The 57,671-nt window shown below is 66.8% G+C and carries 53 protein-coding genes and 1 tRNA gene (1 of these 54 running past the window's edge); 30 read left to right on the forward strand and 24 right to left on the reverse strand.

Annotation, left to right across the window (positions count from 1 at the left end; genetic code table 11):
* The 3 genes from eccCa to F5544_RS05735 form a co-directional block, all read left to right on the forward strand.
* Positions 1–3,815 carry the 3' portion of a type VII secretion protein EccCa gene (gene eccCa, locus F5544_RS05725; RefSeq protein WP_167472209.1) on the forward strand. The gene continues 220 nt to the left of window position 1, outside the view, so only the last 3,815 of its 4,035 coding nucleotides appear in the window; its start codon lies off the left edge, out of view; its stop codon occupies positions 3,813–3,815.
* Positions 3,815–5,236 (forward strand): type VII secretion-associated protein, encoded by a 1,422-nt coding sequence (locus F5544_RS05730; RefSeq protein WP_167472210.1) that lies wholly within the window; start codon positions 3,815–3,817, stop codon positions 5,234–5,236. Before eccCa ends, F5544_RS05730 begins: the two co-directional genes overlap by 1 nt.
* Positions 5,237–5,330: 94 nt before the next feature.
* Entirely contained in the window at positions 5,331–6,113 is a 783-nt protein-coding gene (locus tag F5544_RS05735) for an AAA family ATPase (protein ID WP_238847103.1), read from the forward strand.
* A gap of 205 nt (positions 6,114–6,318) precedes the next feature.
* On the opposite strand, the gene F5544_RS05740 is transcribed toward F5544_RS05735, so the two are convergent.
* The 10 genes from F5544_RS05740 to F5544_RS05780 all read right to left on the reverse strand — a co-directional run bounded on the left by F5544_RS05740 (position 6,319) and on the right by F5544_RS05780 (position 16,366).
* Complete coding sequence (locus F5544_RS05740) at positions 6,319–6,603, reverse strand: WXG100 family type VII secretion target (RefSeq protein ID WP_167472211.1); 285 nt, start codon at positions 6,601–6,603, stop codon at positions 6,319–6,321.
* 41 nt (positions 6,604–6,644) lie between these two features.
* Positions 6,645–6,965, reverse strand: coding sequence for a WXG100 family type VII secretion target (locus F5544_RS05745; protein WP_167472212.1), 321 nt, complete (start codon positions 6,963–6,965; stop codon positions 6,645–6,647).
* 380 nt (positions 6,966–7,345) lie between these two features.
* Entirely contained in the window at positions 7,346–8,542 is a 1,197-nt protein-coding gene (locus F5544_RS05750) for a DUF7373 family lipoprotein (RefSeq protein WP_167472213.1), read from the reverse strand.
* Between the two features lie 61 nt (positions 8,543–8,603).
* Entirely contained in the window at positions 8,604–9,797 is a 1,194-nt protein-coding gene (locus F5544_RS05755) for a DUF7373 family lipoprotein (protein WP_167472214.1), read from the reverse strand.
* Positions 9,798–9,856: 59 nt separating this feature from the next.
* Positions 9,857–10,432, reverse strand: a complete 576-nt coding sequence (locus F5544_RS46195) for a hypothetical protein (RefSeq protein WP_238847104.1) — start codon at positions 10,430–10,432, stop codon at positions 9,857–9,859.
* Positions 10,429–11,472 (reverse strand): serine/threonine-protein kinase, encoded by a 1,044-nt coding sequence (locus tag F5544_RS46200; RefSeq protein WP_238847105.1) that lies wholly within the window; start codon positions 11,470–11,472, stop codon positions 10,429–10,431. Before F5544_RS46200 ends, F5544_RS46195 begins: the two co-directional genes overlap by 4 nt.
* Positions 11,473–11,584: 112 nt before the next feature.
* Complete coding sequence (locus tag F5544_RS05765; RefSeq protein ID WP_167472215.1) at positions 11,585–12,739, reverse strand: DUF7373 family lipoprotein; 1,155 nt, start codon at positions 12,737–12,739, stop codon at positions 11,585–11,587.
* A 3-nt stretch (positions 12,740–12,742) separates the two neighbouring features.
* Positions 12,743–13,954, reverse strand: a complete 1,212-nt coding sequence (locus F5544_RS05770; protein WP_167472216.1) for a DUF7373 family lipoprotein — start codon at positions 13,952–13,954, stop codon at positions 12,743–12,745.
* 4 nt (positions 13,955–13,958) lie between these two features.
* Positions 13,959–15,197, reverse strand: coding sequence for a DUF7373 family lipoprotein (locus tag F5544_RS05775; protein ID WP_167472217.1), 1,239 nt, complete (start codon positions 15,195–15,197; stop codon positions 13,959–13,961).
* Entirely contained in the window at positions 15,194–16,366 is a 1,173-nt protein-coding gene (locus F5544_RS05780; protein WP_167472218.1) for a DUF7373 family lipoprotein, read from the reverse strand. The genes F5544_RS05775 and F5544_RS05780 overlap by 4 nt, the downstream gene beginning before the upstream one ends.
* 192 nt (positions 16,367–16,558) lie before the next feature.
* On the opposite strand from F5544_RS05780, the gene F5544_RS05785 reads away from it, so the two are divergent.
* Positions 16,559–17,872 (forward strand): FHA domain-containing protein, encoded by a 1,314-nt coding sequence (locus F5544_RS05785; RefSeq protein ID WP_167472219.1) that lies wholly within the window; start codon positions 16,559–16,561, stop codon positions 17,870–17,872.
* 1 nt (position 17,873) lies between these two features.
* On the opposite strand, the gene F5544_RS05790 is transcribed toward F5544_RS05785, so the two are convergent.
* On the reverse strand, positions 17,874–19,319 hold the full coding sequence (locus F5544_RS05790; protein WP_167472220.1) for a metallopeptidase: 1,446 nt from the start codon (positions 19,317–19,319) through the stop codon (positions 17,874–17,876).
* 108 nt (positions 19,320–19,427) lie between these two features.
* Between F5544_RS05790 and F5544_RS05795 the strand changes: the two genes are divergently transcribed.
* From F5544_RS05795 to glmM, 5 genes are all read left to right on the forward strand, one after another.
* Positions 19,428–22,004, forward strand: a complete 2,577-nt coding sequence (locus tag F5544_RS05795; protein WP_167472221.1) for an FHA domain-containing protein — start codon at positions 19,428–19,430, stop codon at positions 22,002–22,004.
* Between the two features lie 49 nt (positions 22,005–22,053).
* Complete coding sequence (locus F5544_RS46205; RefSeq protein WP_238847106.1) at positions 22,054–23,670, forward strand: hypothetical protein; 1,617 nt, start codon at positions 22,054–22,056, stop codon at positions 23,668–23,670.
* Between the two features lie 166 nt (positions 23,671–23,836).
* Complete coding sequence (gene rplM, locus F5544_RS05805) at positions 23,837–24,280, forward strand: 50S ribosomal protein L13 (protein WP_167472222.1); 444 nt, start codon at positions 23,837–23,839, stop codon at positions 24,278–24,280.
* Positions 24,277–24,786: a 30S ribosomal protein S9 gene (gene rpsI, locus F5544_RS05810; RefSeq protein WP_167472223.1), complete on the forward strand. Its 510-nt coding sequence runs from the start codon at positions 24,277–24,279 to the stop codon at positions 24,784–24,786. Before rplM ends, rpsI begins: the two co-directional genes overlap by 4 nt.
* A gap of 187 nt (positions 24,787–24,973) precedes the next feature.
* Positions 24,974–26,350: a phosphoglucosamine mutase gene (glmM, locus tag F5544_RS05815; protein WP_167472224.1), complete on the forward strand. Its 1,377-nt coding sequence runs from the start codon at positions 24,974–24,976 to the stop codon at positions 26,348–26,350.
* 80 nt (positions 26,351–26,430) lie between these two features.
* On the opposite strand, the gene F5544_RS05820 is transcribed toward glmM, so the two are convergent.
* Positions 26,431–28,083, reverse strand: coding sequence for an ABC-F family ATP-binding cassette domain-containing protein (locus tag F5544_RS05820; protein ID WP_174867278.1), 1,653 nt, complete (start codon positions 28,081–28,083; stop codon positions 26,431–26,433).
* 165 nt (positions 28,084–28,248) lie between these two features.
* Here F5544_RS05820 and F5544_RS05825 point away from each other — a divergent pair, with 165 nt between their 5' ends.
* From F5544_RS05825 to F5544_RS05845, 5 genes are all read left to right on the forward strand, one after another.
* Positions 28,249–28,443 (forward strand): PspC domain-containing protein, encoded by a 195-nt coding sequence (locus tag F5544_RS05825; protein WP_167472226.1) that lies wholly within the window; start codon positions 28,249–28,251, stop codon positions 28,441–28,443.
* A 100-nt stretch (positions 28,444–28,543) separates the two neighbouring features.
* On the forward strand, positions 28,544–28,846 hold the full coding sequence (locus tag F5544_RS05830; protein ID WP_167472227.1) for a DUF6802 family protein: 303 nt from the start codon (positions 28,544–28,546) through the stop codon (positions 28,844–28,846).
* A gap of 256 nt (positions 28,847–29,102) precedes the next feature.
* A complete protein-coding gene (locus F5544_RS05835; RefSeq protein WP_167472228.1) occupies positions 29,103–29,426 on the forward strand; it encodes a hypothetical protein in 324 nt (107 codons plus the stop codon).
* Between the two features lie 19 nt (positions 29,427–29,445).
* Positions 29,446–31,218, forward strand: coding sequence for a hypothetical protein (locus F5544_RS05840; RefSeq protein ID WP_167471221.1), 1,773 nt, complete (start codon positions 29,446–29,448; stop codon positions 31,216–31,218).
* A gap of 49 nt (positions 31,219–31,267) precedes the next feature.
* Positions 31,268–31,618: a hypothetical protein gene (locus tag F5544_RS05845; protein ID WP_167472229.1), complete on the forward strand. Its 351-nt coding sequence runs from the start codon at positions 31,268–31,270 to the stop codon at positions 31,616–31,618.
* Between the two features lie 78 nt (positions 31,619–31,696).
* Here F5544_RS05845 and F5544_RS05850 read toward each other — a convergent pair whose 3' ends face one another.
* The 3 genes from F5544_RS05850 to F5544_RS47010 all read right to left on the reverse strand — a co-directional run bounded on the left by F5544_RS05850 (position 31,697) and on the right by F5544_RS47010 (position 34,137).
* Positions 31,697–32,821, reverse strand: a complete 1,125-nt coding sequence (locus F5544_RS05850) for a site-2 protease family protein (RefSeq protein ID WP_203217492.1) — start codon at positions 32,819–32,821, stop codon at positions 31,697–31,699.
* A gap of 74 nt (positions 32,822–32,895) precedes the next feature.
* Positions 32,896–33,996, reverse strand: coding sequence for a HesA/MoeB/ThiF family protein (locus F5544_RS05855; RefSeq protein WP_167472231.1), 1,101 nt, complete (start codon positions 33,994–33,996; stop codon positions 32,896–32,898).
* An 18-nt stretch (positions 33,997–34,014) separates the two neighbouring features.
* Positions 34,015–34,137 carry a hypothetical protein gene (locus F5544_RS47010; RefSeq protein ID WP_275107015.1) on the reverse strand — a complete coding sequence of 41 codons (123 nt, stop codon included), beginning with the start codon at positions 34,135–34,137 and terminating at the stop codon, positions 34,015–34,017.
* Positions 34,138–34,494: 357 nt separating this feature from the next.
* Here F5544_RS47010 and F5544_RS05860 point away from each other — a divergent pair, with 357 nt between their 5' ends.
* Both F5544_RS05860 and F5544_RS05865 read left to right on the forward strand, forming a co-directional pair.
* Complete coding sequence (locus F5544_RS05860) at positions 34,495–34,905, forward strand: DUF6640 family protein (RefSeq protein ID WP_238847107.1); 411 nt, start codon at positions 34,495–34,497, stop codon at positions 34,903–34,905.
* Positions 34,906–34,925: 20 nt separating this feature from the next.
* Positions 34,926–35,495 carry a TetR/AcrR family transcriptional regulator gene (locus tag F5544_RS05865; protein WP_167472233.1) on the forward strand — a complete coding sequence of 190 codons (570 nt, stop codon included), beginning with the start codon at positions 34,926–34,928 and terminating at the stop codon, positions 35,493–35,495.
* Between the two features lie 304 nt (positions 35,496–35,799).
* Here the strand turns inward: F5544_RS05865 and F5544_RS05870 are convergent.
* Together F5544_RS05870 and F5544_RS05875 are read right to left on the reverse strand one after the other, a co-directional pair.
* Positions 35,800–35,873 (reverse strand) — tRNA-Ile (locus F5544_RS05870).
* Positions 35,874–35,962: 89 nt separating this feature from the next.
* Positions 35,963–36,820: a dienelactone hydrolase family protein gene (locus F5544_RS05875; protein WP_167472234.1), complete on the reverse strand. Its 858-nt coding sequence runs from the start codon at positions 36,818–36,820 to the stop codon at positions 35,963–35,965.
* Between the two features lie 36 nt (positions 36,821–36,856).
* On the opposite strand from F5544_RS05875, the gene glmS reads away from it, so the two are divergent.
* Positions 36,857–38,737: a glutamine--fructose-6-phosphate transaminase (isomerizing) gene (glmS, locus tag F5544_RS05880; protein WP_167472235.1), complete on the forward strand. Its 1,881-nt coding sequence runs from the start codon at positions 36,857–36,859 to the stop codon at positions 38,735–38,737.
* Between the two features lie 29 nt (positions 38,738–38,766).
* Entirely contained in the window at positions 38,767–39,180 is a 414-nt protein-coding gene (locus F5544_RS05885) for a YunG family protein (protein ID WP_167472236.1), read from the forward strand.
* A gap of 266 nt (positions 39,181–39,446) precedes the next feature.
* Here F5544_RS05885 and F5544_RS05890 read toward each other — a convergent pair whose 3' ends face one another.
* The gene (locus F5544_RS05890) at positions 39,447–40,652 is read right to left on the reverse strand and encodes an MFS transporter (RefSeq protein WP_167472237.1); all 1,206 of its coding nucleotides are present in this window, start codon (positions 40,650–40,652) and stop codon (positions 39,447–39,449) included.
* Between the two features lie 113 nt (positions 40,653–40,765).
* On the opposite strand from F5544_RS05890, the gene F5544_RS05895 reads away from it, so the two are divergent.
* Complete coding sequence (locus tag F5544_RS05895; protein WP_167472238.1) at positions 40,766–41,257, forward strand: MarR family winged helix-turn-helix transcriptional regulator; 492 nt, start codon at positions 40,766–40,768, stop codon at positions 41,255–41,257.
* A 31-nt stretch (positions 41,258–41,288) separates the two neighbouring features.
* Here the strand turns inward: F5544_RS05895 and F5544_RS05900 are convergent, their stop codons facing one another.
* Positions 41,289–41,711, reverse strand: coding sequence for a cupredoxin domain-containing protein (locus tag F5544_RS05900; protein WP_167472239.1), 423 nt, complete (start codon positions 41,709–41,711; stop codon positions 41,289–41,291).
* 113 nt (positions 41,712–41,824) lie between these two features.
* On the opposite strand from F5544_RS05900, the gene F5544_RS05905 reads away from it, so the two are divergent.
* Positions 41,825–43,267, forward strand: a complete 1,443-nt coding sequence (locus F5544_RS05905) for an NAD(P)H-hydrate dehydratase (RefSeq protein WP_167472240.1) — start codon at positions 41,825–41,827, stop codon at positions 43,265–43,267.
* Positions 43,268–43,383: 116 nt separating this feature from the next.
* On the opposite strand, the gene F5544_RS05910 is transcribed toward F5544_RS05905, so the two are convergent.
* Complete coding sequence (locus F5544_RS05910) at positions 43,384–43,710, reverse strand: ArsR/SmtB family transcription factor (RefSeq protein ID WP_167472241.1); 327 nt, start codon at positions 43,708–43,710, stop codon at positions 43,384–43,386.
* A gap of 66 nt (positions 43,711–43,776) precedes the next feature.
* Here F5544_RS05910 and F5544_RS05915 point away from each other — a divergent pair, with 66 nt between their 5' ends.
* The 7 genes from F5544_RS05915 to tsaD all read left to right on the forward strand — a co-directional run bounded on the left by F5544_RS05915 (position 43,777) and on the right by tsaD (position 49,243).
* Positions 43,777–44,115 carry a putative quinol monooxygenase gene (locus F5544_RS05915; RefSeq protein WP_203217493.1) on the forward strand — a complete coding sequence of 113 codons (339 nt, stop codon included), beginning with the start codon at positions 43,777–43,779 and terminating at the stop codon, positions 44,113–44,115.
* Between the two features lie 68 nt (positions 44,116–44,183).
* Positions 44,184–45,374: an alanine racemase gene (gene alr / locus F5544_RS05920; RefSeq protein ID WP_167472243.1), complete on the forward strand. Its 1,191-nt coding sequence runs from the start codon at positions 44,184–44,186 to the stop codon at positions 45,372–45,374.
* Complete coding sequence (locus tag F5544_RS05925; protein WP_167472244.1) at positions 45,371–46,462, forward strand: alpha/beta fold hydrolase; 1,092 nt, start codon at positions 45,371–45,373, stop codon at positions 46,460–46,462. Before alr ends, F5544_RS05925 begins: the two co-directional genes overlap by 4 nt.
* Positions 46,455–46,907, forward strand: coding sequence for a tRNA (adenosine(37)-N6)-threonylcarbamoyltransferase complex ATPase subunit type 1 TsaE (tsaE, locus tag F5544_RS05930; protein WP_167472245.1), 453 nt, complete (start codon positions 46,455–46,457; stop codon positions 46,905–46,907). Before F5544_RS05925 ends, tsaE begins: the two co-directional genes overlap by 8 nt.
* A gap of 85 nt (positions 46,908–46,992) precedes the next feature.
* Positions 46,993–47,685: a tRNA (adenosine(37)-N6)-threonylcarbamoyltransferase complex dimerization subunit type 1 TsaB gene (gene tsaB / locus F5544_RS05935; RefSeq protein ID WP_167472246.1), complete on the forward strand. Its 693-nt coding sequence runs from the start codon at positions 46,993–46,995 to the stop codon at positions 47,683–47,685.
* Positions 47,686–47,687: 2 nt separating this feature from the next.
* Complete coding sequence (rimI, locus tag F5544_RS05940; protein WP_167479004.1) at positions 47,688–48,203, forward strand: ribosomal protein S18-alanine N-acetyltransferase; 516 nt, start codon at positions 47,688–47,690, stop codon at positions 48,201–48,203.
* The gene (tsaD, locus tag F5544_RS05945; protein WP_167472247.1) at positions 48,200–49,243 is read left to right on the forward strand and encodes a tRNA (adenosine(37)-N6)-threonylcarbamoyltransferase complex transferase subunit TsaD; all 1,044 of its coding nucleotides are present in this window, start codon (positions 48,200–48,202) and stop codon (positions 49,241–49,243) included. Before rimI ends, tsaD begins: the two co-directional genes overlap by 4 nt.
* A gap of 338 nt (positions 49,244–49,581) precedes the next feature.
* Here tsaD and F5544_RS05950 read toward each other — a convergent pair whose 3' ends face one another.
* Entirely contained in the window at positions 49,582–51,150 is a 1,569-nt protein-coding gene (locus F5544_RS05950; protein ID WP_167472248.1) for an Hsp70 family protein, read from the reverse strand.
* Between the two features lie 692 nt (positions 51,151–51,842).
* Here F5544_RS05950 and groES point away from each other — a divergent pair.
* Positions 51,843–52,142, forward strand: a complete 300-nt coding sequence (groES, locus tag F5544_RS05955) for a co-chaperone GroES (protein WP_040686722.1) — start codon at positions 51,843–51,845, stop codon at positions 52,140–52,142.
* 178 nt (positions 52,143–52,320) lie between these two features.
* Positions 52,321–53,931, forward strand: coding sequence for a chaperonin GroEL (groL, locus tag F5544_RS05960; protein WP_167472249.1), 1,611 nt, complete (start codon positions 52,321–52,323; stop codon positions 53,929–53,931).
* Positions 53,932–54,149: 218 nt separating this feature from the next.
* Here groL and F5544_RS05965 read toward each other — a convergent pair whose 3' ends face one another.
* The 3 genes from F5544_RS05965 to F5544_RS05975 all read right to left on the reverse strand — a co-directional run bounded on the left by F5544_RS05965 (position 54,150) and on the right by F5544_RS05975 (position 55,679).
* Positions 54,150–54,401: an RskA family anti-sigma factor gene (locus tag F5544_RS05965; protein WP_167472250.1), complete on the reverse strand. Its 252-nt coding sequence runs from the start codon at positions 54,399–54,401 to the stop codon at positions 54,150–54,152.
* Position 54,402: 1 nt separating this feature from the next.
* Positions 54,403–54,978 carry a sigma-70 family RNA polymerase sigma factor gene (locus F5544_RS05970; RefSeq protein WP_167472251.1) on the reverse strand — a complete coding sequence of 192 codons (576 nt, stop codon included), beginning with the start codon at positions 54,976–54,978 and terminating at the stop codon, positions 54,403–54,405.
* A 407-nt stretch (positions 54,979–55,385) separates the two neighbouring features.
* Entirely contained in the window at positions 55,386–55,679 is a 294-nt protein-coding gene (locus F5544_RS05975) for a WhiB family transcriptional regulator (protein WP_167472252.1), read from the reverse strand.
* Between the two features lie 624 nt (positions 55,680–56,303).
* Here F5544_RS05975 and F5544_RS05980 point away from each other — a divergent pair.
* Positions 56,304–57,515, forward strand: a complete 1,212-nt coding sequence (locus F5544_RS05980; protein ID WP_167472253.1) for a hypothetical protein — start codon at positions 56,304–56,306, stop codon at positions 57,513–57,515.
* Positions 57,516–57,671 lie beyond the last annotated feature (156 nt).

Genomic DNA, 57,671 nt, shown 5'->3' on the forward strand with positions numbered 1-57,671 from the left:
TCCCGGCCATGATGATGTTCTCGATGGTCGGCATGTTCGCCGGGCAGGGCGGCGGCAAGGGACAGAAGGCCGCCGAGGCCAACGAGGACCGCAAGGACTATCTGCGCTACCTCGATCAGGTCCGCCGCGATGTCGACGAAACCGCCAAGCAGCAGCGGGCTTCGGTGGAGTGGAGCCACCCCGAGCCGGGCCTGATCTGGATGCTCGCGGGCACCAGCCGCATGTGGGAGCGCCGCGCGGGCGACAAGGATTTCTGCCACGCCCGCATCGGCGTCGGCGGTCAGCGGTTGGCCACCCGGCTCGTGGCCCCGGAGACCGGTCCGGTCGAGGAATTGGAGCCCATCGCGGCGGTGTCGCTGCGCCGTTTCGTGCGCGCCCATTCCACCGTCCCGGATCTGCCCACCGCCATCGCGGTGAAGGGTTTCGCCACCATCGCGCTGGACGGCGACCGCGGCGAGGCCCGTGATATGACGCGGGCAATGTTGTTGCAGCTGTGCATGTTCCAGGCGCCGGACCAGGTGCTGGTCGCCGTCGTCTGCGGTCCCGACACCGCGCGCGAGTGGGAGTGGACCAAGTGGCTGCCGCACACCCAGCATCCCGACGCGCAGGACGGCATCGGCACCCAGCGCATGTTCTACGGCTCGATTCGCGAGGCCACCGCGAGCCTGCAGCCGCTGATCGGCAACCGGGTGCGCTACTCGCGCAACCAGCCGGCCAACGCCAATATGGTGCACATCGTCTTCGTGGTCGACGGCGGCCTGCTGGAGGCCGAAGAGGATCAGCTGCGCGAATCCGGGTACGAGGGCGTCACCATCATCGACCTGTGCGGTTACGCACCGCGCCTTGCCGTTTCACGCGGCATCAAGATGATCGTCGAGAACGGTGAGTGCGTCGGTCGCGGCGCCACCGGCAATCAGGAGCGTTTCGCGCTGATCGACCGGATCAGCCCGGAACAGGCCCAGCAGGTCGCGCGCAGGCTCGCGCCCTATCGCGCCGCGACGCAGCGCAGCAGCGATGTGGAGACCGACGATTCCGAGGTCATCTCGACCTGGAGTCAGCTGATGGGCCTCGGCGATATCGGCACCTTCAATCCGGAATCCGCGTGGCGGCCGCGGTACGGCCGGGAGCGGCTGCGCGTGCCGTTCGGTGTCGGCGCCGACGGAATGCCGGTCGAACTGGATATCAAAGAGGCCGCCGAGAACGGCATGGGTCCGCACGGATTGTGCATCGGCGCAACCGGTTCCGGTAAGTCGGAGTTCCTGCGCACCCTGGTGCTGAGCCTGCTGGCAACGCATTCGCCGGACCAACTGAACCTGGTGCTGGTCGACTTCAAGGGTGGTGCGACCTTCCTCGGTCTGGAGGGTGTCCCGCATGTGGCGGCGGTCATCACCAACCTCGAGGAGGAGGCGGATCTCGTCGACCGTATGCGCGACGCGCTGGCCGGTGAGATGAACCGCCGCCAGGAGGTGCTGCGCGCGGCGGGCAACTTCGCCAACGTGCTGGAGTACGAGAAGGCCCGCGCCGCGGGCGCCGATCTGGATCCGCTGCCCGCGCTGTTCGTCGTGCTCGACGAGTTCTCCGAATTGCTCAGCCAGCACCCGGATTTCGCGGAGCTGTTCGTGATGATCGGCCGCCTCGGCCGCTCGCTGCACGTGCACCTGCTGCTCGCCTCGCAGCGTCTGGAGGAGGGCAGGCTCAAGGGCCTGGAGAGTCACCTGTCCTACCGGATCGGTTTGAAGACGTTCTCCGCCAACGAATCCCGACAGGTGCTCGGCGTGCCCGACGCCTACAACCTGCCGAACAGTCCCGGTGGCGGCTATCTGAAGTCGGACTCCGGCGAGATCGTGCGCTTCCAGGCGTCGTACGTGTCCGGCCCGTATGTCGGCGGCGGTTCGCAGCGCGACAACACCGTCGCGGGTCAGGCGGGCGAGATCGATATCAAGGCACGGCCGTTCACCGCGTCGCACGTGGATTTCCGTGCGGTGGACCGGGTTCCGCTGCCGCAGGTGTCGCAGTTGGAGCCGGAGCCGAAATCGGATGAGGGCGAGCAGATCTCCAACCTGAACATGCTCACCTCCCGGATTCGCGGGCACGGACGCCCGGCGCACGAGATCTGGTTGCCGCCGCTCGGCGATGCTCCGACGCTGGATCAACTGATTCCGCGCTCGATCCTCACCGGCGAGTACTCGGCGGTGGCCACGCTGCGCGCGCCGATCGGCATCGTCGACCGGCCCTACGATCAGCGCCGCGATCACATGTTCGTCGACCTGTCGGGTTCGCGAGGCAATGTGGCGATCGTCGGCGGCCCGCAATCGGGTAAGTCGACGGCATTGCGCACGATGATCATGGCGCTGTCGATGACGCACACCGCCGAGCAGGTGCAGTTCTACTGCCTCGATTTCGGTGGCGGCACGTTGGGCAGCCTCGAGGGCCTGCCCCATGTCGGCTCCGTGACCAGCCGCTTGGAAGAGAACAAGGTGCGGCGCACGATCGCGGAGATGACCACCATCGTCCGCAGTCGCGAGCTGCGATTCCGTCAGCTCGGCATCGAGTCGATGGTGGAGTTCCGTCGGCTGCGTGCGATGGATCCGTCGAGCAGCCCGGCCGCCGCGGGTGCGCACGAGGACCCGTTCGGTGACGTATTCCTGGTGATCGACGGTTTCGGTTCGATCCGCCAGGACTTCGACGCGCTCGAGCAGACCATCATGAACCTGGCGGTGCAGGGTCTGTCCTACGGCGTGCACGTGGTGATCGCGCTGGCCCGCTGGGCCGAGGCGCGTCCGGCGCTGAAGGATCAGATCGGCACGAGAATCGAGCTGCGCCTTGGTGATCCGATGGATTCGGATCTCGGCCGCAAGTTCGCCTCGCTGGTGCCGATGGGTCGCCCCGGCCGCGGTATGACACCGGACTGCCTGCATATGCTCACCGGTCTGCCGCGCATCGACGGCAGCTCCGACCAGACGACGCTGGGTCCGGCGGTGGCCGATGCGGTCGCCACCATCGCGGCGGCGACGCCGGGGCGGCATGCGCCGCAGGTGCGGATGCTGCCCGAGGAACTGCCGCGCGAGCAGCTGTACTACCTGGCGGGCAATTGGCCCTCGCAGCTCGACCCGGCCAGGGCGAATCTGCGAATTCCGATCGGTATCAACGAATCCGAGCTGGCCCCGGTCTACCTCGACTTCAACGAGAGCCCGCACTTCATCATCATCGGTGACTCGAAGGCGGGTAAGACCACGCTGCTGCGCAACATCATCGACGGCATTGTCGCCTCGAACACGCCCGATCAGGCGCGCATCATCCTCGGCGACTACCGGCGCACCCTGCTCGGCGCGGTGCCGTCGAACTACCTGGCGGGCAAGGGTTTCACCGCGGAGATGTTCACCGACAACATGAACGATCTGCCCGCCTACCTGGCCAGGCGCCAGGCGCCCGCGGATGTGACGCCGCAGCAGCTGCGTGAGCGTTCGTGGTGGAGCGGTCCGGAGCTGTACGTCATCGTCGACGACTACGACCTGGTCGCCACCTCCAGCGGCAACCCGGTGCAGGCGCTGCTCGACTATCTGCCGCACGCCCGCGACCTCGGTTTCCACGTGATCATCGCGCGGCGTTCCGGCGGTGCCAGCCGAGCCATGTACGAGGCGGTGATCGGGCGGATGCGGGATCTCGGTTCGGCCGGTTTGATCATGAGCTGCAACAAGGACGAGGGCGTCCTGATGGGCACCACGCGGCCGAGCTTCATGCCGCCCGGCCGGGGCACCTTCGTCACGCGCGATGTCGAGGGCCTGATCCAGCTGGCCTGGACGCCGTCGGCCTGATGTCAACGGTCGAGCTGGTCGTCACCGAATCCAGGATCTGGGCCCGCGGCAGCGCGACGCACTGGGACCTGCCGCCGTCGATCACGTTGGGCGGCAACGGATACGACCTGATCGTCGGCGAACCGCTCACCCCGCCGACTCAGGTCAGCTCCGCCGTGCAATTCGCGACGGCGGACCGGATCGCGCTGGAGCCGCGGCTGCCGTCGGCGGTCGAGGCGCTGAACGCGATATTCGGCACCATCCTGCAGACCATGCGGATCACGGTGCCCGCCGACCGGATCATCGTGATCTGCTCGACCGAGTGGGGTCCGCGGCGGCGCGGTGTGTTCGAGGCGGCGCTGCGCCGCTTCGCTGCCGATATCCTGTTCGAGGAGTTGGCGATTCGCACGGTCGACGCGGATGAGGCCACCTCGCACAGCCGCCGCGTCGTCGTCTTCGAATTCGGTTCGCTGACAACTACGGCCAGCACGGTGGTGCGCGATCACCGGGGCACCCGGATCGAATCGTGCGAGCACGAACCGAATCTCGCGGCCGATGAGCTCACCCCGGCGGCGCTTTCGGCCTTCCTGGATCGGCTGCTCGGTGGCCGTCCGGCCGATCTGGTGCAGGTTTTCGGGGTGCTGACCCCGCAGCAGTTGGAGACGGTTCGCGCGGTTGTGCACCAAAGTTGCGGTGCCACAGTCGATCTGCGCGTGATCACCGGACCCGATCTGCTGCGCCGCGCATCGGAGCCGAGCAGTCGGCCCGAACCGGCCCCGCCGACCCTGCCCGATGCCGAATGGATGCAGCCGCTGCGCGCCCGCGCCGCCGCGATGAAACCGCCGAATCCGCGCCGCCCCTACTACATCGCCGGTGCGGCGATCGCGGTCGTTGTCGCACTCGCCGCGACGGCGGTCATCCTGCTCACCGGCTCGCATGACAAGCCCGGAGCGGTCGCGTCCAATGTGCCCCCCACGCAGCCAGATCTGCCGCCACCGCCCATCGAGAGCGGTCCGACGATGGAGACCTTCGGCCGTCTGCAATTCCAGACCCCGGAGGGATGGAAGATCGCCCCGGGCGCGGATCCGGCGAAGGGCCGGATCGACCTGATCCCGCAGGATGGCACCAAAATGCGCATGACGGTCGTGACGGCCGTTGTGGACCTCGGCACCAGCTACGACCAGGTCGCCACCGAATTGCAGGCCAAGATCGCGAAACGCCCGCCGGGCACCATCACCGACCTGACCCGCGACGTGGTCTTCGGCGGCCGCTCCGGCATCTCCTACCAGGAACACCCGACCGACGGCTCAACCGTTCGCTGGCATGTCCTGGTCGAATTCGGCTATGAGATCAGCATCGGCTGCCAATACGCCGACAACAACTGGTCGATGCTGTCGGGAACCTGCGACAAGTTCGCCACCACGGTGCATGTGCTTCCTTGAATTAGCTTGCAGCACAACGGTTTCGGCCCCTTGGTAAACCTGCGTGCCGTCGTCCAGCGCTGTGGCCGACCATCCCACAGGTTAGGGTGGGCTGGTGGGTGGCCGGTATGCGTTCGAGGACTCCAACGGGCGGTTCATCCGCGAGATACGCCTCGACCCTGACGCAGTCGAGCCGGGGTATCCGTTCGATCTGCCCGCCGTCCGATTCCTGGCGCGCAGCAACGAGTTGACATTGCCCGGCGGTGTGACATTTCTGGTGGGTGAGAACGGCAGCGGCAAATCGACGCTATTGGAAGCGATCGCCGTCGCGGCCGGAATCAATGCCGAAGGCGGGAGCCAATCCTTCAATTTCGCCACCCGCGCCAGCGAATCCTGCCTCGGCAAGCTGCTGACCCTCGCGTGGGGGATTCGCAAACCGCGCTCCAGATTCTTCCTGCGGGCGGAGTCGTACTACAACGTGACCACCGAACTGGAGCGGCTCGACGCCGAGCCCGGTTCGCCGCCGCTGCTCCCGGCTTACGGCGGAGTGCTGGCGCACGAACGCTCGCATGGAGAGTCGTTCATCGATCTGATGCGACATCGGTTCCGCCCCAGCGGGTTATATCTGCTCGATGAGCCGGAGGCGGCGCTGTCACCGCGCGGATGCATCACGGTCTTGACCCGGCTGACTCAACTCGTCGCCCAGGGATGCCAGATCGTGGCGGCCACCCACTCTCCGATCCTGCTCGCGCTCCCTGGCGCGCGGATCTACGAAATCGACGACAGCGGAGAGATCTCCATCGTCGACTATGACGACGCTCTACCAGTCCGTCTCACCCGAGGGTTCCTAGCGGCCCCCGACCAGTACCTGCGTCACCTGCTCGACACCGACAACTGACCCGGAGCACCACATAGTTCCAGCTCATCGTGCTCCTCCGCAGGCCAGTTGTACTTCGCGAAGAAAGGGCTGAAGAAAGCGACTCTCCTCACCGTGGTTGGCCAAGGGGTGAGTCTCGGTGCGAAAGTGCGTACCCCAGAAATCATTCGCGCCCCCGGCAAAGTCATTGCCAGGGGCGCGAATTGGCCGAGACGGTTCACAGAGATCAGAACAGCGAGGCCAGGCTCGTGTCGGTGCCTTGCAGGTCCGAGTTGCCGGAGCTGACGAGCTTACCGGCGCTTTCCAGCGTGGTGTTGAGCTGCGTCACGTTGGTGTTCCACTGGGCCTGGAGCTGGGTGAACGCCTCATTGGCGTCACCGTCCCACTCGTTCTGCACGAAGGTGGTTACTACCTTGTGCAGGTCTTCGAGCAGAGTCATGATCCCGCGAGCCTGGCCGATGACGGACTGGGCACCGGCCTCGACCTCGCCGAAGTGAGCCTTAATTGTCATGAGAACTCCTCAATAAGGGTATGTCGGATAGCGGGCCCGAATTAGGACGGGAGATCCAGGCTGGACACAACGTTCTTTACGGCCTGTGCGTTTTGATCATCCCGATCCTGGTACTGTGTGCCGGCCTTCACGATCTTTTCCGCAGTCTCCTGCAGCTTGTCGTTCATCTTCTGGGCCTGCGTGAAGTACTGCTCCATGAACGCCTCGAAGGCCCTCTTCGCCTCGCCGTCCCAGGTCGCCGTAGTCGTCTGCTCGGCGGTACGGACCCTGCCGATCTCGGTCAGCAGATCGCTGTGCTTCTGCTGGATCGTCTTGGAGAAGGTGTTGAGCGCGTCGGGACTCGCCTTCAATGAACCTGCCATTTTTGGCTCCTTTCGAATGCCGTCTCGGCCAACGGTAGAAGTGCCAGTTGGCCTATACATCTGGTTTGACGCGTAGTTGGTCTGATCGGTTCCATCGTTCTTCGAGAAAGTCTCGGGAACTCCCCTTCGAATCAAACCGCCTGCGACAACCGACCGGCCCTCGGTCTGTGAACCCCGGTCGTGGGTCCCTCGCGAGCCTCGTTCATGGCCGATCGACGCGACTGGCGTCGCCAGCGCCCTCTTCCCCTCCTTCCCCCTGCTCGCTGCTTTCTCGGCTGGCGAGTGGGCTGGCTGCGGCTATACGATATCCGACCCGGTACCGTCGCGCTACCAGCAGTTGAGCGGCCGATTCTTCAAGCCTACGGCCGAGCCGCGCCGTGCTACTCACTGTTGGCGAACAACGCATACTGCGCGGCCACCTTTTGGTGCACATCGACGATCTGATTGCTCTCCACCATGGCGACATAGCGGTGATAGGGCACGGTGCAGCTGAACCGCTTCGGTCGGAGCAGTTCGGATCGGTTCTCCACACAACCTCCACCGGGAATGTTCGGCGGCGCATCGGTTGCGACCACTTCGATACCGGGGGGTTGCAGGAGCTTGGGTGCAAGCGCCCGCGCCGCATCCGCATCGCGGGTGCGGATCGCGATGGTGCCCCAACCGACGCCGAATCTGTCAGCGCCGACAGCCGCGAAGGTGTCCCGTAGCCCCCGTAACGAGCGTGTCCAGTTCAGAAATCCGGTGGGGCCGTACGAAAAGAAATCAATCGCGCTGGGCGAGACGGATCGGCCAGGGTTGAGCACGCGTCGCAGGATGTCCTGGGGATCGTTATCGAGCCGGAGAACTTCTTTCGGACTCAATGCGGGGAGCTTGTCGAGCAGAGCGAACTGTGCGTCGTAGGTCTTCTCGGTCAATTCCGCCAGTCGGTCGAGATTCGGATCGCCCAGTCCGATATTCAGATACACGACGTAGCTGCCGTGTGCAGCGGCCGAGCCGATCGTCGGTACACCGGGCCGCCAGTGTGTATGCGCTTCTTGGTGTTTGGCAAGCGGCACGCGTTGGTTCCCGTCCGCCGCGACCTGGAAATCTGTTTCTTCCAGCTCCGCGGCAGCACGTGTTGCCGCAGTAGCATCAGGAAATTGCATAATAAAGGTGGAGATGAAGGCAGGATTTTTCCGCCTGGCCAATGCCGCCAAATCGTCATCGGCGGCATAGTTTACGAACACATCATAGCTCTTGTTGTTGGTGCTCCCGGCGACGACCCCATACAGATACCGGTTGCGCTCTAGCACAGTGCGATTCGCTTCGGTCATGTAGTTGTGCACCCACGCTGCGTCGGGGATCAAATCGGCCGATCCGTAGGTGAGTGCCGGGTCGATAACGCTTCCCGTGACCACATTGTCTGCTAGCCGCATCCCCGCTAGTAGCCGGCCGCCTAGCATACTGTGGTCGTACTCTGCCCCGGTCTCGATTGGTTCGATCGGATATGGACCGGTATCGAGCCGTCGAAGGTCCAGCTCACCAGCCGTTGGGGTGCCGGATACTCCGCAGCCCGTGGCGCTGATAGCAACGATCACAGCCAGAAGGTGGGCTATCCGGAGACGCATGTGATCAGGTCCTCACTTCGAATCCGTGATGTCAATTGCTGTTGGCCAAGAGCGCGTACTGCGCCGAGATGCGCTGGTAGGCATCCGCGCGCTGATTCGCCCATATCTCGGCCGCGTACCGGCCTACCGCGATGCTGCAGTCGAAACGCACCCTTTGCTCCCGAAGCCCGTGGTACTCAGAGCATTTGGCTTGCGGAAGACCCTTCGGAGCGGCGGTGGGCCGGAAGAGCTTGCCGACCTTCGCATGAGCATCGACCAGTCGCCGCGCCGCTGCGGCATTCCTGGTGCGATACAGCAACCCACCATTGAACGCAACCTTGTCGACACCGAGATCGTCGAACAGCTTTTCGTCTTCGCCGGGTTGGGACGAGATGTGCAGGCCGCTGTGTCCGTCATAAACCGCCGGATCTCCGAGCCTATCGGTGCCAGCATTCAATGAGGGAACCGTACGTCCGAGCATGCCATCAATATCCGCGGGGACCTCGGCCCATTTGTCATCGGGTGTCGGAGTGAACCCCTTCAAGCGGTTGGGGACGATATCGAGGTTCTTTTCGGCCAACGTTGTCAGGATGGATTCATCGCCGAATCCGGTCGCCATTCCGACGTGGTCCCAAACGGTGGAGAAAATGACGAATCTGCCGGTGGCGAACCAGGATAGCAATGACGAATACTTTGGCTGCCAGAATGTATACGCCTCAGGATATTTCGGCAACGCGGCGGGTTGATTGTCGCTGTCTCGGGCATTCTCGCGCTCACCGAGCGCCCGCGCCGCATACTTGGCCGCTTCGTCATCGGTGAAGACCATGACAACGGTATCGAGCTGTAGAGCCAACTTCTCGACCTTGTCGGACATCCCAGTTCCGGTGAACCCGAACATGAAGCCCTTGGCATCCTGCGCGAACAGATCTCGATGGATCACCGCACGACCGTCCAACGCAGCGGATTCCGGATCAATGAAGGTCCGTACCGCGCTTCCCGGCGGTTCGAACCTCAAGCTGCTATCGATCTCCATCGGCAGCGGCACATAGCTGGCCAACCGAGCGGCATCGATCAAACGAGCTTGATTCAGATCCTTCGCTTTCCCAAGGTCCTGCGGCTTTGTCGGATAGTTGCCCACATCCAGTTGACTCAGATCAACCTTCGGCTCGTCGTCCGAATCCGATCCGCATCCGACGGCACCCACCAACACCGTGACGGCCGTCATCAACAGCGCCAGCTTCCGCATCAGCTCCCCCTCGGATAGATCGCCGCGTCCCAAAGGCCGGAGAACTCACCGTGAGCAGCCTACTTTACGGCCTTCTTGAGCACCGGTACCAGTTTGGCGAGCAGCGTCTGTTCGGAGGTGTCCGACCAGGTGCGCAGGGCCGCGACGGCGCTCGGGTCGTCGAGCGGGATCACCGTGGCCTTGGAGCCCGAGATCTCGTACGGCAACCCCAAAAGCCCACCGCCACCGGCCTTTTCGTCGCTTCGCACGGCGAGGATGTAGCTGTCCGGTGACAGGCTGAGCGCACCGTTTCCGGTTTTGACCATCCGTGGTGACGGCTCGTCGCCCTGCTTGGCGTAGTTGAAGTTGTAGACGAATCCAAGGTCGGACAGGAATTTTGTTTGGGGCGTCCCGCCCAGGTAGATGCCGAACTTGCTGGAGTCGCAGTTGGTGGAGTTGCTGGAGCAGGTGACGTCGACCATGGTGATCGTCTTGCCGACGAATGCCGGATTGTCCTTGCGCGCCTGGGCAATCGAGGTGGCGGCGACCGCGGTGGTGGTCGGTGCGGCGGCGGGTTTATCGCTGCCGCTGGTCGCCCAGATGCCGATGCCCGCGGCGACGGCGATGACGACGGCGACCGCACCCGCGCCGATCAACCACGGTTTGCGGCTCTTGGGCCGTGGGGTGAGGTCGGGGAGCGGCGTCGGTCCGGAGGTGTGTCTGGGGCCGGTTGTGTACGGACCGGAGGTGTGGGTGGTGTACGGGTTGGCTGCCCGGGGGTCGGTGGCCGGGCGGTGCGGGTCGAAGACCGTGACGGGGTAGGTGGGGAAGTATTGGTGGAGACCGGGTTGTAGCCAGGTTTGAGAGCGTTGGCGGCGGCGTCGGTGAATTCGCGGCAGGTGCTGTAGCGCTCCGCCGGGTTCTTGGCCATGGCCTTGGCGAAGATGTGGTCGACGGCGGCGGGTAGGCCGGGGTTCACGGCGGTGGCGACGGGCGGCGGCTCGTGGAGGTGGCCCATCATGACCAGCGCTGGCTGGGTGGACGGGTACGGGTTGCGGCCGGTGAGCAGTTTGAAGAACGAGCAGGCGAGGCTGTAGATATCGGCCCGGTGATCCAGCGGAGCGCCGGACAGCTGTTCCGGCGGCGCGTACGCGATGGTGGCGACGAAGCTGCCGGTCTGGGTGAGTTCGGTGGTGTCGTCGCTGGATTTGGCGACGCCGAAGTCGGTGAGCAGCACCCGCTCCTCCTCGCCGTCGGCGGCGGAGAGCAGGAAGTTGGCGGGTTTGACGTCGCGGTGCAGCAGGCCTTTTCGGTGCGCGTAGTCGAGTCCCTTGCCGACCTCGCTGATAATCCGAAGGGCGCGAAGGGGATTCATCGAATGCGGGTCGCGGGCGAGTTCGGCGGACGCGTCGGTGCCGTCGACGTACTGCATGGCGATCCACAGCTGACCGTGTTCCTCGCCACGGTTGTAGACCGAGACGATATTCGGATGGTCAAGTCCGGCAGCGAGATTGGCTTCGCGTTCGAAGCGGCCGCGGAATTCGCGGTCCTGGCTGAGTTCGGCGCTGAGCACTTTGAGGGCGTCCATCCGCGGCAGGCTCGGATGCTTGGCCAGGTAGACGGTGCCCATCCCGCCCTGACCGAGGACCCGCTGGATTCGGTACCCGCCGACGATGGTGCCGGGGCTCATCGCCATATTTGCCGTCTCCCGTCCTCGCACCGGCGTCCGATGCCAATTCTGCTGCTGACCGGAGCATAGTAGACGGTCACTTCCACGTGCGATCTCGACATTTCCGGCGTCGCTGTTGTCATTGGCTGTTGGCCAGCACCGCGTACGCGGCGGCGGCGCGCTGGTATACGTCCGCTATTTGATTGCTGTCGACCGAGGCGACGTAGCGCCGATATTCGACCGTGCAGCGGAAGCGCTTCTGGCCGAAGGTTTCCGAGATGCGTTCACCGCATCGGCCGTCGGGAATTCCAGGTGGGGGATCGACCGGGCGGGTGTAGACCTCGCTGAGCGGCTCCGGCAGCAGTGTGTGCGCGGCCGCGTCGTCACGGGTGCGGAACAGTAGCGAGCCGTCGGAGAAGCCGATGCGATCGGTTCCGGTGTCGGCCAGCACCTGTCGCCAGTGCGCGCGGTCGATGCCGAAGGCGTTCGTGAAGCCGGGCGCGCCGTAGGTGGCCTGGCTGCCCGCGTTCGGGTAGCCGAGTCCGTCGGGGTTGAAGGTGCGGCGCAGGATGTCGTCCGGGTCGCTCGGCAGGCGCAGTACATCTTCCCTGCTGAGCGTGGGCAGCGAATCCAGCAGCGGTATTTGGGCGGTGTAGGCCCGTTCGGCCAGATTCACCAGTCCGGGCCGGTCGGTGTTCGGCACCGAGATGGTCAGGCTGATCAGGTATTTGCCGTGCGCCATGGTGGACCCGATGCTGCGATCGTCCGAATGCGCCCGCGCCGCAGCATATTTGGGCAGTGTGACGGGTTGTGTCCGGTCGGTCGTCGCCATGTCTTCGAATTCGTTCGCGGTCCGTGCGGCGGCAGCTTCGTCTTGGAATTGCAGGACGAAGATCGTCGCGGTGCCCGTCGCGTCCGCCTTGGCGTCGGCGCCGCGCGCACCGAAGCCGAAGAGCACGTTATTTTGTTTGGCGGCAGCCCAATTCGCGGCGGGCAGGATGGCCGGGTCGAGGCCATCCGGGAACATTGTGGAGACTCCCGCACCATATTTCAGGCGCGGATCGATATCGACGCTCGATGCGAGGTGGTCGGCCAGCCGAACCATGGCCAGCTGTATGCCGCCGCCGTACGAATTGTTATAGGAGTAGCGCACATCCAACGGTTCTGTGTTGTACGCGCCGACATCCAGCTTCCTGACGTCGATTTCGCCGGCGTGCGGCGCGCCGGAGATCTGTGAGCCGCAGCCGGTCAGCGCGGTCGTCACCGCGACGGCGATGGCAAGTCGACGGAACATGCCCTACCCACCGTTCGCCAGGATCGCGTACTGCGCCGAAATACGTTGCTGCACATCGGTCAGCTGATCGGCGGCCAGTTCGGCGACGTACCTGCCGGATCGGACGACGCACATGAAGCGCATGTACATGGACTGCGGGTCCTTCAATTCGCGACAGCGCGCGATGGGCAGGCCCTTCGGCGACGGAGCGGTCTTGTACCGCTTGCCCAAGATGGCGTGCTGATCGGCGAGCTTCTCAGCGGCCTCGGTGTCGCGGGCGCGGAAGACAAATCCGCCCGCGAACGCGACCCGGTCGACTCCGGCCTGTTCGAATTGGTCGATGTCGAGGTCAGGGCGCAGGACGATCTGCAGCCCGCCGTGCCGATCGTAAACGCCGGGGATGCCGCGCTGGCTGCGGTCCACGGTGACGGTTGACAGCGTGCGACCGAGCATCCCGTCGAGATCGATCGGCGTATTCAACAGCTGATCCGTTGGCGTGACGGGGAATTGCCGCACCCTGGGTGTGATCGCGTCGATGCTCTTCTCGACGCGATCGACCAGTTGGGGCAGCCGTTGCTCGTGCAGAATGGACATGACGTTGTCGAAAATGTAGGTAAAGATGACGAATCGCCCAGCGGCATACCAGGATCGGATGAGCCCCGGGATTCCCGGCGCGTGATGCGCATGTGCCGGTGGATACTTACCGATCTGGACGGGCTCGGCCCCCGCCATGGCTTGAAAATCGGCCTGTTCCATGGCGGTTGCCGCCGCGGCCGCGGATTGTTCATCGGCGTAGAGCATTACGACGTTGTCGAGTTCATAGGACAGGTTGGGCACCTGGTCGGACAGTCCGGTGCTGACGAACCCGCCGACGAGACCCGTTTCGGCAGTAGTGAATTGATCCGGCTTGGCATCCATCCGCTGGACGATCGCACCGGATTCCAGACTCTGGAAGATCCGCACGATGCCATTCACCGGCGAACCGGCATACTTCACCGCGGGATCGATCTCCACCGGCAGCGGAACATAATTTCCCAGCCGCATGGCCTGCACCAGACGGGCTTGATCGAGATTCTTGGCGACCCCGAGGTCGCGCGGTTTGGTCGGCAGGTTGCCGACATCCAACTGACTCAGGTCGACGACCGGTTCCGCGGGTTTATCCGGTTGGCCGCCACAGCCCGCCGCGAGCGTCGCGGTGACGATCGCGGCGAGCAAGGCCCAACCGGTGCGAATCACGCTGCTAATCACCGCTGTTCGCGAACAGCGCGTACTGGGCTGCGGCCCGCTGCTGCGCGTCGAGCAGCTGCTGCCCGCTGACGAAGCCGACATAGCGGCGGTAGGACACCACGCAGCTGAAGCGATAGGCGAACGTCGAGCGATCCTCGCTGTTCTGAAAACACTTGGCGCCAGGCACATTCAGCGGCGGTGCCGTCTCGCCCGAGGTGCGGGTGAGCGTGTTCTTGTCCGCGACAACCTTTTCGGCGGTCTTCTCGTCGGCGGTCCTTGCCACGACAGAACGATCGATGACCGCGTATCTGTCGGCGTGCAGGGCTGCCAGCCGGTTCTTCAGGAAATCTCGATCCTCGGCGTATGCGAGCATCCCGCGCTGCCCCAGCAGCTTTCGGCCGCCGGCCAGGAAGCTCGGGCCGTCGTATTTATCCGGATTCAACGTTCGGGTGATGAGATGGTCCGGATCCCACGGTAGGCCGAGCATCTCCTCATCGCTGACCGGTTTCACCTGGTCGAGCAGCGGCAGCTGGGTATCGAAGGATTTCTCGGCCAGCGCGGTGAGCGCCGCCAGATCGGGCTTCGGCGTCGAAACGTAGAAGGTGACCAGATAGGACCCGTAGGTCAGGTCGGCCCAGAGATAGGGCTGGTCCGGCCGCCAATGTGCGTGGGCGGCAGGGTATTTCGGCAACGTCACCGGAACGTTCTGACCCTGGTAGCGGTCCAGTTGGGCCTGGTAGAAATCGTCGCCCGCCTGTTTGGCGCCGTCGGTGTCGGCGAACTGGTTCACCACCGTTGTGATGGTCGTCGCGGCGGCGTCCTGCTTCTGGCCCCAGTCGTACGAGCTGAACGTCGTGCGCTTGTCGCCGCCGGTCACCTTGATACCGAACAGCAATTTGTCCTTCTTGCCGATCGCCTCCGCGACATCGCTCTTCCCGAGTTCATCCGCGGGCACCCCCGCCGAGAGCGACTGGGTGAGCCAGCCGTACTTCAGCCGAGGATCGATGTCGTACGCGGATGCGACGTAGTCGATCAACCGCATCGCGCCGACGTCACGCATGTTGTTGAAGTTCGGCAGGTAGTCGTCGTCGTGCGCGTTGCTCGGGACGGTGTTGTACGGGCCGACGTCGAGTTTGCGGATATCGATCTCACCGGGCAGCGCCGTGCCCTGATACGTCGAACCGCAGGCGACCAACGCCCCGGTCAGCAGGCCGATCGTCACGGCGAGCGCGCCGCGCGTCATACCCCTCATTTGGCATTCTCCAGCAGTGCGTATTGCGCCGAGATCCGCTGTTGGGCGTCGAGCAGCTGCTCCGACCAGGAGAACGCGGCGTACCGGTCGTAGTGCACCGAGCAGTAGAAGCGGACCGCGAGTGCCTCCCGGCCGATGTACTCCTGGCAGTTCGCGGCGGGCAGGTTGCGCGGAGCCGCGCGGCTCTTGAACTTCTTGGTCAGCCCGCCGCGAGTGGACTGCAAGAGCTTGGCCGAGGCGGCGTCGCGGGTCCGGTAGAGCTGGGTGCCCTCGACCGCGAACCGGTCGACGCCCGCCTCCTCGAGATGTTTACGGCTCTCGGCCTGATCCTCGTCGAAGAGCACCGCGGCATGAGCGTTGTACGCGCCCGGCGGATTCAGCCAGGAATCGTCGCGCGGCCGGGGCAGGGTGCGGGCCAGCATGCCGTCGAGATCGAATTGCGCGTTCATCAGCTGATCGACCGGGGTGGGGGTGAATTTGGCGATCGCGGGAACGACCGTATCCAAACTCTTTTCCACCAGCGCTACCAGCGTCGGTTGATCGACCTTGTTCAGATAGATCTTCTTGTAGTCGTAGATCCAGGTGTACACGACGTATTTACCGGTGGCGTACCAGCTGCCGATGGATTGGCGCTCCGGCCACCAATGGGCATGGGCGTCAGGGTATTTCGGGATGCCGACCGGGGTGTTGCGGTCGTTGGCCTCGAAATCGACCTTCTCGAGCGCGGCCGCAGCGGCGGTGGCCTTCTGCTCGTCCGGGAAAATCATCACGGCATTGGCCAGATCTATGCCGCGATTATTCCGTTCGGTGCTGCCGAAACTGGTGACGCCGCCGACGAAATCCGGCGCGGCCTCGGCGAACCGGTCGACGTTCATGATCTTGCCGAGCGATACCTCCGGCAAGGTCCAGACCGTCGAGACGAACGGGGCGCCGATGACGAATCGCGGATCGATATCCATTGCGAGCGGCACGAAATTCGCCAGCCGTTCCGCCTCGACCAGCCGGGCCTGCGTCTGGTTCTTCACCGCGCCGAGCTGTGTCGGCTGCGTCGGATAATTACCGACATCGAGCTGATCGATCGGCACGGCGGGTTCGGTATCGGAATGCGAATCGTCGGAGCCGCAACCGCCGACGGCCAGTGCCAGGGCGATGACCAGGGCAGACGCCATGTGCCTCGGAAATGATCTCATGACGAGCCGCACGCCCTCCCCAGTAATCCGTGTAGTCCCGCGGAATCCTACTTCACGGTCCGGCGCGATACGGGACCGAATGGTCTGTGCCGGTCTCGCCAGGTCGAGGGGCGGGCCGTTGCCATACCCTGGAGGTGTGTTGACAACCCCGCGCGCTGGAGGCCGATACCGTTGAAGGATCGGCAGGTTGAGGTTGTCGGCGGCGGGCATGCCGTGGCCAGGGTCGGCGGCGCGGTCGTGCTGGTCGGGCACCGCGGACCCGGCCCGCTGAACCGGGACTCGCCGGCCGCCATCGCCCTGGAATCGCTGGCCGCGCTGGTGCGCGAGGCGGGCGAGCACGCACCGCACGGGCACGGCGCGCAGGTGGCGCGCGAGGCGACGCGGTGGTTGATGAAGCATGCCGAACAGATCAGTCCCGGCGTACCGATCGATCTCGGCATTCTCTCCCCTGCCGAAACCGGCGGGGTGGCGATCTTTCTGCACGGCGCGGTCACCGCGGTGGTGGCCGAGGACGGCGCCGAGGAACACTTCCGGGGCAGCGACGCGGCGTTCACGGTCGACCGGGTGGCCGCGGCGCCCGCACGGGCCGTCGCGATATTCGTCGACGACGATGGCGGCGCGGTGCCGCAGGTGCCGAAGGAGCGCGGTATCGGCTGGCTGGTCGAAGGTATCGCGGAGGCGGCGGGCGCGATCGTGTGGTCCGCCGAAACCCGCGGCCGGACAAGCGAATCCGGCGAGGCCCGGCGGGCGCCGCTGCCGACCGCGCGGATCGAATCCGGGCCCGCGCCCGCCGATGGAACCGCGCCGCGGTCGCAGGCTGCCACCGCCATGATGAATTCGGCGCAGAGCCAACAGGTTTCCGAGCCGATCGACCTACCCGAAACGCAATCGGCACAGATAGATCCGCATCACGCGCTCACCGAGGTCAGTGGCACCAACCCGGCCCCGCAGCCCGACCCGGACCTGCAGCGGCGGCTGGAGGCCACCGCCAAGGCCACCGCGCTCACCATCAAGGTGCTCGGATTCAAGTGCGCCCGAGCCCATCCCAGCGATCCCCGGTCTGCGTTCTGCACGGTTTGCGGGATGCCGGTCGACCAGACCCAGCCCGTACTGGAGGTGATCCGGCCGCCGCTCGGCATGTTGGTCCTCGACGACGGGATGACATACATGCTGGCCGCCGACGCCGTCCTCGGCCGCGATCCGGAACATTCCGATCAGGCCAGGCGCGGCCTGGTCCCGCTGCGCATCGAGGACTCCTCCGGCGGCATGTCCCGCGCGCACGCGGAGGTCCTACTGGTGAATTGGGATGTGACGCTGGTGGATCGGGGTTCCACCAACGGCACACGCACCCGCCTGCCCGGCTACCGCGACTGGGTGCGCCTGCACCCGAACCAGCCGATGATCCTGGTCCCCGGCACCGAGATCATGATCGGCAACCGAGTGCTCCGCTTCGAACAGACCGCCCCACCCCCCTTCGGCCGCTGAGCTACGAATACCTTGCCGTACAGGTGTTTTCGCCGTTCAGCACGCCTGCGCGGAACGCGTCGACCCGCGAGAACCCGCTCGGTACCGTCTTGCCGTTCTCGTCGCTCGCCGCGAGCCCATCGGTGAGTAGACCAGAGACCGCCTTGTCCAAATCGTTTGCGGCCAAGGCGATATCGCCCTGTTCCGGGGGGCGGCCCGGCTGCGCCAGCTTGCCGGTCACCACACCGGACAGGCAGGCCGCGCGCAATCCGGCCTTGGCGCCGACCAAATCCTCGCCGTGCGCCTGCTGCACGGCGAGGGTGTAGCGGGATATGAAGATGACGAAGGCGGTGTAGTCGCCGGTCACCTTCGTGGGCAGCGCGCTGTCGTCATCGGCGTTCGAGACTCCGCGCTTGGCCAGTTCCGGGATATCGGTCGCGATCGTGTTGGTGGCCGGGCAGTACGAGACGGGCGGTGTGGATCCGCCGTCGCGGCAGTCGATTTTCGAGCCGTCGTATGTGTACGTGGGTTCGGGTTTGATCGGCAGGATCGCGGCCAGCGCCTTGGTCAACTCGGTCAGCCAGCGCTTGTCGACCGGCGCCTCGTCCTTGGACTGGCTGTCTTGGAACCGTTGCGGAATGTTGCCGCGGCGCTGGTTGATCTCGTTGATGGTGATGTTCTTGCAACCCCGTGCGCCGTCGGTGAATCCGATCTGTACCGCGGTGACCCGTTCGAAGGCGGAGCCGTGCACGCTTTCCGGATCGCCCGGGTTGGAGTCGCGGATGGCGACCGTCGCGGCGAGCACCATATTCAGGCCGTCGGAGGTGTTGATGGTGAAGTGCCTTGCTTTGCCCTCGGCGACGTAGCGCATGAACACCCCGGCGAAGCAGTCGGCCTGCTGCTCCTTGACGATCACCGGATCCTTCACCGAGACGAGCTTCGCCTGGGACTGCACATAGTGGCCGTATTCGTGAGCGAGCACCATGACGACGGCCATCTTGCCGAAGGTCTGATCCATCAGCGGCAGCAGCACCGAGCGGTCCCAGCCGATGGTGTCGTCGAGGCGGCAGTACGCCGCGTTCACCAGGTGATAGGTGGATTCCTTGCAGAATTCGATCGCGCTGGAGCGCTGCGCCTTCGCATCCCAGGAGACCAGCTTCTGGATCGGTTTGAAATCGCCCTGGAAATCCTGGTTATAGGCCGTGCGCCAATAGTTTTGGATATCGTCGACCGCGTTGAGCGCGAGTTTGTCGACCGCGCCGCCGTCGCCGTTGGTGGCGGTGAGCGCGGCGTCGGGCACACCGGGGCGCGGCCCGCTCGGCCCGCTGGTGGTCGGCAGGCCCGCCACCTTGAACGGGTCGTCGTAGATCGAGACGGGATGGCCGCTGACAAGGCTGGTACACCCCGTGATCAGCGTCGTCAGACAGAGCAGCACCGTAAAGAGAACGGTCGCTTGGTGTTTCGGCAAGGCTCCCCCTAGTCGGCCGCATTCGTATAACACATCCGTCGCCGGATCGGATATCGGGCGCGTCCGGGGGCACCGCCGATGTCCGGGTGATGGAATAGTATCCGCTGCATGTCTACACCGGGGGCGCAGACCATCACCGTGCGCCATGATGGAACCGAACGGGTCTTCGATTCCACTCAGAAGGTCACCCTGGGCCGGGCGCCGGACGTCACGTTGTTCGTCGACAGCCCACTGGTGTCGCGGGTGCACGCGACGCTGACCTTTCAGAGCGGCGTTTGGGTATTGACCGACAATGCGAGCACCAACGGCGTTTTCGTCGACGCGCGCAGGCTCACCCACCCGGTGTCCATCGATCGGCCGACGCAGGTGCGGCTCGGCGACGCGATCAGCGGTCCGCTGCTGCACCTGCTGCCCGCGCAGCAGCAACAGCGCAGACCGGGGCCGATCCCGCCGCAGTCGCAGCAGCGCCCGGCGGTCGGTCCTGGGCCGCAGCCGCAGCAGTACATCCGCCCGCCGATGCAGCCGCAACCGCAGCCCGTCCCGCAGCAGCCGATCCCGCAACAGGCTGTGCCGCAGCAGCCCGTCCCGCAGCAGCCTGTTCCGCAACAACCTGCCCCGCAACAGGTTCCGCTGGCGCCCAACGTCCCGGTGAACATCAATATGACCGCGCGCGCCGACACCTCGAACCTGCCACCGGTGCGGGCCAGACCGTCCACCGCGCCGATCGCGCGCGCCGACCGGCTGCCGCCCGGCGGTCTCGGCATCGGCCGCACCACCGACAACCAGATCGTCGTCAACGATCCGCTGGCCTCCCGCAAACACGCCCGCCTGATCGCGACCGGCGAGGGGCTGGCCATCGAGGACTTGGGTTCGGCCAACGGCACCTTCGTCAACGGGCACCGGCAAGAGCGCGCGGTGCTGCGCGAACGCGACATCATCACCATCGGCAACGTCGATTTCGTCGTCCAGCAGGGCGCGCTGGTGCACCGGCAGCGGCCGGTGGCCGAGCAGGGCCTGCACGTGCACGGGGTCGGATTCACCGTCGAGGGCAACAAGCAGCTGCTCGTCGATGTCAACATGCAGGCGGGGCGCGGCACGCTCACCGCGCTGATCGGCCCGTCCGGCGCCGGTAAATCGACACTTTCGCGGCTCATCGCGGGCACCACCCATCCGTCCGGCGGTGTCGTCACCTTCGAGGGACGCAATCTGCACGCCGAGTACGAGGCGCTGCGCTCCCGGATCGGCATGGTGCCGCAGGACGATGTGCTGCACCGGCAGCTCACCGTGCGCCAGGCGCTCGGCTACGCGGCCAAACTCCGTCTGCCCCCGGATAACTCGAAGGCCGACCGCCAAAAGGTGATCGACGGTGTGCTGAAGGAACTTTCGCTCACCGAACACGCCGACACCAGGGTCGACCGCCTGTCCGGCGGTCAGCGCAAGCGCGCCTCGGTGGCCCTCGAATTGCTCACCGGCCCTTCGCTGCTCATCCTCGACGAGCCGACCTCCGGCCTGGATCCGGCGCTGGACCGGCAGGTGATGGTGATGCTGCGCGAGCTGGCCGACGCGGGCCGTGTCGTCATCGTGGTGACCCACTCCATCGCGCATCTGGACATGTGCGATCAGGTGCTGCTGCTCGCGCCCGGCGGCAAGACCGCCTACTGCGGCAACCCGGCCGGTGTCGGCGGGGCGTTCGGCACCACCGACTGGGCCGAGATCTTCGGCCGGGTGGCCGACAACCCGGATCAGGCCTTCGCCGCGTTCCGCTCCCGGCAGGCGTTCGCGCCGCCGCCCCCGCCGCCGGCCGCGCGCCCGGCGCAGGCGGTGAGCGGGCCGAAATTCAGTGGGCGAAAACAGTTCACGACGCTGTCGCGGCGGCAGGTCCGGCTGATCCTGGCCGACCGCGGCTATCTGATCTTCCTCGGTGTCATGCCGTTCGTGCTCGGCGCGCTGTCGCTGGTGGTGCCCGGGTCGAACGGGCTCGCGGCGGGTGGTTTCAAGACCAACCCCGACGGCACGATCGTGCCGACCGGCGGGGCCGAAGCACAGCAGCTGCTGGTGTTGTTGATCTTCGGCGCCTGTTTCATGGGTTCCGCGTTGACAATTCGCGACCTGGTCGGCGAGCGCACCATCTACCAGCGTGAGCGCGCGGTCGGCCTGCTGCCGTCGGCCTATCTGATGTCGAAGATCGTGGTGTACAGCCTGTTCGCGCTGGTGCAGTCGGCCGTGCTGGTGGGAATCGTGTTGGCGGGTAAGAAGCCGCCGGGGCACGGCGTCGTGATCTCCTCCGGCGGCGCCGAGCTGTTCCTCGATCTCTGGGTGACCGCCGTCTGCTGCGTGGTGCTCGGGCTGGTGCTCTCCTCGTTCGTCCGGTCGAGCGAGCAGGTGATGCCGCTGCTGGTCGTCGTCATCACCTGTCAGCTGGTGATGGCGGGCGGCCTGATCCCGGTGACCGGACGGGTGGTGCTCGAGCAGGTGTCGTGGTTGTTCCCGGCACGCTGGGGTTATGCGTCCACCGCGTCGACGATCGCGCTGCGCGATATCTTCCCTGGCGCGCAACCGGACAAGCTGTGGAACCACACGACGGCCATGTGGGCGCTGGATCTCGGTGTGCTCGTCGCGATGACGGCCGTGCTGGCGATCATCACCTGGCAGCGGCTGCGTCTGCGGAAGTCGGCCGCCGGATGAGCGAGCCGAGAGTGAGCGTATCGGACGCACACCAGGCACACTTGAGCCTGTGACAGTGCGAGTAGGGGCAGTGCATCTCGGTTGGGATGTGGTGTCCGTGGCGGCGGGCGGCGGTGGCACACCGGTCCGTCCGGTGCAGGTGGAGGGTACGTATACGCCGCCGGCATACCTGCTGGCGGATTCGTCGGGACGGTTGCACACGGCGGGTGTGGACCGTCAGCGACCGGATCTCGGGATGGCCATCGCGGACGTGCGCGACATCCTCGGCCATCCGCAGATCGTGGTGGCTGGCGCGACCTGGCCCGCCGAGTTGGTGTTCCGCGCGCGGATGTACAACCCGCTCGCGGCGATCGGGAAATATCTGCGCGGCAAGCCGGATCTGGTGGCGCTGCCGTTCCCGGACGCCTGGCCGGACGAGAAGGTCGAGGTGTTCGCCGGGCTGGTGGAGAAGCTCGACGTCATCGTCGAGCCGCTGCCGGAATCGGTTGCGCTGTCGGGGTATATGCGCGCGCTCTCGTTGGTTTCGGCGCCGGATCAGCGTAATCCGAAGGGTGTCGGCGCCACCGGCATCTATTCCGACGGCCGGGCCATGCTGGTGGTCGCGGTGCACGGCGACGACGAGCAGCCGACCGAATCGGTCGACGTGCCGGTGACGCCGGAGGCCATGCGCGACGCCCGCTCCGCGGACAATGTGGTGATCGAGGCGATGGCCGCGGCCAGGTCGATCGGCGCGGACACCTCGACGGTGCTGCTCGCGGGCAACGTCTGCTTCAACGACCCGCTGCGATTGGCTTTCCAGAACCACCTCGGGCATCGGCTGCAGGTGGCCGATCATCCGATGCACGCGCTGGTGCTCGGCGCGGCGCATCTGTTGGTCACCGATACCGATTCCGTGGATCCATCGGAGGCGCAACCGGGTTCGTATCCGGAATCGGGCGCGCAGCAAACGGTTTCGCCGCAGCAGCCGGTTCCGCCTCGGCAGCCGCAGCAGCCCGCATCCCCTGCCGATCCGCCTGCGTCGCGTCCGCCGGTCGTCACCTACGGCCCCGGGTATCCCACCGTGCGGCCGTCCGCCGAGCCGCCGGTAAGCGAGGAGCCGACCACCCGGGTCACCCGCGAACTGCCGCCTAATCTCGCCGAATTCGGCAGCCGCTTCACCAGGCCCCCGGCCCAGCCGGGTGAGCCGGGGCCGCGGCCGAGTGCGCCGCCGTCGGGTCCGCTGCCCTCCGGTGCGGTGCCGACCGGCCCGCCGTCGGGCGCCGTGCCGACCGGTCAGGTTCCGCCGCTCGGCCCGCGCGGGCCGTATCAGGCCGAACAGCGTCCGTGGGGTGAGCCACCGAGTTCCGCCGAGGACGAGAGCAAGCGCAAGGGCAAGCGCTGGAAGAAGATGTTCGGTGCGAATGCCGTCATCGGTGCGGTCGCGCTCACCGGCGCACTGCTGCACGACCAGCAGGCGGTCCCGCAGGCCCAGCCGGTGCGGGTCGGCGGCGCGACCGTCTCGACCGCATGCCCGCTCACCCCGCGACTGCGTGACGAAGGGCACGGCGGCGCCGCCGTCATCGGCGATCCGGCCGCACCGGGTTGTTTGCCGGGCGCCGACACCCTGCGGTACGAGGTGCCGGGCAAACCGGGCACGCTCGATCCGGGCCCGCCGATCGTGATCTGACCGGATTCGGTCGGCCACGACCCGACTGGTATCGTGGCTCGTTGGCGTGTGGACGTCCTGGTGTTTTTCGCCGGGGCGCACACCGAGTCCCGGGTCTCCACCGGCCGCCGGGAACTCCTCGACCACTCGCCTGGCCGGCAACACCGACGACAGACAGGGAAGCACTGTGCCTACGTACAGCCCGAAGGCGGGTGACGTTACCCGCAAGTGGTACGTCATCGACGCCACTGACGTAGTGCTCGGCCGCCTTGCCGTGCAGGCAGCGAATCTGCTGCGTGGCAAGACCAAGCCGACCTACGCGCCGAATGTCGATGGTGGCGATTTCGTCATCATCATCAACGCGGACAAGGTTGCCGTCTCCGGCAACAAGCGCACCGACAAGCTGATCCACCACCACTCCGGGTTCCCGGGCGGCCTCACCTCCCGCACTGTCGGTCAGGTGTTGGCGACTCGGCCGGAGCGTCTCGTGGAGAAGGCCGTCAAGGGCATGATCCCGAAGAACAAGCTGGGCAACGCGATCGCGGGCAAGCTCAAGGTCTACGCGGGCCCGACCCATCCGCACGCGGCTCAGCAGCCCATTCCGTTCGAGATCAAGCAGGTGGCCCAGTGACCGCTCCCGAGGAATTCAACGAGGACATCGTCGAGGACGCGACCGTCGAGGTCGTCGACGAGGACTACGGCTACGAGTCCGCCGAGCAGGCGTCCTTCACCCCGGCTCCGATCGTCATCGATCGTCCGGTCCAGACCGTCGGCCGCCGCAAGGAGGCCGTCGTCCGGGTGCGTCTGCTGCCGGGCACCGGCAACTTCGTGCTCAACGGCCGCACCATCGAGGACTACTTCCCGAACAAGGTGCACCAGCAGCTGGTCAAGTCGCCGCTGGTGACGGTCGAGCGCACCGAATCCTTCGATGTGCACGCCCGCCTGGTCGGCGGCGGCCCGTCGGGTCAGGCGGGCGCGCTGCGCCTGGCCATCGCCCGCGCGCTGATCGAGGTCACCCCGGAGGATCGTCCCGCCCTCAAGCGGGCCGGCTTCCTGACCCGCGACCCGCGTGCCACCGAGCGCAAGAAGTACGGTCTGAAGAAGGCGCGTAAGGCGCCGCAGTACTCGAAGCGCTGATTTCGGCATCGTCGATCATCGTCGTCCGGCACCCTGGAGGGACCGGAGCCGGTATGGTCGGCGGCAAGCTGTACGAGAGCAGGCTTCCAGCACCGCTGGTTGCCTGCTCTCGTGCTGTATACAAGGTGCGGCGTGCCGATCGGCGGTATGGCGCGCACGCCGCGGATCGACCGATGAGGGGCGAGGTATGGGACGTTTGTTCGGCACCGACGGAGTCCGCGGGCTTGCCAATGAGTCGCTGAGTCCGGAACTGGCACTTCGGGTTTCGGGTGCGGCGGCACAGATTCTGAGCCGCGGTAAGAAGCGGGCGCTCGCCGTGGTCGGGCGCGATCCGCGCGCGTCGGGCGAGATGTTGGAGGCCGCCGTCGTCGCGGGTCTCACCGCCGCCGGAGTGAACGTGCTTTCCGTCGGGGTGCTACCGACGCCCGCCGTCGCTTATCTCACCGGTCTGTACGACGCCTGTCTCGGTGTGATGATCTCCGCATCACATAATCCCATGCCGGACAATGGAATCAAGATCTTCGCCGCGGGTGGGCACAAGCTGCCCGACGAGCTGGAGGATCGAATCGAGGCCATGATCGAGACCGGCACGCCGGTGCGGCCGACCGGTGCGGCCATCGGCCGGGTGCTCGGCGCGTCCGGGGCCCGCGATCACGGGCTGGTGATTCCGGAACAGTTCAGCGTCGCCGGGACGCACGAGCGGTATGTCGAACATCTCGTGGAGGCGACGGGCGTTGACCTGTCCGGGCTGACCGTCGTCGTCGACTGCGCGCACGGCGCGGCGGCCGAGGTCGGCCCGGCCGCCTACCGCGAGGCCGGCGCCGAGGTGATCGCCATCAATGCCGAACCCGACGGCTTGAATATCAATGATGGTTGCGGCTCAACGCATTTGGATCAGGTGCGGGCCGCGGTGCTGGAACACGGCGCCGATCTCGGGCTCGCACACGACGGCGACGCCGATCGCTGCCTCGCGGTCGACGCGACCGGTGCGGTGGTCGACGGCGATGCCATCCTGGCCATCCTCGCCCTCGCCATGCACGCCGCGGGCGAGCTGGCTGAGGACACCCTGGTCGCCACAGTCATGAGCAACCTCGGCCTGCACATCGCCATGCGCGCGGCCGGAATCACCGTGCGCACCACCGCCGTCGGCGACCGCTATGTGCTGGAGGAACTGCGCCGCGGCGGATACACGCTCGGCGGTGAGCAGTCCGGGCATGTGGTGTTCCCGCGCTACGGCACCACCGGTGACGGCATTCTCACCGGTCTGAAACTGATGGCGCGGATGGTCGAAACCGGGCGCGGTCTGGCCGATTTGGCGAGCGTGATCAGTACGGTGCCGCAGGTGTTGATCAACGTTCCGGTGAGCGACAAGTCCGCGGTCGCCGCATCGCCCGAAATCACCGACGCGGTGCGCGAAGCCGAGCGGGCGCTCGGGGAGAGCGGCCGAATCCTGTTGCGGCCCAGTGGGACCGAGGAGCTTATCCGGGTGATGGTGGAGGCGACCGATCCGGCGCAGGCCCAGCAGCTCGCCGACGACCTGGCCAAGCGGGTCGCGGCGGTCTGAGTACGGCCCGGCCTGATCGGACAAAGGCGCGACATCTACCGGGATTTTCTGGCAATCGCGGTCGAAATTGTCCGCTCAGGCTAGTTCCCCGTGAGGCGCCCACCGTCCATGTGCCAGCGGCGGGTGGCTCGGACGCTGTCCAGCATGCGGCGGTCGTGCGTTACCAGAAGCATTGTGCCGGTGAAGGATTCGACTGCCTGCTCCAACTGCTCGATCGCGGGCAGATCGAGGTGGTTGGTCGGCTCGTCGAGCACGAGCAGGTTCACCCCACGCGCCTGCAGCAGCGCCAGCGCCGCCCTGGTGCGTTCGCCGGGGGAGAGGGTTTCGCAGGGGCGCAACACATGTGGCCCGCGCAGGCCGAATTTGGCGAGCAGGGTGCGCACCTCGGCCTCCGGCCAGTCGGACATCTCCACGCCGAAAGTGTCGGCGAGCGAGGCATTTCCGCGGAACAGTTCGCGCGCCTGATCGACCTCGCCGATTTCGACACCCGAGCCGAGTGCGGCGGATCCGGTGTCCGGCCGCAGCTTTCCGAGCAGCAGCGCAAGCAGCGTCGACTTACCCGACCCGTTCGCACCGGTGAGCACGATGCGGTCGGCCCAATCCACCTGAACGGTGATCGGGCCGAGCGTGAAATCGCCGCGCGCGACGGTCGCGTTCGACAGCGTCGACACCACCGATCCGCTGCGCGGCGCGCTCGCGATGGTCATCCGGAGCTCCCACTCCTTGCGGGGTTCCTCCACCACCTCCAGCCGCTCGATCCGGCGCTGGGTCTGCCGGGCCTTGGCCGCCTGCTTCTCGGTCGACTCGGCACGCATCTTGCGGCCTGCTTTGTCCGAGTCCATCTTTCGCGGATCGCGCGCCTTACGCCGGGCGGTGCGCACGCCGTGCTCCAGCCAGTTGCGCTGCATCTGCGCCCTGGCCTCCAGCCCCGCTTTGGTGTCGGCGTACTCCTCGTAGGCCTCCCGCGCGTGCCGGCGGGCGATCTCGCGTTCGGCCAGATACGACTCGTAACCGCCGTCGTAGCTGTCCACCTGCTGCTGCGCCAGATCCAATTCGACGATCCGGTTCACGGTGCGCGCCAAGAACTCTCGATCGTGGCTGATCACCATGAGCGGCACCCGCACGCCGGTGACGAACTCCTCCAGCCGCGCCAGACCGTCCAGGTCGAGGTCGTTGGTCGGCTCGTCGAGCAGCAGAATGTCGAAGCGGGACAACAGGACCGACGCCAGTCCAGCGCGGGCCGCCTGCCCACCGGAGAGTCCGGTCATCGGGGTGTCCAGGCCGTTCGGCAGGCTTTCGGCGAGGCCGAGTTCGGCCGCCACCTCCTGCGCGCGTTGGTCCAGATCCGCGCCGCCCAGTGCCAGCCAGCGTTCGAGTGCGGGCGAATACTCGTCCGGGCCGCCGTCGGCGAGCCGTTCGGCGGCCGCGTCCATTGTCCGCTGTGCCGCCGTGACACCCGTTCTGCGGCCGAGGAATTCGAGCACCGTCTGGCCCGGCACCCGCTCCGGCTCCTGGGCCAGATAGCCGACGGTCGCATCGGGCGGGCTCAATGTGATGCTGCCCGTTGGGGTTCGGCCCTCGGCGAGCATGCGCAGCAGCGTCGACTTGCCCGCACCGTTCACGCCGACGAGGCCGATCACATCGCCCGGCGCCAACGTCAGATCCAGGTCGGCGAACAGGGTGCGCTCACCGTGTCCGGCCGACAGTCCGCGTGCGTGCAGTGTGGTTGTCACCCGACGAGTCTGCCGGGTGCGCGCGCCGCCCATCCGATCAGGGTTGGCCCTGAGTTCGCGTACCGGAGAAATCAGGGTCCGAATCGGTCGGCTTACCGATGGCAAGGCGCCGCTGCCTGGGCAGAGTTGATGGCGTAAACGATCACAACGACGAAAGCGGAGATCATGACCGTGCCAACCACCCGTCGGCTCACCCGTTCGGCGCACGACAAATGGATCGGCGGCGTATGCGGCGGCATCGCCGAATACTTCGGCTGGAACTCGACTGTCGTGCGATTGCTGTTCGTGCTCTCCTGCCTGTTGCCAGGACCACAGTTCGTTATCTACCTGGTCATGTGGTTGATCATCCCGAAGAAGTAGGGACACCCGGCTGCGCGCGGGACGCGTGGATGACAGGATGGAGCGATACCCCGCTTGCGCGCGGGATCCTCGCACCCACGAGTCCCGCTGAGGAGGAGCCATGATCACCTCGGGCGATTCCGACCATCTGCCCGACGTCGACGCGCACTCGTCGCTCGACGGCCTGGGCACGGTCGAACTGCACCACCCGACCCAGGACGTCACCGGTGACGGAATTCTCGACACCGTCACCGTCAACGACGCCCACGGCACACACATCTGGACCAGCACCCACCAGGACGGCATCGCCGATCACGTCACGCTGATCGACAAATCCGGCGACTACGCCGCCTGGGAGTTCCACCGCCACCCCGACGGCACCGCCGAATGGGTGCGCACCGATCAGGGCCACCTCAACAAATAAACCCGCCGGGACCGTCGCCGCGCCAACTACACTGGCGCGCAACGGCCCCCGAACACCCGCCCCTGCGAGGGGACACCGCGGCCGCAGGCTGCACTGATTCGCGCACCCCCGCGCGAATCAGTGGAACCTGCGGAATCATGTCGGTAGGTGCCGTGCCGCCGGAATTGACGGAACCGATCGCGTCCTGGAAACGTCCAAGGAAGTAGCGGTGGCGGGCGGCCGCCGACAGGGCGGATCCACGAGGAGGGGTTGCGGCATGGCCGGACAGACCATTACTGGCAGCATGGTTGTGGATACCAGCGAGTTGGCGAAGCTGGCCAACGAGCTGCGCACCTCTTCCAGCGCCGTCAAAGAGGCTGTGAAGAACATCACCGACAATCCGTTCAGCGCCAACGAGGCGGGCCGCAACTACTCGAAGCAGGGCGCCGAGGTGCACGCGGCCCTGGAGCGCGCCGCCAACTGGTTGAAGATCTGGGCCAACGCCACGACGGCCACCGCCGACGCGTTCGGCAAGTCGGCCATCACCTACAGCACGGTGGACGCGTCGAATGCCGACAAGACCACCGCGGGCACGAAGTAGCGGCGGGGGATTCGGTGCGATGACGATCGAAACGGGCAACCGGGAAATCGAGGAAATCCTCAACGACGGCACCAAAGGGTTGCAGTACTGGATCCAATTGGTGCCGCGCTATGAAAAGGCGTTCGGGTCGAATAACGGGCACAGCGTCCAAGATCTCGAGGCTCGCTACGACGAGCAGCGCGGTATGAAGGTCCGGATGCTCGAATCGGCCGCGGATGGGCTCGGGCGCGCGGCGGATGTCGCCGATAAGCAGTACGAGACGCAGAATTCGGAATTCAATCGGCTCGGCAGCCTGTGGCAGGGCAATGCCGCGAACGCCGGGCAGGAGATGTTCCGGCAGCAGCTCACCAATGCCCAGGAGGACAAGGGCAAGGTCCGTGCGGCCAAGGATGCCATCAAGGGGACCATCGGACCGTTTCGCGAGGCGGTGAAGGCCAAGGCGGAGTTCACCGCGAAGTTGGTGAACGATTCGGGGGAGGTGCGGGTCGACGGGAAGAGTCCCGAGGATATCGACACCATCATCGAGGGTGCGAAGGGCGAGACGCAGTGGTTCGATTCTTTCAGGTCGAACACTTTGTACGACAGAGTGGGAAAAATCTTCCCCGATCTGGATGTTTCGTTCATGTCCTCCTCGTCCGGAAGCTTCCTGCGGGGTTTCAATCCTTTTGCGGGGCTGTGGGATTCAGGTGATTCGCCATATGCGGAGAAGGTCAAAGATCGGTGCCAGAACTGGCTCAACGACGTCTTCAAGAAAGACTACGAACAGAAGTTGTCGACGTACGTCGAGCAGTGCAAAACCACCAACACCGCCTTCGAGACGCAGTACACGCTGATCACCAAGGCCATGGCGGATATTCAGGAGCGTTCGTATCCGCGTCCGGCCGATGAGGTGACGACAACGCCGGGTACCCAGCCGCCGACCACGGATCCCGGCCAACCGACGACTACTCCGGGTACTAATCCGCCGTCCACGACTCCCGGGACGCAACCGACGACTACTCCAGGGACAACTCCGACGACGACGCCGGGCACCACCCCGACCACCACGACGAACCCCACTTCACTCGATGGCCTCGCCTCGCTGAGCCAGGCCGCGCAGCAGTTGTCCTCGACCGCGTCCACCGTCGCCTCCACCGTCACTTCGGGCCTGTCCTCGCTGGGCACCACCATCGCCAGCGGTGTCGAGAAGGCCATCGAAGAGATCCAGAAGGTGATCAGCCCGACCGACACCTCGAAGACCGACGATCCGAGCAAGGGCGACCCGACCAAGGACGGCGCGGACAAGAACGGCGCGGACAAGAACAAGGGCGCGAAGCCGGTCGCCGAATTCGATCTCGCGGGCAAACATCTCAAGCTGGAAATGAAGGATGGCCAGCTGAAGCTGGTGGAATCCGCGGCCGACGGCAAATCGCACGAGTACACGTTGAAGCTCGACGAGCACGGCATGCCGGTCATCACGACGGAGGAGAAGGACGCCAACCCCGGCGATACCCCGCCGAAACCCGATGGCGCCCAGCCGAAACCGGACGACACTCACGCCAAGCCGGACGGTACGCAGCCCAAGCTGGATGGCACCCAGCATCCGCCGACGGCGGATAAGGACAAGCAGGAACACAAGGCCCCGGCCGCCGAAGACCCGCAGAACAAGTCGCAGATCCCGACCCCGCCCGTACCGCCGACCAAGAAGGAAGACGACGGCGAACACCGTCCGAAAGTGCCATCGGGCCAGGAGAATCAGCAGCCGAAGCCGTCCGACAGCGGCGCGGAACTGGCCGAGGCCGGTCCACTGTGAGGCGAAACATCCACGGCCGCACTCTGATTGACGCGCAAGGAGTAACGACATGGTGAACTGGCTCGCGGAAATCGAACAGGCCGCCGCCGAGCAGCGCCGCCGCTCGGCACTGCTGCTGGACGAACTCGACGAGATCAATCGCCGCACCGAGGAGAAGGGCCGCCAACTCGCCGAGCGCTCCGCCGCCGAAATGCGCGACTTCTGGGAGGAACACGCCGAGGCCCTGGAGAAGGCGCAGGCCGAGGCCGAGGAGAAGGAACGTCAAGAGGCCGAAGAACGCGAGCAGCGTGAGGCAATCGCCCGCTCCATGGCGGCTCGCAAGGCCAAAGACACCGTCGCCCCCATCGACGACGAGGACGAGGAGTCCGCTTACTACCGCCGCGACAGCTGGTTGGTCTAGGTCTGGTATGTGACGACGTTGGTGTGGGATCTCCTCGGACAGTGATCAGTTCGACCGCCCCGGTGTGATCCGATCGACTCAGCTAGCTCGCCGGTGTCGCCGCCGGAACCAGGTCACCGCCCAGATCAGGTGGAGGGTGCCGAGGATGAGGAGTACGACGACGCCGTCGGCGTTCGCGCCGAATGAGTGTTCGGGTCCGAGTCGGGTAGCGGCGCGGTAGATCAGGGTGAGGTCGGTGGGCAGGGTGAAGGCGGCGAGTGCGGCCAGGCACAGGGCCGTCCCGAGGACCAGGACCGCACTATAGGCGCGGACCGCTCGGCGTTCGTGCGGTGGCAGGGCGCGACTCGGATCCTCGTCATCGTTGCGCTGACGTAAGATCCGCTGCCGCAACCGTTTTGCGAGGTAGCGTGCGTAGGCGGCGCCGTCGCCGTACAGATCTCGGCATGCGGTGAGATCCTGCAATACGAAGTAGACATCCGTGCGCATGAAGACCATGAACTGGAATGGCAAGGGCAGCAGGGCGATCACCACGGTCGCGGCCAGAATCCGGTGCGCGGCTTGGTCGGTGACCGCGGCCACCAGGATCGCGAACGCGGCCACCGCGAGATTCACCGCCATTCCGGCGAGATACGCGGTGAGCCGATGTCGTCGCGGGGCGAATTCGATTCCGCTGATGTCGGTTTCGGCCACCAGGAACTGCAGGCGGGTGCTCAGGGTGATCCTGGCGGGTACACCGGTCGCCCGCGCGACCACGAAATGCGCCAGCTCGTGGACGAATACGAGCGTCCAGCCAGCGGTGACACTCAGCGCGAGCACCGCGCTGCCCGCCGGACTCCAGAGCAGATCCCGGTAGGTCGGCAGCAGATCGGGCCGCGCCACGAGTGCGACCGCGGCCGCGCACATCAGGCATACGAAGAGCACGGGAAGGACTGGGCTCAGCGCGAATCGCACGTGCTCCGGACGTATTCCGGGAAAGGAGGCGGGCGGCGCGGCGGCGTCGGGGACGGCCCGGCCGTCCACTTGGGCGATGAATCCCAGTTCCATCAGATCCTGGGCGAAGGAGAGTACGTCGAACTCCTGCCCCTCGGCTTCGCTCAGCCGCGTGGTCGCCTGTTCGATAGTGTTGCCCGCGCGCAGCAGGTCCAGGGCCGATGCGCCGACCCGTGGGATCGCGACGAAGCGGCGGGTGTCGAATCTGCCCACCAGCCACTCCTCGCCTTCCGGTCGAGTTGCCAAGTCGTACAGGATGATTCGGCTATCCACTCGAATGGGCGCGGTCACCGAGTGTCACCGCACCCCGGACAACCGGGACGCGGCGGAATGCGCTCCGGGGCAGTCGCTTCGAGGTTCGCCAGGTTCACCTCGTATCGAGATCCGGGTTCGAACGGTGGCGCACCGGTTAGTGCGGAGAGGGCGAAATGGGTGACCAGGTTGCCGGTGATACCCGCGGACACCGCGTTGACGGGGTGCCAAGGCAGTTGCGGTGCAAGACTTTCCACCGTCATACCGGCAGGCATTCTGGTGTCGCCGGATTCGGCGTCGCTATCGTGCGCGCACTCCCAGCAGGCGCCGGGGCCGTACATACCGGCCGACGTGCGCGGGCCGTGGTAGCCACCGACTACCCACGGCAGATCGGCGGCCAGACATTCGCGGTTGACCCATCTGCGGATATTGCGCGGTCGGTCGGCGCACAGTGCGAGCAGATCGTATCCAGGCCGGAGCAGTTCGGCGATATCGGACCGTCCGTCGACGCGCCGCTGCTCGCCGGTGACGAGCACCGTGGAGTTCAGCGCGCGCAGCCGATCCACCGCGGCTTCGACCTTGGGAGCGCCGATATCCTTCTCGCGGAACAGAATCTGCCGGTTGAGATTGGACAGGTCGACGGTGTCGAAGTCCACGCAGTGCAGGTGACCAACGCCGGAGGCGACGAGCCCCTGGGCGACGGTTCCACCGACACCACCGATTCCGATCAGCAGCACCCGGGATCGGTTCAGCCGCAACTGCATATCCCACGCAGTCGACCGCGGTGTGCGGTCGATCCAGCGCAGGAATGCCACACCGCGCGAATAGCGCTCCGGCTCCGGCAGTTCCGGCGGAACCGGAGCGCCCGCGTCCTCCAGGAGGCCCGCGTCCGAAAGCTGTTGCAGCGCCTCGGTCACGGGCGCTCCCGGAGATCCGGACCGCACCGCCGCGATGATCTCGCCGGGCGATCTCGTCCCGTCGAGCGCATCGATCAAGGTTCGGATCCAGCCGTCCGGATCAGCGATTTCCACCCCGATACCGTGGATTGTCGCGCCGATTCTGATGTTTCCGTCGACCGTCACATACGGAACGAGTTCCGGCTTGATCCGCGGCCGCACCATATCCACGGCGCGCATGGGTTCGATGTGGCGGGACTACGAGTTGGACGAGCCGCTGTCCCCCGTGGTCTCCTTCTTGTCCAGCGGCCGGATCGTGATCGCCGCGGGACGTTCGGTCGCCGGACGCTCGGTTACTTTGTCGGACTTCTTCGCGAACATGACAGAACTCCTCCGTGTTGGCGTTGATACACAACCCGGCCAGCGTCACCCTGTCGGTATGCACCCGTCAAAGGGCTGTATTCCCATGGGCGAGAAGGTATTCGGCTTCAGAGCACTTGGATGGTGTGCCGTCCGTTTCATGCGCTGCATCCGGCTGTGCCGAGCGATCGTGGGGAAATCTGGAAACCCTTGGTGGCTAGCGGTTTTTGCGTGAGCGCCGCCAGAGTGGCCCTTGACACTTCTAGGTCGGCGGCCTACCTTCAAGAGGAATCGGAATCGGATTCCGGTTCTGATCTGGAAGGGAGTTCTGTTATGACTGCCAAGCGGTTTTGGTCGGTGCCGCGTGTCGTTGTTGGCGTGGTTTTGTTGAATACGCTGGTTGGGCCGTTGTTGGCGGATCTGGTGATTCCGGATATCGCCAGGCGGCATCTGCATAATCCGAATTGGCCGCCGCATGCGAAGTTCCACGATGCGCAGTACATCGGGATGGGGGCGTTGCTCGGGGCGATCGGGTTGCGAATCCTGGTGCGGCGCAAGGGGGATCAGCGGGCGCAGTTCTATTTGGCCGCGGCGCTCGGTTCGGTGACGTGGCTCGGGATGTGGGGTGCGCTGCTGTTTCCCGGTACCGCGGCGCAGGATCCCGAGTTCGCGGCCGACTCGCGCAAGGTGCTCGGCATTGATTTTCAGCTGTTCATCGCGCTGGTGATGCTGGTCGGGCTGTCGGCGGCGGTGACGGTGGAGCGCGCCCGCGCGGTAACCTCCCGCTGACCATCGAACGACGGAGCAGGATGAATTCGACACCGACCACCCGCAAACTCCGCACCGACGCCGCCCGCAACCGCGACCAGGTGCTTGCCGTAGCGGTCGCACTGTTCGCCGAGCGCGGCGACGCGGTGCAGATGGCGGATGTCGCGCGCGCCGCGGGTGTCGGGGTCGGCACCGTCTACCGGCATTTCCCGACCCGCCGCGCGCTGATCGAGGCGGTCGCGCAACAGCGGTTCGCGGGCATCCTCGACCACGGGCGCCGCATAAATCTGTCGAATACCGATACACGGCAAGCGCTTTCGGATTTCCTCACACACGTCGCCGAGGTACACGAACAGGGTCGCGCGCTCTCGCGCATCATCGCGTCGACCCTCGGCGACAACCAGCCGCACGGCGAAACCCGTATCGCCCTAGCCGAATTCGGCGAGGAACTACTGGGACGCGGCCGCGCCGACGGAACCGTTCGCCAAGACGCCACAGTCGCCGACCTCTACATGATCGTCGGCGCCGTCGCCATGATCAGCCGCGACGCCGTCGGCGATTGGCATCGCTACATCGAACTCGCGCTCGACGGCCTGCGCCCGCAGCCGTGATGTCGTCGGGCGGGTGTTCGGCGGCCTGCGCCCGCCGCCGTGATGTCGTTGAGCTCGCACTCGACGAGTTGCACACACACGGCTGTGATGTCGTTGGGCTGGTGCTCGATGGCTTGTGCCCGCGGCCGTGATGTCGTTGAGCTCGCGCTCGACGCCCTGAGACCGCGGTGCTGGTGTCGTTTCATCGGGCTGCGTTTCGGCGCTTGCGGCAATAGTCCCGGTGTAGTCATTGAGTGCGCGCTCGATGGATGAGACCACGGTCCTATGTTGTTTGGGTGCAGCTCTTTTAGAGATGGGTGGCCTGTGCTCCCGGCAGGGCTTGAACCTGCGGCCGTCACTGTATAAGAGTGCTGCTCTGACCTGCTGAGCTACGGGAGCTTAGGTCTGGGTGGTGGGAGTGATCGCGTTGATTCGGTTGGGGCGCCGAGGTTTTCCTCGGTCGGTGTTGCTTACGCAGCGAAACGGCGTCAGCGCCGCAGCAGCGAAACCACTTGCAGCGGTGATATTTTCGGCTTCTCTTCCTCGCGCGGAGCCGTCGGGTCCACCACCGTCGTGTGCGGAATGATCGCGTCCGGGTCGGCGAAGGCCGCGTACGTCTTGTCGCGCGCCAGCTTGTGCAGTAGGTAGCCGGTGAGTAGCGCACGCGTGGTGCGCGCGGTCTTGGCCTCGTGCTTGCCCGCACCGAGCGCGGCGAGCGCCCGCCTGCCCTCGGTGATCCCGTTGTGCGAGGCGTTGTCGATGGTGCGCAGCACCGATGGACCGCCCCAGGCGGCGGCCAGCGGTATCGCGTTCGAGCTCACCGATTCGATATCGGTGGCGCCGGCCAGGATCAGCGCCGGAATATCGATATCCGGTGCGAGGGTCTCCGCGGACGGCGCGGTCGGCGCCGGGAACAGCGCGGCGACCGCGGCCACCGGGCGCTGCGCGGCCGCGATCACCGCGGCGCCCGCGCCCATGGCGTGTCCGGCCAGCGCGAGTCGCTCGGGATGCACGCTGACCGAACCGTCGCCGAGCCGCACGCCCGCGCAGATATCGAGGGTGGTGAGCAGATCGGTGGCCAGGCCGAGATGTGACGGAATCGGCCCGCGCTCGGTGTCCGGGGCCGCGGCGACAATGCCCCACGACGCTAGATGCTCCAGGGTGCCGCGATAGTTGGCCGCGCCGGTCAGCCAGCCGTGGCCGAAGGCGACCGCGGGCAGATTCAACCCGGACTCCGGGGTGAACACAACGCCGGTCTGCCCCGCGATGCCGAGATTGCCGCGCAGTACGCGGTGCGGACCCCGGCTGGTCAGGGTGCTCAGTAGCGATTTCACAGACGCCGACACGACGTGAACGTTATCCGATAAGTAGTGTGGTGAGCCATGTGCGGAATCGTTGGCTACGTCGGGTATCGGGACGCGCTCGGCGTTGTCGTTGACGCGTTGCGCCGCATGGAATATCGCGGCTACGACTCCGCGGGCGTGGCGATCCTGGACGGCGCGGGTGGTCTCGCGGTGGAACGCAAGGCGGGCCGACTGGCCAATTTGGAGGCGGAGCTGGGCGAAACCGGCACCGATCACTTCGCGGGCACCACCGGTATGGGACACACCCGCTGGGCGACGCACGGCGCGCCCACCGACCGCAACGCCCACCCGCACCGCGATGTGACCGGCAAGGTCGCCGTGGTGCACAACGGCATCATCGAGAATTTCGCCCCGCTGCGGCGCGAGCTGGAGGAGGCCGGGGTCGAGCTGCGCAGCGACACCGACACCGAGGTCGCGGTGCACCTGGTGGCCCGCGCCTACGCCGCGGGCCCGACGGCGGGCGATTTCGCGGCGAGCGCGCTGGCCGTGCTGCGCCGGCTGGAGGGCGCGTTCACGCTGGTCTTCACCCATTCCGACCATCCGGACATGATCGTCGCGGCGCGCCGGTCCACCCCGCTGGTGGTCGGCGTCGGCAAGGGTGAGATGTTCATCGCCTCCGATGTCACCGCGTTCATCGAGCACACCCGCGAGGCGGTCGAGCTGGGCCAGGATCAGGCCGTGGTGATCACCGCGAACACCTACCGGGTGACCGACTTCTCTGGGAATACCGACGGCGTGCGCACCAGGCCGTTCACCATCAACTGGGATATGGCCGCCGCCGAGAAGGGCGGTCACGACTACTTCATGCTGAAGGAGATCGAGGAGCAGCCGCGCGCCATCGCCGACACGCTGATCGGGCACTTCAGCCACGACCAGAACGGCGGCCGGATCGTGCTGGACGAGCAGCGCCTGGCCGATCAGGAGCTGCGCGAGGTCGACAAGGTTTTCGTCGTCGCGTGCGGCACCGCGTACCACTCGGGACTGCTCGCCAAGTACGCGATCGAACACTGGACCAGGCTGCCCGTCGAGGTGGAGCTGGCCAGCGAATTCCGTTACCGCGACCCGGTTCTGGATCGGTCGACCCTGGTGGTGGCCATTTCACAGTCGGGCGAGACCGCCGACACGCTGGAGGCGGTGCGCCACGCCAAGGAGCAGAAGGCCAGGGTGCTCGCGATCTGCAACACCAACGGCGCGCAGATCCCGCGCGAATCCGATGCCGTGCTCTACACCCGCACCGGCCCGGAGATCGGTGTCGCCGCGACCAAGACCTTCCTGGCGCAGGTGGCCGCGAACTATCTGGTGGGCCTCGCGCTCGCGCAGGCGCGCGGCACCAAGTACCCGGACGAGGTGGCGCGCGAATTCGCCGAACTCGAGGCGATGCCGAGGCTGGTCGAGCAGGTTTTGGCGACCCACGAGCAGGTGAAGGCGGTGGCGCGCAAGTTCGCGCACGCGCCGACCGTGCTGTTCCTCGGCCGCCACGTCGGCTATCCGGTCGCGCTCGAAGGCGCCTTGAAGCTCAAGGAACTCGCCTATATGCACGCCGAGGGCTTCGCCGCAGGCGAACTCAAGCACGGCCCGATCGCGCTGATCGAGGAGGGCCTGCCGGTGATCGTGGTGATGCCGTCGCCGAAGGGGCGCGCGGTGCTGCATTCGAAGCTGCTGAGCAATATTCGCGAGATCCAGGCGCGCGGCGCGCACACCATCGTCATCGCCGAGGAGGGCGACGACACGGTCCGGCCGTTCGCCGACGACCTGATCGAAATCCCTTCGGCGCCAACGTTGTTCCAGCCACTGCTGTCGACCGTCCCGCTGCAGATCTTCGCCGCGGAGGTCGCGCAGGCGCGCGGCTACGACGTGGACAAACCGCGCAATCTGGCGAAGTCGGTAACTGTCGAATAAGACTGTCCCGCAACGGATATCGTCCGGGTATGCGCTGCGCACAACCATGGGACCTGTTGCGGCTCGACCGGGCGTTGCGGGCCAGTTGGTCCGCCGACACCTGCTCGCCCGATGATCTGGAGCGGTCGGGCTGGGATCCGGCCAATCCGGCACTAGGGCACTGTGACATTACGGCGTTGCTGGTCAACGACCTTTTCGGCGGTGAGCTCGTGGTTGGTGAGGTCTATCTGAGCGGGGTGCAGCGCGGCTTCCACTGGTGGAACCGGCTGCCCAGCGGTATCGAATTCGATCTGACGCGCGAGCAGTTCCGGCTAGGCGAGATCGTCAAGGGGGCTGACGCCGTCGAGCGCCCGAAGGGGCCGACCCGGCACCGGTGGGCGGAGTATCTGCGGCTGCGTCAGCGAGTGAGCAAGCATTTGGGCCCGCTGCCCGAACCCATCTAGGCGAGAGGTACCCGGCCCGGTGCGGGCTGAGGTTCTTCCGGCAGAACCCATTTGGCGAGTGCCTCGCACCGGAGCTCGGCCCAGTGCGGACTGAGGTCGGACTTCGTCCGGCAGTGCCGATTACGGGAGAGGAATTCGGCCCGGTGCGGGCTGAGTCCGACAGAGCCCATTGACGAGGGTCTCGCACCCGAACTCGATGGCCCGGAGTCGTTGGGACTCCGGGCCATTGGCGTCGCGGGCAGGGAAAGGGGCGAATTCCGGATGAGCTAAATCCGGGATTGCGTTGCACCGACCAGTTTTTCGGCCGGGATCACCGAATCCCGTGCGGCGGTGGACCGTTCCAGCCTGCTGGAGATCACGGCCAGTCCCAGCGCGACCGCGACCAACCCGACGCCGACCCAATTCGGTGCGGTGTAATCGAATCCGGCCGCGATCACCAAGCCGCCGAGCCAGGCCGAGATGGCGTTGCCGAGATTGAACGCACCGATATTGAGTGCCGAGGCCAGGGTCGGTGCGGCGGCGGACTGGTCGAGCACTCGCTTCTGCAGCGGCGGTACGGTCGCGAAACCCAGTGCGCCGATGAGGATTACGGTGATGGCGGCGGCCGGTTTGCTGTGTGCGGTGACGGTGAACAGCGCCAGTGCCAACCCGAGCCCGGCCAGGCTTCCGTAGAGCATTCGCATGAGGTGTTTGTCCGCGTATTTGCCGCCGATCAGGTTGCCGAGGAAGAAGCCGACGCCGAACAGCACGAGCAGCCAGGTGACCGAACTCTCCGCGTATCCGGTGACCTCGGTCATCATCGGCGCCAGGTAGGTGATGGCCGCGAAGACACCGCCGAAGCCGAGCACCGTCATCGCCATGGCGAGCAGGACCTGCGGATTGCCGAGCACGGCAAGTTCGTGCCGCAGCCGGGCATCGCGCGGGGCGGGCTGATTCGGTACCAGCGCGGCGACGCCGACGAGCGCGGCCAGGCCGACCAGCGCGACGAGCAGGAAGGTGACCCGCCAGCCGAACTGCTGGCCGAGCAGGGTGCCGAGGGGTACGCCGATGACGGTCGCGACGGCGAGCCCGGTGAACATCAGCGAGATCGCCTTGGCTCGGCGGTCCGGCGGGACCAGGCTGCCCACGACCACCGAGCCGATGCCGAAGAAGGCGCCGTGCGCCATCGACGCGACGATGCGCCCGGTCAGCATGAGCCCGAAAGCCGGTGCGACGGCTGACAATACGTTTCCCGCGATGAGCAGTCCCATGCTGGCGAGCAGCATGCGCTTGCGCGCGATCCTGGTGCCGATGCCGGTGGTGATGGGCGCGCCGACCAGCACGCCGAGCGCGTAACCGGTGACCAGCAGTCCCGCGGTGGGGATGGATACGGCGTAGGTGTCCGCGATATCCGGCAGCAGGCCGACGACGACGAATTCGGTGGTGCCGATGGCGAACGCCCCCAGTGCCAGGGCGAGGAGTGCGAGCGGCATGGATAAGACCTCCACATGTCATTGCGTCCGAGGTTTACAGTCGAGAACAATAATTGCGTGCGCGTGCTAATTGCAAACGCGGGCTATTTCGAATCTGGGCTATCCTGGATGGCATGACCGCGGACGCCGCTCTGACCGGCCTGGCCGATGGCTGGTACGCCCTGTCGCTGCTGCACGACCGGATCGAGGCGCATATCGAGCGCGCCCTGCAGACCGGCCACAACCTGAGCGTGCGCGAGTACTCGCTGCTGGTCGTGCTGAGCCGTCAGCACGACGGGCCCGGCGGACATCTGCGGATGAACCAGGTCGCCGAGGCCGTCGTGCTCAGCCAGAGCGCGACCACCCGCCTGGTCACCCGGCTGGAGGATCGCGGGCTGCTACAGCGCTACCTGTGCCCGGACGATCGCCGCGGGATCTACACCGACGTGACGCCCGACGGTCTCCGGCTGCTCGCCGAGGCCAGGCCGACGCACGATGCCGCACTCGCCGGCGCGCTCGGGCAGGCCGCCGCCAATCCCGGACTGGCACCGCTGGTTTCGGCGGTCGAGGCGTTGAACTCGGCCGGGTCCGGGGGAATTCGCCCGCGCGACTACCACCCGGTCTGAGCTATCCGAATTCAGGTGGCGGACAGCGCGATTACTGTGCCGTGACGGTGCCGCGCATCTCCGGATGCAGCGAGCACATATAGCGATAGGTCCCGGGTGCGGTGAATGTGTAACTCCACTCGCCTTTGTCGAAGATGGGGCTGTTGATACCCATGGCCTTGTCGCCGATGCCCTGCACGCTGTGTGGGAAGCGGTCGTGGAATTTCCAGGTCACCGTGTCGCCCACCTTCACCGTCAAATCGGCCGGGCTGAACTTCATATCGGCGACATCGACCGTGATCGTCGCCGGTTTCGGCGCGCCAGGCGCGGCGCTCGCCGAACTGGCCGCCGCCGTCGTCGTTTTCGCGGCCGAGCCGGAATCGCCGCCACCGCAGCCCGACAGCAACATCGTTGCCGCGACGGTGAGCGCGGCGGTGACCGGCACGAACCCAGCGCGAAGACTGACAGTTGGCATGGTTGTCAAGCGTAGTCGGCGCCGCCGGCGAACCCGCGTCGGGCCGCGGCGACGCCGATAGTGGCGGACAATGTGACGAACGAGAGCCGAGCGACTCAGTGGAGGCGAGCGCCATGTCCCAGCGGGGTTACTTCACCGCCGACGAAGTGCGGGCGGCGGAGGCCGAACTGTTCACCCGGGTGCCGGATGGCGTGCCGATGCGGCGGGCGGCGCACGGGCTGGCCACCGTGGTCGCGGGCGAATTGCGGGCGCGCACCGGCGGGGTCGCGGGGCGGTCGGTGACGCTGCTGGTCGGCTCCGGTGACAACGGGGGTGACGCCCTGTGGGCCGGTTCGATGCTGCGGCGGCGCGGTGTCGCGGTGTCCGCCGTGCTGCTGAATCCCGAGCGTGCGCATGCGAAAGGTCTTGCCGCGCTGCGTAGAACCGGCGGCCGCATCGTGGCGGAAAGCGGCACACCGGATTTGGTGATCGACGGCATCGTCGGAATCTCCGGTCGCGGCCCGCTGCGGCCGCGGGCCGCGGAACTCGTTGCCGCGCTGGATGTGCCGATCATCGCGGCGGACCTGCCGAGCGGAGTCGATCCGGATACCGGCGCGGTGTCCGGGCCAGCCGTGCGCGCGGACGTCACGGTCGCCTTCGGCGCGTACAAGCCGGTGCACGCGCTGGCCGCGCCCTACTGCGGCCGAATCGAGTTGGTGCCCATCGGTTTGCGCCTGCCCGAGCCGAATCTCGCAGCGCTGGAACCGTCCTCGATCGGCGAGTCCTGGCCGGTGCCCGGCCCCGCCGACGACAAATACACCCAGGGAGTCACCGGAATCTGTGCGGGTAGCGCCACCTATCCGGGCGCCGCCGTGCTGTGCACCGGTGCGGCCGTCGCGGCCACCTCCGGCATGGTCCGCTACGCGGGGACCGCGGCGCATGACGTTCTCGCGCGTTTTCCGGAAGTAATTGCCGCTGAGGATGTTTCGAAAACCGGCCGGGTTCAGTCCTGGGTGTTCGGACCGGGTGCGGGAACCGATGCCGAGGCCCGCGATCGGCTGGCCGAAATCCTGGCCACCGACCTTCCGGTGGTGGTCGATGCCGACGGCCTCACCCTGCTCGCCGCCGACCCGGACCTGGTCCGCAATCGCCCGGCGCCGACCGTATTGACCCCGCACGCAGGCGAATTCGCCCGTCTCACCGGTCGCGAGGTGGGGGCGGACCGGGTCGCCGCCGTGCGCGCCCTGGCCGAATCCTGGCAGGTCACCATCCTGCTCAAGGGCCGGGCCACGCTCGTCGCCGATCCGGGTCGAGTGGTTCACGTCAACGAGGCGGGTGGCTCGTGGGCCGCCACCGCCGGTGCGGGCGACGTCCTCTCCGGCATCATCGGCGCACTCCTCGCCGCGGGCCGACCCCCGGCCTGGTCCGCCGCGGCCGCCGCCCGCGTCCACGCGCTGGCCGCGAATCTTTCGGCCCACGAGGAGTTTTCGGCCGGTGCACCGACCTCCGCCGCCCCGCTGCTCGAACACATCCGCCCCGCCATCCGGGTACTGCGTACCCTGGCCACGGCAGGCTGAATCCGGTGGCGCTGGTCGCCCGCATTCGCTGGCCGTCGCGGGCTGATCAGCGCTGCACCGGTTTTCGATCAAGGTTGCGAATTCGTTTGTACGCGAACGCTGCTCATCGACCAGCCCTACGAATGCGATTCTCGTTCGCCCTCCGCCTGAAGAAGTTCCAGTAGCCCCGGGAATCGGGCCGCGACCTCGGCGCGGCGCAGCTGGGCCATATTGCTGTTGCCGCGGTTGACCTGACGGATGAGACCCGCGGTGCGCAGGGTCCGGAAGTGGTGGGTCAGTGTGGCCTTCGAGACCGGCAGGTCGAAGGAGACGCAGGTGCGTTCGGTGCCGTCCGGCTCGGCGAGCAGGGCCACGATCACGCGTCTGCGATGGCGATCGGCAAGTGCGGCGAGGACCGTGCCCAGGTCCATCTGCTCGGGGGTCGGCTCGTCGATATCGGGCAAGGCGGCCTCTCACGTAGGTACGATTTGCTTCTTACCTCAGATCGGCCTAGCGTCCGAGGTATGGAAATGATCATACCTAATCTCGACAATATTCCATTCGCGCTGGTCGGGGTCGCGCGTGCGAAACCGGAACGCGCGGCCGAACTGCGCGAGCTGCTGCTGTCGTTCGTCGCGCCGACCCGCGAGGAGGACGGCGCGCTCGAATATCACTGCCACGAGGACAGCGCCGAGCCGGGCAATTTCGTGTTCTACGAGGTGTGGCGGTCGAAGGCGGACCTGGACCGGCACCTCGAACTGCCGCATATGCGGGAGTTCCTGGCGCGCCGGATGGACTATCTGGAGCGCGACTTCGACATCAAATTCCTGACGATGCACAGCCCCTATCCGCGACCGATCAATGCCTGACGGCCGCAGCTCACCGACCCGGAACGAGAGCACGAGCGGATAACGCGCTCGCCGGACCACGGTCCAGGATGGCAGGATCAACAAGCGTGAATGCGCAAGTGGAGACGGTCATCGATCTGGAAGCCATCGCCCATAACGTGCGGGTCCTGCGTGCATACGCCGGTGACGCCGCCGTGATGGCGGTGGTCAAGGCGGACGGCTACAACCACGGCGCAGTCGAGGTGGCCCGAGCAGCCGTCGCGGCAGGGGCCGCCGAAATCGGTGTCACCACCATCGACGAAGCCCTCCAGCTGCGCGCGGCCGGGCTCACCGTGCCGATTCTGTCCTGGCTGAACGGATCTCACGCCGACTACGCCGCCGCGGTCACCGCCGATATCGAAATCGGGGTGTCCTCCGTCGCGGGGCTCCGGTCCGTCGAACGGGGTGCGCGGGAAGCGGGGCAGACCGCGACGGTGACGCTGAAGGTGGACACCGGACTCAACCGCAACGGCGTACCACCGCACGAACTCCCAGAGCTCCTCCCCGCGCTGCGGAACCTGGTCGACGAACAGGTGGTGCGGTTCCGCGCCGTCTTCTCCCACCTCGCCCGCGCCGACGAACCGAACCATCCGGCCAACGACCGCCAGCGCGACCGGTTCCTCGACGCCATCGCCGCGGCGAAGGAGCACGGCCTGGAACCGGAACTGGTGCATCTGGCCAACTCCCCGGCCACACTGCTGCGACCCGATCTGGCCTTCGATATGGTCCGCCCCGGCATCGCCATGTACGGGTTGAACCCGGTGCCGGACCTCGTCGACGCGGATCTGCGGCCGGCGATGACCTTCCAGGCGCGGGTCGCCCTGGTCAAGCGGGTCGCGGCGGGGGAGGGCGTCTCGTACGGCCACGAATGGGTGGCGCCGCACGACACCACCGTCGCACTCATACCGGCCGGTTACGCCGACGGCGTCTTCCGCTCGCTCGGCGGCCGCTTCGAGGTGCTGCTCGGCGGTGTGCCGCGCCCGAGCGTCGGCCGGATTTGTATGGACCAGTTCGTCGTCGACCTCGGCGACAATGCCGAGGGCGTCCAAGAGGGCGATATCGCGGTGCTGTTCGGCGGCGGTCCCGGCGAACCGCGGGCCCAGGATTGGGCCGACCGGCTCGGCACCATCCATTACGAGATCGTCTGCGCGCCACACAGCCGGGTGGTCCGGCGGCATGTCGGCGGAGCCGAACTCACCCACCCCCGATCGGCTCCACCTCCCCCTGCGAGCACCCGATGACCCGACGGACCCGCGTGGCGGTGCAGGGCGGGCTGGCCACGGCGGGCGTCGTCGCCGCGCTGGCCGGGGTGCACGCCCTGCGCCGCGCGGGTGCGCATGTGCTGTGGCCCGCCCGGCGTGACGAATATCGCGACGAGGACTTCGGGCTCATCGAGGCCGATCGCTCCGGCACCGTCACCACCGCCGACGGTGTCGAGCTCGCCACCAGGGAATGCGGCCCTGCCGATGCGCCCGTCACGGTGATATTCGTCCACGGTTTCTGTAACACCATGGAGTCCTTCCACTTTCAGCGTCGCGATCTCGAAAAGCGCTGGGGCCCAAGGGTGCGGCTGGTGCTGTTCGATCTGCGCGGGCACGGCCGATCCGGCACGCCGAGCACCGAGAGCTGCACCGTCGCACAGCTCGGCCGCGACCTGGTCGCCGTGTTGGAGGCCGCCGTACCGACCGGACGCGTTGTGCTGGTTGGGCATTCGCTCGGCGGGATGGCGGTGCTCGCGGCCGCCGCGCAATTCGCCGACCTGTTCGCCGCCAGGGTGATCGGGGTCGGACTGCTGTCGACGGCCGCCGCCGAGGTCACCGCCGCGGGCATCACCCAGCTGCTGCGCAGCCCGGCCATCGACGGATTCCGGCTGGCCGTGCACACCGCACCCGCGCTGGTGCAGGCCGGACGCAGTACGGCGCGACATGTGATCACGCCCATCCTGCACGTCAGCTCGTATCACGGTCCGGTGAGCCCGACGCTGTCCCGCTTCACCACGCACATGATCGATCGCACACCCGTGGAAACCATCGTGAAGTTCCTGAAGGCGATCGAACTGCACGATGAATCCGCGGCGCTGCCGACCTTGGCGAATACACCGGTGCTCGTGATCGGCGGCATGCACGATCTGGTCATCCCGTTCCGCAACTCCCGCGCGCTGGCCGCCGCCCTGCCGAACAGCGAGCTGATCCGGCTCGCCGAGGCGGCGCACATGGCGCATCTGCAGTTCCCGGATATCGTCAATGCCGCGCTCGACCGGCTGCTGGTCCGGGCGGGCGCGATCGAACCGGAAGGGCGCCAGCAGGAATCGGAGGTGGTGGGTGGCTGAGCGACAGGAGCGCGTCCTGCCGACCGTCGAGGATACGGAGGCGCTGGGCCGCGAGTTGGCCGCCGGACTGCGCGCGGGCGATCTGGTGGTGCTCGACGGACCGCTCGGCGCGGGCAAGACGGCGCTGACCCGAGGTATCGCAGCCGGGCTCGGCGTGCAGGGCCGCGTGAGTTCGCCCACGTTCATCATCGCCCGCCAGCACCGTGCCGGGCAGCGAGACGGTGCGGACCCGGTGCCCCTGGTGCACGTCGACGCGTACCGGCTCAGCGGCGACCTGGACGAGTTGGACGCGCTGGATCTGGACACCGACCTGAATCAGGCTGTGGTGGTTGTGGAATGGGGTCGCGGCGTCGTCGAACATCTCACCGACCGGCACCTGCGGGTGCTGCTCTCGCGGGAACCCGATTCCGAGGTGCGCACCGCCGTCTGGGAATGGGTGGACTGAGCTCCGCCCCGGGCGGCAGGCGCTTGCCGCCGACGGGGTGGGTAAACTCCTTGCGCAGCTACCACCCGGTATCGTTGGGGCAATCATGCTTGTACTAGCTGTCGACACCGCGACACCCGCCGTTACCGCGGGATTGGTGGAACTGGAGCCCGCCGCAGGCGCGGCACATCCCGCCCAGGTGCGCACCATCGCCACCCGGGTGCGGGTCGACGCTCGCGCACACGCCGAGGTGCTCACCCCGCAGATCCTCGAATGCCTCACGGAGACAGGACGTTCCAGATCCGAGCTGGCCGCCGTGGTGTGCGGGGTCGGGCCGGGACCGTTCACCGGTCTTCGGGTCGGCATGGCCACCGCCGCCGCCTTCGGTGATGCGCTCGGCATTCCGGTGTACGGGGTGTGCAGTCTCGACGCGATCGCCGCCGACGCCGCCGCGGATCTGGCCGAGGGCGCCGAACTGCTCATCGTCACCGACGCGCGCCGCCGCGAGGTCTACTGGGCGCGCTACCGTGACGGCGCTCGCATCGCCGGACCCGATGTGAGCAAACCGACCGACCTGGATTTCGGGCAGGCCACGGTGATCGCCGGATCCGCCTCGCACGTCGACTTTTTCGATCTTCCGGTGCTCCCGGTGGAGACGCCGTCCCCGGCCGGACTGGTGCACATCGCGACCCCCGAACTGCTGTCGTACGCGGTGCCGGAACCGATGGTCCCGCTGTACCTGCGCCGCCCCGATGCCGTCGAGAACAGCTACCGCACCCTCGACCGGACAGGGGCATGACGGTGGCGATCCGCATCGAGCCGATGGGGCTCGCCGATATCGAGCGCTGCGTGGAACTGGAGCAGGTGCTGTTCCCCGAGGACGATCCGTGGCAGGCCGTCGCCTTCCGATCCGAACTCGCCGGGCCGCACAACCGCTACATCACCGCCCGCGACGAGACCGATCGCATGGTCGGTTACGCGGGTGTCGCGCTGCTCGGTGATGCCGAACACCCGGAGGCCGAGGTGCACACCATCGGTGTCGACCCCGACTGTCACCGCGCGGGCATCGGAACACTGCTGCTGGAGGCGTTGCTCGCGGAGGCGGGTAAGCGCGGCGGGCCGGTGTTCCTCGAGGTGCGCACCGACAACACCCCCGCCATCGCGCTCTACGCCAAGCACGGCTTTCACATCATCGGCCTGCGGAAGAACTACTACCAGCCCAGCGGCGCCGACGCCTACACCATGCGCCGCCCCGAGCTGGCGCCGTTCCCGCCCGCCGACGCGGCGCTGACCCAGCCGGACGAGGTGCTCTCGTGATCATCATGGGTGTCGAAAGCTCCTGCGACGAAACGGGAGTCGGAATCGTCCGGCGCCGCCCGGACGGCAGCTGCGAACTGCTCGCCGACGAGGTCGCCTCCAGCGTCGATCAGCACGCGCGGTTCGGCGGCGTCGTCCCGGAGATCGCCTCGCGCGCACACCTGGAGGCGATCGTGCCCGCCATGCGGCGCGCGCTCGCCGCCGCGGGTATCGAACGACCCGATGCGCTGGCCGTCACCATCGGACCGGGTCTGGCCGGTGCGCTGCTCGTCGGTGTCGCGGCCGCGAAAGCCTATGCGGCGGCCTGGGATATCCCGTTCTACGCGTTGAACCACCTCGGCGGGCATGTCGCGGTGGACACCCTGGAGCACGGCCCGATGCCGCCGTGCGTCGCACTGCTGGTCTCCGGCGGGCATACACATCTGTTGCACGTCAAGGATTTGGCGGAACCGATCGTCGAGCTGGGCAGCACCGTCGATGACGCCGCCGGTGAGGCGTTCGACAAGGTGGCGCGGCTGCTCGGCCTCGGCTTCCCGGGTGGTCCGGCGCTGGACGCGGCCGCCCAGGGCGGCGATCCGCGCGCGATCGCCTTCCCGCGCGGCATGACCGGACCGCGCGACCCGCGCTACGACTTCTCCTTCTCCGGTTTGAAAACCGCTGTGGCCCGCTATGTCGAGGCGGCCCAGCGCAACGGATTCGCCGCCGACGATCTACCGATCTCCGATATCGCCGCCTCCTTCCAGGAGGCCGTCGCCGATGTGCTCACCATGAAGGCCATCCGCGCCGCGCAGGATGTCGGCGTCGACACCCTGGTACTCGGCGGCGGCGCCACCGCCAACTCCCGCATCCGTTCGATGGCCGAGGAACGCTGCGCCGCAGCGGGTCTGGCTCTGCGGGTGCCGCGCCCCCGGCTCTGCACCGACAACGGCGTGATGATCGCCGCACTCGGCGCCCACGTCATCGGCGGCGGAGCAGCGGCGTCGACGTTGAATGTGGCAACCGATCCGGGCCTGGCGGTATCGGTCAGCCAACTGCGCTGAGCCACAGCCGTTTTCGGCGGCAGGTCGGCGAAAGGTGTTGCCGCACCCCGCCCATGGAGCGCGCACCCCGTACAACCAACGCACGGTTCGAAGACGGGGTGCGGCAGCCAACGCCACCTGCCGACGAAACTCCGCCTCGGGTCATCCCGCCCGATCCACCAGCGCGGACAGCAAATCCAAACCAGACGATTCCGACCACACTCACCCGTGCGGCACGCCACACGGGTGAGACAAGCCCACCAACGGCGCGCGTCTCCTCACAACCCAGAAGCGATCGTCAACAACCGTCTCCCCGGAACCTTCTCCCGGAACTCCTCCCCGGAACCCGCGGAGGAACCTCAGTCCAAATCCTCATAAGGCAACATCAACCCCGGCAACGGAATCCGGTTCGATGACCCGGTCCGCGGCGGCAACGGAATCCTGCCCTTCGCGGGCGCCTGCGTCGTACCTGGTGTCCAGTTCGGTACCGGCGTTTGCGTCCCGGGAGCCGTGCCGGAGCCGGAACCCGCACCACCCTGAGACGGAGTGGCGGGGGCGAGCAGGGGACCGAGCAGGCCGGGGAGTTCGGGGAAGGGGATGGGCGGCAGGTTCGGATCGGGGCGCAGGGTCGGTTGGCCGGCGGTGGTGGGGACGGCGGGGCCGCTGTCGGGATGGGTGGTGCTCGGCTGGCCGTGGTCCTGGGTGACGGACGGCAGGTTGCCGGGCGGCCGCGGTGTCGAGTCGTGGGTGCTGGTGCCGACGCCGCCGGAGCTCGGCACGAGGGGCGGGGCGATGCTGACCGGCGGGGTCGGCTGGCCCGCGCCGCTGGTGGTGACGACGGGCGCGATGGGGTGGTCCTGCGAGGCGGGCGAGAATTCCTTCACGCCGTAGCCGATGACCAGTCCGACCACCACGACGGCGCCGGCCAGCGTGCCGACCACCTTGGTGAACGTGCCGCCGGGCGCATCGGATCCGTTGGTCGGGAAGACCGCCGGCTGCATCGAATCGGCAACCAGCGCAGCGCCTTTCGCGATCACGGCCTCCGGGTCGGGCACGGTGAGCACCGGAACGTCGAGCTGGTCGCCGAGGGTGGTCAGCACGGCCGGGATATTGGCCCCGCCGCCGATCACCGCGACGGCCTCCGGGAAGCGCGGCGCCCTGGCGAAGACCGCCGCGGCGAATACCGCGGTCTCGCGCAGCAGGTCGGCCACCAGCTCCTCGAAATCGGCCCTGGTGAGCTTCAGTGGCTGTCCGGCCACATGGTCGATGGTGACGGCGGGCGCGATGGACAGGTGCTCCTTGGCGGCGCGGCCGCGGTTGGTGAGCATATTCCGGTTCGGCCGGGTGCCGCGGCGGGCGTAGTGCAGGTCGACCAGGTGGTGGTAGATCAGCTCGTCGATGGCGTTACCGCTGATCGCGACGGTGCGTTCGGTGTGCAGCACGGTGCAGTCGGCCGGATCCGCGACGGTGACGCTGAGCCCGGACGCGCCGAGGTCGACGATGGCGACGGTGTTGTAGCGGTCGAGCAGGCCGGTGTGCTGCAGGTAGGTGAGCGATGCGGTGCCCTCCGGGACCAGCTTGAGATCGCGCTGCTTACCGGTGGCGGACCGAATGACCTGTGCCTGTTCGCGATTGCGGTACGCGACCGCGACGCTGGTCGGCGGGCGGGCGGTGACCGGTTCCACGCTCAACGGGCGGGTGCCGGCGAACCGGGCGCCGACGGGGTGGGTGAGATCGTGCGACGGGGTGGCCGGCAGCTGATTGGTCATCAGCTCGATGGAGGACGCGACGAGATCGCCGAGGTCGGAGTGCGCGGCGTCGGCCGACACCACGCGGTAGTCGAATGTTTGCGCGCCGTTGGACGCGGTTGCCACCAGCGCCGAGCACACGACCTCGTGCCCGGCCGAGATGCCGAGGGATGTTCGCATGTTCACCTCCCTTCGAGCGGATGGTCATGGTGGTGCCGACCATCTCGAATGGACTGCCGCACCGCCGCGTGGTTGGCGAGCGATACGTGCTCGAGATCCGGCCGGACCGTTGTCCGGATGGGGCGCGTCGGCCGGCCTTGGATCACGTGTTGCTTGCTCTCTGGTGAAGCTGTTCGAAACGTCTGGTGCTATGACGACGGTATTTCTGTGACGAAGCATGGCCTCCGATGACGCCGGTTCGTGACGAACACGGTGCCTGGACAGCGACCGTCGTCAATACTGTCACAATCCGTTATCCGAACGTTACAGATTTCCTGATCTCTTGGGAAGGGCTTCGCGCGTCGCGCTCGGCGTGTTAGCCGCGTGTCACGAATCGGACAATTGACCAGGGCGGCGGGCCTGTGGTGTGGCGTTATACCGTTTCGGTTGTCCGGGCGGGATTCGACCGGGCGGTCGCGGATTAGCGGCGGGGCAAATCCGGCTCTGGCAGACCCATCCCTTGAGCGCTGGCACTCGCATGTATAGAGTGCTAGTCGGCACTGTTAAGTGCTTGTGCCAGTTTGACTACTGAGCAGGGGTCCCGGCACCCGCGACGACGGGGCTATGCGCAGGGTCAGCATCGTGACCAAAACCGATGGTCCGGTACAACAGTCCCGGACGACCGAAAATCCCCTGAAAGTGGAGGGCTCAACGTGGCGAGCGTGAACATCAAGCCGCTCGAGGACAAGATCCTCGTCCAGGCCAACGAGGCCGAGACGACGACGGCCTCCGGCCTGGTCATCCCCGACACGGCGAAGGAGAAGCCGCAGGAGGGCACCGTCATCGCCGTCGGCGAGGGACGCGTCACCGACAAGGGCGACCGTATCCCGGTCGACGTCAAGGAGGGTGACGTCGTCATCTACAGCAAGTACGGCGGCACCGAGATCAAGTACCAGGGCGAGGAGTACCTCATCCTGTCGGCGCGCGACATCCTGGCCGTCGTCACCAAGTGACGACGTCCCGCGCGGTCGTCCCGGCGAAAGACGGGATCCTGCGGTGATTTTCACGCTTTACCGCACCGCGCGCCCGGCTGACGCCGGGAACGAGTCGGCATGACGCTGCCCCGGTTCCCCGACGCGGGGCCGGGGCAGCGTCGTCTCAACCCCGGAACCCCCAAAAGGAACAAGACTTATGGCAAAGCAGATCGAGTTCGACGAGAAGGCTCGTCGGGCTCTGGAACGCGGTGTCGACAAGCTCGCCGACGCCGTCAAGGTCACCCTCGGCCCGCGCGGCCGTCACGTCGTGCTCGCGAAGGCCTTCGGCGGCCCGACCGTGACCAACGACGGTGTCACCATCGCGCGCGACATCGAGCTGGAGGACCCGTTCGAGAACCTCGGCGCGCAGCTGGTCAAGAGCGTCGCCACCAAGACCAATGACGTCGCGGGCGACGGCACCACCACCGCGACCGTGCTGGCCCAGGCGCTGGTCCGGGCCGGCCTGAAGAACATCGCGGCGGGCGCGAACCCGATCGCGGTCGGCTCCGGCATCGCCAAGGCCGCCGACGCGGTCTCCGAGACGCTGCTGGCCGCCGCCACCCCGGTGTCGGGTGAGCAGGCCATCGCGCAGGTCGCCACCGTGTCCTCGCGCGACGAGGAGATCGGCGAAATGGTCGGCAAGGCGCTGACCACCGTCGGCAAGGACGGCGTCGTCACCGTCGAGGAGTCCTCGACGCTGCAGACCGAACTCGTCGTCACCGAGGGCGTGCAGTTCGACAAGGGCTTCCTGTCGCCGTACTTCGTCACCGATCCGGAAACCCAGCAGGCCGTGCTGGAGGATGCGCTCATCCTGCTGAACCGCGAGAAGATCAGCTCGCTGCCCGACTTCCTGCCGCTGCTGGAGAAGATCGCCGAATCCGGCAAGGCCGTGCTGATCATCGCCGAGGATGTCGAGGGCGAGCCGCTGTCCACCCTGGTGGTCAACTCGATCCGCAAGACCATCAAGGCCGTCGCGGTGAAGGCGCCGTTCTTCGGCGACCGTCGCAAGGCGTTCCTGGACGACCTGGCCGTCGTCACCGCGGGCACCGTGATCAACCCCGACCTGGGCATCACCCTGCGCGAGGCCGGCCTCGACCTGCTCGGCCAGGCGCGGCGCGTCGTCGTCACCAAGGACGACACCACCATCATCGACGGCGCGGGCAGCGCGGACGATATCGCCGCCCGTGGCGCGCAGCTGCGCCGCGAGATCGAGGCCACCGACTCCGACTGGGATCGGGAGAAGCTCGAGGAGCGGCTGGCCAAGCTGGCCGGCGGCGTCGCGGTGATCAAGGTCGGCGCGGCCACCGAGACCGCGCTCAAGGAGCGCAAGTACCGGGTGGAGGACGCGGTGAGCGCGGCCAAGGCCGCCGTCGCCGAGGGCATCGTGCCCGGCGGTGGCACCGCGCTGGTGCAGGCCAGCGGCAAGCTGGTGGAACTGCGCGACTCGCTGTCCGGTGACGAGGCGGTCGGCGTCGAGGTGGTGCGTCAGGCACTGCAGGCGCCGCTGTACTGGATCGCCACCAACGCGGGCCTGGACGGCGCCGTTGTGGTCAGCAAGGTCGCCGAGGGCAAGGAGGGCTTCAACGCCGCCACCCTCACCTACGGTGATCTGCTCACTGACGGCGTCGTCGACCCGGTGAAGGTGACCCGCTCGGCGGTCGTCAACGCGGCCTCCGTCGCGCGCATGGTGCTCACCACCGAGAGCGCCGTTGTCGACAAGCCCGCCGAGGAGGCGCCCGACCACGGCCACCACGGTCACGCGCACTGAGCGAGCATCAACCGCCCGCTGAGCGACACACGAACAAGGCCCCCAAACCTGAAAAAGTTTGGGGGCCTTGCCCATATCCAAGCAACAACTGATTTCGTGAGTACATGGGTAACTCGTCGGGGACCGGCTAACTCGCTCACGGTCCTACCGTCGGCCGCCGACGCAAACCTTGCGGCAGACGAGTCTGGCCTGAATACGCGGGGAGGCGGACAAGCGCTTCAGGAGGCGACCGGCGGCTGCTCAGCGGCGATGGCGGCGAGCAGGCGGTCACGCAGTGCGGACGGCGGCTGGGCCGCCGTCGTATCGGCGAGCGCCGCGAGTGCGTCCCTGGTGGACCGCACCTCTGCGATGAATTCCGCGCGTAGGGCGGGGTCTTCGGTGTCGAGCAGTTCCTGTACGGCTTGATGGTCTTCGTCGTCGATCGATCCGAGCGCGACGGTGTTCGCGAGATCGACCTGGCGTTCGTTCATCTCACGTCACCCCCAAACTTCTTTTCAGTCGTGTCAGCCCGTCCCGTATCCGGGACTTAACGGTCGGTAACCCTACGCCTAAATAATGCGCCACTTCCGCGTAGGTTCGCCCGCCGTAATAGGCGAGTGAGATTGCCTCCCGCTGGGTTTCGGTCAGCGTGGCCAGGCCGTCGAGCACCGCCTGCTGCTCCAGTCTGCGCTCGACCTCCTCGGTGACCTCATCGAACTCGTTGCCGAGAACCCTTATGCCGTAGGCGACTTCGCGCGTGGTGTGGGCCTGCTCGGCGCGCACCCGGTCGACCGCTCTGCGGTGCGCGAGGGTCATCAACCACGTCACGGCCGAGCCCTTCTCCGGGTCGAAACTCGCTGCCGTGCGCCAGATCTGGAGATAGACCTCTTGCGTGGTCTCCTCCGCGTATCCGGGATCGTGCAGCACCCGTAGCACCAGGCCGAAGACGCGGGCGCAGGTCCGGTCGTAGAGCTCGGCGAAGGCTTCCTGGTCGGACCGGCCGCACCGGTGCAAAAGCGCGGCGAGCTCGATACTTTCGGCGGCGCGTGCCGAGACCGCAGAATCCACACTCGGTGGGAAGGCTTCTCTTCGGAACGAGTCGCCCTCTGCAGCCGGCGGCCGCGTTGTCACAACGCTCCATTCTGTGTCATCGGTCACTACGGTAGCGCCATGCGATGACTTCGATCCGCCGGGGGGTGCAGGCAAACCGCCTGTGTCCCAGCGATTTTGCGAGCTGCCTCGACACGCCATGCGCCCAGTTCGGGGACACGCCGTGACACGCCGGTACCGTCCGCGAAACGCCGAACCGGCGGTTCCGTTGCGTCGAACCTTCGTGGTCGCAGACGAATCGTTGGTAATCGCAACGGTGTCCACGTCGGTGAACATTCGGCGGCACTCGTAGCGCCAGTTGTTTGCCGGGAGGTTGTTTGTCTGGAATTCGACGCGCGACACCGTTCGGATGGGAGATTTTTGGGTCAGACCGCCATCCGCCTGCGGTTGCGCCGGGCGTGCATCTCCCGCTCGGTTTCCGACATTCCGCCCCAAATGCCGTAGGGCTCACTGACTTTCAAGGCGTGGCTGCGGCACTGCATCAACACCGGGCAACTGCGGCAGATCTCCTTGGCGCGCATCTCGCGCGCGGTGCGGGCCCGTCCCCGCTCGCCATCGGGATGGAAGAACACCGACGAGTCCTGCCCGCGGCAGGATCCGCGCATCTGCCAATCCCAGACATCGGCGTTCGGCCCGGGAAGGTGGGTGGGCATGGGCATGGTTGTGAACTCCTCGTGGTGCGAGCTCGTCGGCGTTGTCGAGCAGTCGTTCTGCAACAGTTGTGGGCCACACGCCGGATGGGCGTGCTCTTGGCCTCGCCCGTTGCGGTCGCTGCAATTTCGCGCGGCGCCGACCGTGGCGTTGAGCTACGTTAGGTCCAGGCGCGAAATTCCGTCAATAGTTCGGCGCGGTAGTTTTCCAAATCTTTGGCGGACAAATTTAACCTCCGAGCTGTTTACTTTTTGCATTGGTTCCGGCGATACTGTTCGGTTGACCAATGCGCGGCGATGCCGTCATGCTCTTGTTGATCCCTCGTTTTCGCAGGTGAGAGTGTGTTTTTGGGCGGAGCGGCCGGTTGGGATGGTGTCCGACGCGACAGTGCTGGTCGCGACCCCTTCCGTGACCCGTCAACTGCGGGCTTGTCGGAGATGGCGGAATCGGGGCGCCGAGGTTAATTGCGCGATAAGCGTGTGAATTTATCCGCAGCGCCCGATCGCATTCCGAAGATGAGTTTTACCTGATGGAAACATGATGCGAAGAGCGAAAATGCTACGAGTTTGCCCCACTCGCATCCGGCGCTCCGATCCGGTGCTCGGCGACCTGGGCCGGGATAGAGTTCGGCGGTGCTCGCGCCAGTTCCGCTGACAGATTCACCCACCGCCCGCCTCGCGGCGGCCGCATTCGGCGAACGCCCAGGCGACGCCGCTGCCGAGTTGCCCACCGCCGCATCCGCACTCGATTCGTGGTATCGCGCGGTGATTCTCGGCGGCCAGGGAAGTTATGCCGCGGCGCGCGTAGAACTGCGCATTATTCGGGCGCGTCGCGCAGATCCGATACTTCTTTCGCTGGCCGCCAGCACCGAAGGTTCACTGCTGCGTCAACTCGGTTGGCACGCCCGCGCCGCCGCCCTGGACGGTCACGCCGCCGCCATCGCCCTACCCCTGCTCCGCTCGCACCCCGACACTCCACGACTCCGGCCCACCGTCATACCGCTGGATTCCGGGCACCCGGGCGAGCCGGAATCCAATCGGCAACAGTCCGAGGAGCTCCCGGCGCGGTCGGGCGACGCCACATCCCGCGCTGCGATTCCCGGTGATGGCCGAGCCGACGATGGGTACGCACCGGACGCCCCGGAGCGACAGACCGCATACGCCGACCTCGGGTACCAAGTCCGTTCGTCCGCGCCGACCGACTCGCTGCCCCCGGCGGATTCGCCACTGCTGGGAATAGGGCTGTCTGGCGAGATTGCGCTCCCCGACATTCGCGACGCCGCGTGCGACGCGCTGACCGGCCTGGCCGCCGACGCGCTCGGCACCGGGCGGTTGGCGCTGGCGCGGCGGCTGTTGTGGCGCTCGGGGGAGCTCTTGCTCGTCGACGAGACCCGTTGGCGCGCATGGATTCGCTGGCACTGGGTGTGCGCCGAGACCGCGCTGGCCGGTGGTTCGCCCGTGGCGCTCGCGCACGCCGAGGCCGCGATGGCGCTCGCCGAACGCGCGCCGTCGGTGCGGCACCGGGTCAAATCCCGGCTGCTGGTCGCCGCGGCCAACGCGGCTGCCGGACAACCCGATCGAGCCGCCGCGCTCGCCGAGACGGTGGCGGTGGACTGCGCGCGGCACGAACTGCTGCCGCTGCGCTGGGCCGCCGCGATGCTGCGTGCCGGCCTCGGGCCGGGATCGGACGCGAACCGCGCGGGCGCCGATGTCACTCGGCCGGAAAACGATCCGGAAAACGACTCGGCCACAACATCGCTCACCGATCTCGCGGACGATCCGGTCGCGGAGGCGGCCATGTGCGCCGCCCGCATCGCGCGCTGCGGGGGCCGGTTCCGGACCTAGCCGAGCGGATTTCCGGTCGAATCCTGGGAGAATCCTGGGCAAGCGGCGTGAGGTCGCGTCGAACCCGACCGTGTTGCCCGGCTGCGCCTCTCGTATCGCTATTGTTAGACCCGTTCCGCCCCTTCGGCGGAAGCACTGGTCCTCACCGGCCGTGCC

This window comes from Nocardia arthritidis (assembly GCF_011801145.1).
Classification (GTDB): Bacteria; Actinomycetota; Actinomycetes; order Mycobacteriales; family Mycobacteriaceae; genus Nocardia; species Nocardia arthritidis_A.

Bases quoted from the DNA above. Each gene is read 5' to 3' on its own strand.
- F5544_RS05865 (WP_167472233.1), top strand. From the start codon at position 34,926: ATGAATTCGACACCGACCACCCGCAAACTCCGCACCGACGCCGCCCGC.
- F5544_RS05840 (WP_167471221.1), top strand. From the start codon at position 29,446: ATGACGATCGAAACGGGCAACCGGGAAATCGAGGAAATCCTCAACGAC.
- F5544_RS05730 (WP_167472210.1), top strand. From the start codon at position 3,815: ATGTCAACGGTCGAGCTGGTCGTCACCGAATCCAGGATCTGGGCCCGC.
- F5544_RS05740 (WP_167472211.1), bottom strand. From the start codon at position 6,603: ATGACAATTAAGGCTCACTTCGGCGAGGTCGAGGCCGGTGCCCAGTCC.
- F5544_RS05830 (WP_167472227.1), top strand. From the start codon at position 28,544: ATGATCACCTCGGGCGATTCCGACCATCTGCCCGACGTCGACGCGCAC.
- groL (WP_167472249.1), top strand. From the start codon at position 52,321: ATGGCAAAGCAGATCGAGTTCGACGAGAAGGCTCGTCGGGCTCTGGAA.
- F5544_RS05775 (WP_167472217.1), bottom strand. From the start codon at position 15,197: ATGAGGGGTATGACGCGCGGCGCGCTCGCCGTGACGATCGGCCTGCTG.
- F5544_RS05845 (WP_167472229.1), top strand. From the start codon at position 31,268: ATGGTGAACTGGCTCGCGGAAATCGAACAGGCCGCCGCCGAGCAGCGC.
- F5544_RS05890 (WP_167472237.1), bottom strand. From the start codon at position 40,652: ATGCCGCTCGCACTCCTCGCCCTGGCACTGGGGGCGTTCGCCATCGGC.
- glmS (WP_167472235.1), top strand. From the start codon at position 36,857: ATGTGCGGAATCGTTGGCTACGTCGGGTATCGGGACGCGCTCGGCGTT.
- F5544_RS05885 (WP_167472236.1), top strand. From the start codon at position 38,767: ATGCGCTGCGCACAACCATGGGACCTGTTGCGGCTCGACCGGGCGTTG.
- F5544_RS05895 (WP_167472238.1), top strand. From the start codon at position 40,766: ATGACCGCGGACGCCGCTCTGACCGGCCTGGCCGATGGCTGGTACGCC.
- F5544_RS05765 (WP_167472215.1), bottom strand. From the start codon at position 12,739: ATGTTCCGTCGACTTGCCATCGCCGTCGCGGTGACGACCGCGCTGACC.
- F5544_RS05950 (WP_167472248.1), bottom strand. From the start codon at position 51,150: ATGCGAACATCCCTCGGCATCTCGGCCGGGCACGAGGTCGTGTGCTCG.
- F5544_RS05745 (WP_167472212.1), bottom strand. From the start codon at position 6,965: ATGGCAGGTTCATTGAAGGCGAGTCCCGACGCGCTCAACACCTTCTCC.
- F5544_RS05965 (WP_167472250.1), bottom strand. From the start codon at position 54,401: ATGAACGAACGCCAGGTCGATCTCGCGAACACCGTCGCGCTCGGATCG.
- alr (WP_167472243.1), top strand. From the start codon at position 44,184: ATGGCAGGATCAACAAGCGTGAATGCGCAAGTGGAGACGGTCATCGAT.
- F5544_RS05975 (WP_167472252.1), bottom strand. From the start codon at position 55,679: ATGCCCATGCCCACCCACCTTCCCGGGCCGAACGCCGATGTCTGGGAT.
- F5544_RS05900 (WP_167472239.1), bottom strand. From the start codon at position 41,711: ATGCCAACTGTCAGTCTTCGCGCTGGGTTCGTGCCGGTCACCGCCGCG.
- glmM (WP_167472224.1), top strand. From the start codon at position 24,974: ATGGGACGTTTGTTCGGCACCGACGGAGTCCGCGGGCTTGCCAATGAG.
- F5544_RS05755 (WP_167472214.1), bottom strand. From the start codon at position 9,797: ATGCGGAAGCTGGCGCTGTTGATGACGGCCGTCACGGTGTTGGTGGGT.
- F5544_RS05825 (WP_167472226.1), top strand. From the start codon at position 28,249: ATGACCGTGCCAACCACCCGTCGGCTCACCCGTTCGGCGCACGACAAA.
- F5544_RS47010 (WP_275107015.1), bottom strand. From the start codon at position 34,137: ATGTTCGCGAAGAAGTCCGACAAAGTAACCGAGCGTCCGGCGACCGAA.
- F5544_RS05915 (WP_203217493.1), top strand. From the start codon at position 43,777: ATGATCATACCTAATCTCGACAATATTCCATTCGCGCTGGTCGGGGTC.
- F5544_RS05925 (WP_167472244.1), top strand. From the start codon at position 45,371: ATGACCCGACGGACCCGCGTGGCGGTGCAGGGCGGGCTGGCCACGGCG.
- F5544_RS05795 (WP_167472221.1), top strand. From the start codon at position 19,428: ATGTCTACACCGGGGGCGCAGACCATCACCGTGCGCCATGATGGAACC.
- F5544_RS05855 (WP_167472231.1), bottom strand. From the start codon at position 33,996: ATGCGCGCCGTGGATATGGTGCGGCCGCGGATCAAGCCGGAACTCGTT.
- F5544_RS05780 (WP_167472218.1), bottom strand. From the start codon at position 16,366: ATGGCGTCTGCCCTGGTCATCGCCCTGGCACTGGCCGTCGGCGGTTGC.
- tsaB (WP_167472246.1), top strand. From the start codon at position 46,993: ATGCTTGTACTAGCTGTCGACACCGCGACACCCGCCGTTACCGCGGGA.
- F5544_RS46200 (WP_238847105.1), bottom strand. From the start codon at position 11,472: ATGGCGATGAGCCCCGGCACCATCGTCGGCGGGTACCGAATCCAGCGG.
- F5544_RS05905 (WP_167472240.1), top strand. From the start codon at position 41,825: ATGTCCCAGCGGGGTTACTTCACCGCCGACGAAGTGCGGGCGGCGGAG.
- F5544_RS05835 (WP_167472228.1), top strand. From the start codon at position 29,103: ATGGCCGGACAGACCATTACTGGCAGCATGGTTGTGGATACCAGCGAG.